The sequence below is a fragment of the Streptomyces sp. C10-9-1 genome, from assembly GCF_024497955.1.
Taxonomy (GTDB): Bacteria; Actinomycetota; Actinomycetes; order Streptomycetales; family Streptomycetaceae; genus Streptomyces; species Streptomyces sanyensis.
Genome location: NZ_JANHKP010000017.1, coordinates 1 through 57,671, shown reverse-complemented (window position 1 = coordinate 57,671; position 57,671 = coordinate 1). Strand labels below are relative to the sequence as shown.

Genomic DNA, 57,671 nt, shown 5'->3' with positions numbered 1-57,671 from the left:
CCCCACGACGATCAGGATGGTGGACAGACCCGTCATCTCGGTTACAGCGCGCCCTTCGTGGAGGGCAGGATGCCGGCGGCGCGGGGGTCGCGCTCGCTGGCGTAGCGCAGGGCCCGGGCGAGGGCCTTGAACTGGCACTCGACGATGTGGTGCGCGTTGCGGCCGTAGGGGACGTGCACGTGCAGCGCGACCTGCGCCTGGGCGACGAAGGACTCCAGGATGTGGCGTGTCATCGTGGTGTCGTAGGCGCCGATCATCGGCGCCATGTTCTCCGGCTCGCTGTGCACCAGGTAGGGGCGGCCCGAGAGGTCCACGGTGACCCGGGCGAGCGACTCGTCCAGGGGGACCGTGCAGTTGCCGAAGCGGTAGATGCCGACCTTGTCCCCGAGGGCCTGGCGGAAGGCCGCTCCGAGGGCCAGGGCCGTGTCCTCGATGGTGTGGTGGGTGTCGATGTGCAGGTCGCCGTCGGTCTTGACGGTGAGGTCGAACAGGCCGTGGCGGCCGAGCTGGTCGAGCATGTGGTCGAAGAAGCCGACGCCCGTCGCGACGTCGACCCTGCCGGTGCCGTCGAGGTCGATCTCGACGACGACCGAGGTCTCCTTGGTGGTCCGCTCCACGCGGCCGGTGCGGCTCATGCGCTGTGCTCCTTAGGGGGCGTGGGGCCGTTGCCCACGTAGGACGTCAACTCTCGTGCGGCGTCGAGGAACGCGTCGTTCTCCTCGGGAGTGCCCGCGGTCACCCGCAGGCGGCCGGGCACGCCGTTGTCCCGGACCAGCACGCCGCGCTCCAGCATCCGGCGCCAGGCCGCGTGGGCGTCGTCGAAGCGGCCGAACTGCACGAAGTTGGCGTCGGACGCGGTGACCTCGAAGCCCATCGCGGTCAGCTCCCCGACCAGCCGGTCGCGCTCCGACTTCAGCCGGTCCACGTAGCCGAGCAGCGTGTCGGTGTGCTCCAGGGCGGCCAGCGCGGTGGCCTGGGTGACGGCCGAGAGGTGGTACGGCAGGCGGACGAGCTGGACCGCGTCGACGACGGCCGGGTGCGCGGCGAGGTAGCCGAGCCGCAGCCCGGCGGCACCGAAGGCCTTGGACATGGTCCGGGAGACCACCAGGTTCGGGCGGCCCTCGATCAGCGGCAGCAGCGAGTCGCCGTGGCTGAACTCGACGTACGCCTCGTCGACGACGACCAGCGAGGGGCGGGCCTCCTGGGCCGCCTCGTACAGGGCGAGCACGGTGTCCGCGCCGACGGCCGTCCCGGTCGGGTTGTTGGGCGAGGTGACGAACACCACGTGGGGGCGGTGCCGCGCGATCGCCTCCGCCGCGGCGGCCGGGTCGAGGGTGAAGTCCTCGTTGCGCGGACCGGAGATCCACTCGGTGCCGGTGCCGCGGGAGATCAGGCTGTGCATCGAGTACGAGGGCTCGAAGCCGATGGCCCTCCGGCCGGGCCCGGCGAAGGTCTGCAGCAGCTGCTGGAGGACCTCGTTGGAGCCGTTGGCCGCCCATACGTTCCCGGCCGCGACCGGGTGGCCCGTGGTGCGGGTCAGGTAGCGGGCGAGCTCGGTGCGCAGGGCGACCGCGTCCCGGTCCGGGTAGCGGTTCAGGTGCCGGGCGGCCTCGCGGACCCGCTCGGCGATCCGGTCGACCAGGGCGTCCGGCAGCGGGTAGGGGTTCTCGTTGGTGTTGAGCCGGACGGGGACGTCCAGCTGCGGCGCGCCGTAGGGGGACTTGCCCCGGAGCTCCTCGCGGACGGGCAGGTCGTCGATGCCGACGGGCCCGGGGTCCGTCGCGCGCGCGGTGGTGGCGCCGGTCATCGTCCGGGCACCTCCCAGCCGAAGCGGGCCTTGAGGGCGGCGCCGTGCGCGGGCAGGTCCTCCGCCTCGGCGAGGGTCACCACGTGGTGGGTGACCTCGGCGAGGGCGTCGCGGCTGTAGTCCACGACGTGGATGCCGCGCAGGAAGGACTGCACGGACAGGCCCGAGGAGTGGCAGGCGCAGCCACCGGTGGGCAGCACGTGGTTGGAGCCGGCCGCGTAGTCCCCGAGGGAGACGGGCGAGAAGGGACCGACGAAGACCGCGCCCGCGTTGCGCACCCGGTCGGCGAGCGCTGCGGCGTCCGCGGTCTGGATCTCCAGGTGCTCGGCCCCGTAGGCGTCGACGACCTTCAGTCCGTCCTCCACCGAGGAGACCAGCACGATCGCCGACTGGCGGCCGGTGAGGGCGGGCTTGATCCGGTCCTCGACGTGCCGGGTGGCCGCGATCTGGGGCTCCAGCTCCCGCTCGACGGCCGCGGCCAGCTCCTCGGAGTCGGTGACCAGCACCGCGGCGGCCAGCGGGTCGTGCTCGGCCTGGCTGATCAGGTCGGCGGCGACGTGCGCGGGGTCGGCGGTGGCGTCCGCGAGGATGGCGATCTCGGTCGGTCCGGCCTCGGCGTCGATGCCGATCCGGCCGGTGAAGTAGCGCTTGGCGGCGGCGACCCAGATGTTGCCGGGGCCGGTGACCATGTTGGCCGGGGCGCAGGACTCGGTGCCGTGGGCGAACATCGCCACGGCGGTGGCCCCGCCGACGGCGTAGACCTCGTCGACGCCCAGCAGCGCGCAGGCGGCGAGGATGGTCGGGTGGGGCAGTCCGCCGAACTCGCGCTGGGCGGGGGAGGCGAGCGCCAGCGAGGGCACCCCCGCCTCCTGCGCCGGGACCACGTTCATGACCACCGAGGACGGGTAGACGGAGCGGCCGCCGGGTGCATACAGGCCGACGCGGTCGACCGGAACCCACTTCTCGGTCACGGTGCCGCCGGGCACGACCTGGGTGGTGTGGTCCTTGCGGCGCTGGGCCCGGTGGACGATGCGGGCACGGCGGACGGACTCCTCCAGCGCGGCCCTGACCTCGGGGTCGAGCTCCCGCAGGGCCCGGTCCAGGGCCTCGGCGGGCACCCGCACCTGCTCCAGGGCGACCCCGTCGAACCGCTGCGCGTAGTCGATCAGCGCCGCGTCGCCCCGATGATGCACGTCCTCGCAGATCGGGCGCACCTTCTCCAGGGCGGCCGCGACGTCGAAGTCGGCACGGGGCAGCAGGTCGCGCAGGGCGGTGCCCTCGGGGAGGGCGTCGCCGCGCAGGTCGATTCGAGAGATCACGCGGTCAATTCTCGCAGACGGCCCGAGGCGTCCGTCTCCCGTATCAGTGGCTGATACGCAACGTCGCCACAGCGCCCGGTGGGCGGGGGCGTCGCGCGCCGCGCCCCGCGTGTCGCCTCCGCCCCTGGAGCACCGGACCCCACGGCGGTACCGGCTCCCCCAGCGGCGTGATCTGGCCATCCTGTTTCCCGGGCGACGACCATCACCACTAGCGTTCAGGCCGTCACGGAGCGGGAAGAACAGCTGTACGAGCCAACGAATCGGAGGGGCGGCATTGACCGAGCCGCTGGACGGCGGGCCTCCGGAGGGAGTGAGCCCGGCCGAAGCAGCCATGTGGAACGCCTATCGGAACGGCAGAACGTTCGACCTGAGCGACACCGATCCCCTTCAGAACAACCCCTTCTCCCCCTTCCCCTGGGGGCCGGAACGCATCGTCCGGGCCTCCGTCGTCGCCCGTCTCCTGCTCAACGGGCCGGAGCCGAGACCAGGCCGGGTCGCGGCCCTGAAACTGCGCGGCCTGCAGATCACCGGCACCCTGAAGCTCGCGGGCGGCACGATCTCGCCCTACGTCGAACTCCACGGGTGCCGCTTCGAGAGCGAGCTGCTGATGCCGGAGGCGCATCTGGCCACCATGCGCCTGATCAGCTGCGCCATCCCCCGGATCGAGGCGGCGCGGCTGCGCACCGAGGGGGACCTGCACCTGCCGCGCTGCCGTGTCGAGCACGGCATCCGCCTCACCGACGCGCAGATCGGCACGGACCTGCTGCTCAACCAGGTCCATGTGCGGCCGGACCGGCGCGGACGGGCGATCACCGCGGACGGCCTCGCGGTGGCCCAGGACCTCCAGGCCGAGCTCGTCGAGAGCTACGGGGAGGTCAGCCTGCGCGGGGCGAAGGTGGGCGTGTCCCTGAGCCTGCGGGGCAGCCGGCTGCGGGCCGCGGGCGACCGCCGCGCGCTCAACGCGCCGCAGCTGAGCGTGGAGCGGACCCTCTACCTGACCGGGGCCTGGGTGAGCGAGGCCACCGGCGACCAGGGCGCCACCCCGCCCTTCGGCATCCGCACCGGAGTCGCGGGAGCGGCCCGCGGTTCGCGGCTCCAGCCCTTCGAGTGCCACGGCGGGGTGCGCCTGGACGACGGGCGCTTCGGCGACGCGGTGGACCTCAACGGGGCGCGCTTCGTCCTCGGGCCGCGCGAGGAGCTCTCGCTCCGGCGGATCACCGTGCCGGAGCTCCGGTTCAACGCGGAGCGCCCGGAGGAGGGCCGGGTCGTGCTCAACGGCGCCAAGGTGGTGACCCTGGTCGACCTGGCGGCGAGCTGGCCGGGGCCGGGCGGCCTGGCGATGGGCGGCTTCGTCTACGAGAACCTGGTCCCGCAGGAGGAGTTCCCGCTGTCCCGGCGCCTGGAGTGGGTGGCCTCGGCCACGCCGGAGTACTCGCCCGAGCCGTACGAGCGGCTGGCCACGGTGCTGCGCAACAGCGGCGAGGACGCCGACGCCCGGGAGGTGCTGCTGGCCAAGCAGCGCCGACGGCGCGAGACGCTGCCGCTGGCCGGCAAGCTGTGGGGCCACCTCCAGGACTGGACGGTGGCCTACGGCTACCGCCCCGGGCGCGCGGCGCTGTGGATGGCGGTGCTGTGGGCGGCGGGCGCGCTGGCCTTCGCCCGGGTCGAACCGGAGCCGATCAAGCAGGACGAGCACCCCGCGTGGAACCCCTCGCTGTACGCGCTGGACCTGCTGATCCCGGTGGTCAATCTCGGCCAGGAGGGCTACTGGAGGCTGGAGGGCACCTGGCAGTGGGGCGCGGCCTCCCTGGTGTTACTGGGGTGGATCCTGGCGACCACCGTGGCCGCCGGTGCGTCCCGGCTCCTGCGGCGCGGGTGAGACCGGAGCGACGCACGGGACCCGTTCTTTACCGTCTCTTGACCTGATGCCGGACAACCTTCCGGCCGCTACGGAATCCTTACATATGCCCTCTGGCGCGGTGTTCACCTGCGTCTTTCAATGGTCCGCACCATGTCATTGCTTCGCTCCGCGGTGCGCACCGCCCGCATGATCCGGCACACGCCCCGGCTGTCCGACGGACTGGTGCCCGACGCGTCGGTCCTGCTCGACGCCCCCGACGACCGGCTCGGTCCGGCGCTGGTGGCGGCGGCCCGGGGGGCGTACGAGGGGGCGGCCTCGCTGCTGGCCGCCACCCGGGTCTCGGCCGAGTGGGAGAACCGGGACCGCTACGTGAGGCGGCTGTCCGCCTTCGCCCGCAGCCGGGACGGCTGGCTGGCGGACTGGCTCGCCTCCGCGCCCCGCGACCCGGACGCGCTGCTGCTCAAGGCGCAGCTCGCCGTGGACCGCGCCTGGGTGTCGCCGGCACACGCGGAGCGGCTGCGCGAGGTGGGCCCGCTGATCGACGCGGCGGCCCGGGCCGAGTCCGCCGACCCGGTGCCCTGGCGCCTCGCGCTGGACCACGCCCGGGGCACCCACGCTCCGCACGGCGCGTTCGAGGCCCTCTGGGAGGAGGCGGTCCGCCGCTCCCCGCACCACTACGGCTGCCATGTCTCGGCGCTCACCTACCTGTCCGCCCAGTGGTACGGCTCGCACCGCGAGTGCTTCGACTTCGCGGAGCGGGCGGCCGCCGACAGTCTGCCCGGCTCCCTCGTCCGCGCCCTGCCCGCCCGGGCCGCCTTCACCCAGCTGCTCGCGGGCGAGCCCGCCACCTCGGTGCAGCGCGAGCGGATCGAGGCGGCCGCCGACCTCGCCATCGAGGTCTCCGCGGGCTACGCGCCCGGTGACCCCTGGCCCGCCGAGGTCCGCAACCTGCTCGCCCACGTCCTGGTCACCCGGGGGCGGTGGCGGGACGCCCTGGAGCAGTTCCGTCGCATCGGGCCGTACGCCACGTCCTTCCCCTGGTCCTCGGTGACCGACGATCCGCTGGGGCAGTTCCTGAGGGCACGCGACGGGGTGCGGATCGAGGTCGCCTGCGGAATCCCGCTGCGCGGGGTCCGCGCCGGATCCGGCGGCCATTACGCTTGACCGCTGTGACCACCGTTCGCCTGCCGCTCTTCCCGTTGAACTCGGTGCTGTTCCCGGGCCTCGTGCTGCCCCTGAACGTCTTCGAGGAGCGATATCGCGCCATGATGCGCGAGCTGCTGAAGACGGACGAGTCGGAACCCCGGCGCTTCGCCGTGGTCGCCATCCGCGACGGGCGGGAGGTCGCGCCGACCTCCCCCGGGCTGCCCGACCCGACCGCGGTGGTCGAGCGCGGTCCCGCCGCCGGGTTCGGCGCCGACCCCCTCCAGGCCTTCCACCGCGTGGGCTGCATCGCCGACGCGGCGACCGTCCGCGAGCGCCCGGACGGCACCTTCGAGGTGCTGGCCACCGGGACCACCCGGGTGAGGCTGCTCTCCGTCGACGCCGACGGCCCCTACCTCACCGCCGAGCTGGAGGAGATCCCGGAGGCCGCGGGCGACGGCGCGGAAGCGCTGGCGGAGGGGGTGCTGCGGGCCTTCCGCACGTACCAGCAGCGGCTGGCCGGAGCACGTGAGCGGTCCCTGTCGACCGGGGCCGAACTCCCCGACGAGCCCTCCGTGGTCTCCTACCTGGTCGCCGCGGCGGCGGTGCTCGACACCCCGGCCAAGCAGCGGCTGCTCCAGGCGCCGGACACGGCGACGCGGCTGCGGGAGGAGCTCGCGCTGCTGCGCTCCGAGACGGCGGTGCTCCGCCACCTGCCGTCGCTGCCCGCGGTCGAGCTGACCCGGCAGCCGACGAGCCCCAACTGACGCGGGACGGACACGCGAGGAGCACGGCACGTGGCGAAGAAGACGAAGAGGCAGTCCGGGGGGACGCCCGCGACGGTGGCCCTCACCGCGGCCGGGGCGGCCTTCACCCTGCACTCCTACGAGCACGACCCGGCCTCGCCCTCCTACGGCGAGGAGGCCGCCGCGGCCCTCGGCGTCTCCCCCGAGAGGGTCTTCAAGACCCTGGTCGCGGACGTGGACGGGGCGCTGACCGTCGCCGTGGTCCCGGTGGCCGGGCAGCTCGACCTGAAGGCCCTGGCCGCCGCGGTCGGCGGCAAGCGGGCGGCCATGGCCGACCCCGCGGCCGCGGAGCGCAGCACGGGGTACGTCCGCGGCGGGATCTCGCCGCTGGGCCAGCGCAGGCGGTTGCCGACGGTGCTGGACGCCTCGGCCGGGGCGCACGAGACGATCTGCGTCTCCGCGGGACGGCGCGGGCTGGAGGTGGAGCTCGCCCCGGACAGCCTGCGGTCGCTCACCTCGGCCGTACTGGCGCCCATCGCCCGGTCGTAGGCCCGCGCGGCGCCCGGGCCCGTCCCGCCCGGGGCAGGGCGCGACCGTCGGGACCCGTCCCGCCCCGTCCCGCCCCGGGCCGTCGCCGGCCTCAGAGCAGGACGGTCCGCAGCACCTCGGTGAACTCCTCGGCGGTGGGCTGCCAGTCGGTGAGCAGGGCCTGCATCAGCAGGCCGTCGACGACACCGGGCAGGATCCGCAGCCGCACCGGGTCGTCGGTGTAGCAGCGGCCGAAGTCCGCCACCGCGGAGATCCAGTCACGGGCCGGCCCGCGCAGCTCCGGACGCCGGGCCGCGAGCAGGTACAGCTCGTACTCGGCCAGCAGGTGCTCGGGGCCGGCGACGACGGAGCACATCAGCTCGGCCAGCGCCCGCAGCCCGGCCTCGGAGCCGCCCGTCTCCTCCGCCAGCGCGCGCATCCGCGCGGCGTCCTCGCGCAGGCAGCGGGTGAGGGCGGCGGTGAGCAGGTCGTCGATGCTCGTGAAGTAGTAGGCCGCCGCGGTGGGGGGCTGACCGGCCTCCCGGGCGACGGCGCGGTGGCTGACCCCGGCCACTCCCTCGCGCGCGACCACGCGGACGGTGGCCTCGATCAGCTCCTGTCTGCGGCGCTCGCCCTTGATGCGGCGCCCGTCGGTGGTCGGCTCGCTCACCTGGGTCCCCCGCGTTCCGGCGTACGTCTCCCCGGACGATACCCCGCGCACCCCGGGGTCACGATCGCGCGTCCCCGGTGCACGCCGCGGCCCCGGGCGCCTCGGCCGGGGCCGGGGCGGCCCCGGCGGACCGGGCGTCGAGACGCCGGGTGAGGGGCCGCACGGAGCAGGAGGCGAGGACCGCCACGGCGGCGCCCGCGGCGATCGCCACGGCGAAGCCGCCCGCGGGACCGTGGCGGTCCACCATCGCCCCCGACACGGCAGCACCCAGGCCCACCCCGACGCCCAGCCCCGTGATCGCCCAGGTCATCCCCTCCGTCAGCTGCGCCGGGGGAACGGTCCGCTCCACCAGGCGCATGACGACGATCATCATGGGCGCGAAGAACAGTCCGGCGAGGAAGACGGAGGCGGAGAGCGTGGCGATCCCGTCGGACAGCACCAGGGGCAGCGTGGTCAGGGCCGTCCCCAGGGCGCCCGCGAGCAGCAGCCGGGGCAGCGGGAGGGTGACTCCCGCCATGCCGAGGGCCAGTCCGGAGAGCGCGGACCCGACGGCGTAGCAGGACAGGACGACCCCCGCGGCGGAGGGCGCCCCCCGCTCCTCGGCGAAGGCCACGCTCACCACGTCCACCGTGCCGACGATGACCCCGCCGGCCGCCAGGATCGCGGCGAGGAGGCGGACCGAGCCGGATCGGATCGCCGATCCGGGGCGCTGCCCGCCGGGGTCGGCGCGGTGGACGGGGGGCTCGGTCCGCTTCTGGGGCACGAGGAGCAGCACCCCGAGGAGGAGCAGGGCAGCGGCCACCAGCGGTCCGCACTCCGGGAAGAGCGCGGTGGACAGGGCGACCGACAGGGCGGGGCCCACGACGAAGGTCAGGTCGTCGACCACCGACTCCAGGGAGAAGGCCGTGTGCAGGGCCGAGGGATCGCGGTGGACGTGCGTCCACCGCGCGCGGACCATCGCCGCCATGTTCGGCAGCGTGCCCGCGAGGACGGCGCAGGCGAAGAGCGTCCAGACGGGGGCCCCGTAGCGGGCGCAGAGCAGCAGGGCCCCCATGCCCAGCACGCTCACCCCCGTCGCGGGCAGCAGCACGCGCCCCTGGCCCAGGCGGTCCACCAGCCGGGACACCAGGGGGCCGAAGAACGCGGTGGAGAGCGTGAAGGCGGCGGAGACGGCCCCCGCGAGCGCGTAGGCGCCCCGCAGCTGGGACAGCATCGTGACGAGGCCGATCCCGGTCATGGAGACGGGCATCCTGCCCAGGAACGCCGCGGCGGAGAAGGCCGCCGAGCCTGGCGCGCGGAAGAGCTCGCGGTAGGGGTTGGCCACGGGCCACCTCGTTCCGTCGGGGACCGTCGGCCGTGTTCGGGGCGGCGGTCGGGCACAGGAAATTGAGCGACCGCACAAGATTGAACGGTCGTTACATTTTTTTACTGTACGGCACCGCCGGGCCCGGGCGGAGAGGACATCGCGAGCACGCCGCCCCCGCCGCCGGGAACGGCCCGCGACCACCACGGCGCGAGGGCCCGGGCGCCGCCGAAGCGGCACCCGGGCCCTCGGACGCGGCAGGGGCGGCCCGGACGGGCCGCCCCTGCCGCACGCTCCCGCGGAGGAAGGCGTCACGCCCCCCGCGGAGGCCACTGGTGCTGCTCGTCCCGGACGGGCTCGGGATCGTCCGGGCCGAAGAGCGCCGTCAGCCCGAGGTGGGCCACCATCGCGGCCAGCGGCCAGGCCAGCAGCGCCCCCTTCGCCCTCAACTGGAGATAGGCGTCGAAGGTGACGCCCTCCCCCACCTGGCGGGCGCGCTCCGCGACATCCGTGCCCGGACCCAGCCAGACGCCGACGCCCCAGCCCAGCAGCGAGGCGAGCAGGCCCCCCAGGGCGAGGGCGAGGACCAGGGCGATGCCGCCCCGGCGGCGGAAGAGGAAGACGGCGGCGGCGCTCAGCACGCCCAGCCCGGCCGCCAGCAGGGCGAACATCCCGTCCGCGCCCACGGCCTCCTCGCTCTCGGTGTTCCTCAGGAACACCGCCTCGCCGTCCGAGACCAGCGGGACCCTCGGCGCCAGCCACAGCCACAGCAGCCCGAGCACCACACCGAGCACCGTCACCCCCGCCAGGACGACGGCCGCGTCGCGGAGGTCCCTGCGCAGCTCCCGGGCCTTGGCCTCGGCCTCGGCGGCGTCCTCCTGCGCGCCCCACGGCTCACCGTGCGGGACCGTGCCGCCCGCCGGGGCGCGCCAGGGATCGCCGTCCCCGGACGAGGACGACGAGGAAGGCCGGTGGGGTGGCGTCAGCGGTGCGGTCACCCCGCCATCGTGCCAGGCCCGCCGGGGCCCCGCCTCACCGGACCGCGGCCCGCCGGTAGGCCAGGGTGGCGACGGCCAGGGACACCACTCCCACCGCCGCGCAGACCGCGAGGTCGACACCCACGGCGCCCCAGTCGGGGCGGGCCTCGAAGGTGCGGGCGAGCGCCTCCACCCCGTAGGTGGAGGGCAGCAGGTCCCGGGCGTAGGCGATGGGCCCGGGCATCCGCTCCGCGGGCAGCACACCGAGCAGCAGCGCCGCGGACATGCCGAGCTGGCCGAGCAGGGTGGCGAGCTCCTGGCGGGGGGCGAGGAGGCCGAGCGCCGCCCCGAGGCCGGCCAGCGCCGCCCCGGACAGCGGGATCACCGCCGCCAGCACCCACAGGTGCACCAGCGGCAGCCCGAAGAGGACCGATCCGGCCACGGCGGTGACCACCGTCCCGGGGACGGTGAAGGAGGCGTAGGCCCCGGCCGCGCCGAGCACCACCGCCGCGGGCGGCACGGGAAGCGTGGCGTAGTGGTCGAGCCCGCCGGCGGCACGCAGCTGGCCGAAGTACTGGGCGAGCAGGTTCAGCGCGACGAAGGCGACGACCAGCACGCTCGCCCCGGCGACGACCGCCCGTGCCTCCGAACCGCCGTCCACCACCCCGCGCATCAGGACCATGATCCCGACGGACTGGAAGGTGGCGACGAACAGCAGCGGGATGCGCGCCACACGGGCGCGGGACAGCTGGGCCCGGTAGACCGCGCCGAGCGCGGGGAGCAGCCGGGCGGCGGGCGCGAGCGGAGCGGGGGCGCGCCCCGCCGGGGCGGCCGCCGCGTCCGGGCTCGGCGCGGTCCCGGGCGGCCCCGGGGGGCCCGCGGACTCAGCGGACACGATGCTCACGCCTTGACCAGCCCTTTCGTGGTGTCTCCGCCGAGTGCGAGATAGACGTCCTCCAGGCTCGGCGTGGCCAGGGTGAAGTCGTCGAGTGCGGCGAAGGCCGCCCCGCCGGTGACGGCGGCCACGGCGGCCCGCGCCTGGTCGGGGGCGAGCCTGAGGACCCAGCGCCGCCCGGATTCCTGGGCGAGCGACCGCAGCGCGGCCACCTCGGGGACCTCCACCGGGGCGCCGGCCCGCCAGACCAGCTCCACCCGGACCTCCCCCGCGACGCGCTCCTTCAGCCCCATCGGCGTGTCGCAGGCGATCACCCGTCCACGGTCGAGGACGGCGACCCGGTCGAGCACGGTCTCCGCCTCGATGACGTTGTGGGTGACCAGCAGCACGGTCGCGCCGTGCTCCGCGCGGCGCCGGTCCACCGCGGCCCACACCGCCCGCCGGGCGACGGGGTCCATGCCGGTGGTGGGCTCGTCCAGGACGAGCACCGGCCGGGGGCCGACCAGGGCGGCGGCGAAGCAGGCGAGTCGGCGCTGCCCCCCGGAGAGGCGGCGCAGGGCCCGGTCGGCGAGCGGGGCCAGACCGAGCTCGTCGAGGACGCCGCCCGCCTCCCGGCGGGCGGCGGGCGCCGGGAGCCCGCGCAGGCGCCCGGTGGTCTCGGCCGCCAGGGAGACGGTCATCTCGTCCAGCGCGGTGGACTCCTGCCCCAGGTAGCCCAGGAGGCGGGAGGCGCGCTCGGGGTGGCGCACGAGGTCGTGGCCGAGCAGCTCGACCGAACCGGAGTCGGGGCGCATCAGCCCGGTGAGCTGGCGCACCAGAGTGGACTTCCCGGCACCGTTGGGCCCGAGCAGGCCGAAGATCTCGCCCTCCCCGACGTCCAGGCTGACCCCGTCGGTGGCCCGCACCTCGGGTGTGCCCGGCGCGCCCCGGCGCCCGCGGGCGGCCGGGTACGTCTTGACCAGGTCCCGCACCACGCACACCGTACTCACGAGGTACGAGACTACGGGGTCCGGCCGCCCCGGACGCCCTCGGGCCCCGGGTGGTCACTCCTCGGGGCGTGCTCCGCCGCCGTGCGCACGTCGATCTCGCGCCAGAACCCGGCCCGGATCGCGTAGCGGTCGTGCTCGTCGATCTGGTCGTCCTTGTGGGCCAGCAGCCCGAAGCGGGCGGCGTAGCGCAGCAGCTCGCCGTCGATACGGTGCGGGATGCGGGGGTAGAGGCCGGCGAGGCGCTGGACGTGCCCGGCCTCCGGCAGCCGTTCCATCCAGCGGCGCGCGAAGACCTGTCCCACCTCGAAGGGGTCGCCGCCGACGGTGGTGATGTCCTCCTCGCGGTCGGCCCAGCGCTGCTCGGCGCTGGTGAGCTGGGCGAGGGTCGGCAGCGAGGCGGTCTCGGGCGGCTCCCCGGGCGCGCCGCCGGGACGCTCCACCCAGCCCCGGTCGGAGGACCAGCGCAGGGTGGCGCCGGCGGGCTGCGGTGCGGTGGGCGGATGGCCGTGGGGGTGCAGCGAGGCGAGGTCCTTCGGCGTGGGCACGCCCTTGGGCGGGGCCGGTGCGCCGGGTGCCTCGGGGGCGGTGCCCTCGGCGGCGGGGGCGGTGTCCCGGTCCGGCGCCTGGGCGGCCCGTTCGGCGGCCGCGCGCTCGGCGGAGGCAGCGAGCGCGGACTCGGGCAGCGGGGCGGAGAGGATGGCCGCGATCTCCGGGCGCGGCACGGGCGGCGGGGCGCAGACCGCGGTGAGTTCCTTGGCCCGGATGGCACGGGTGATCCAGACCCGGTCGAGCACCCGGCGCTCGTCCGCCTCGGCGACGAGGTCCTCGGACTGGTTGTAGTCGCCGTCGGCGGCCTGCACGGCCCAGAGGTGGACGGCGACCCCGTGCTCCTTGGCGGACATCAGGCCGGGGAGGAGGTCTCCGTCGCCGGTCACGAGGACCACGTCGGAGCAGGCGCGGTTCCTGGCCAGCTCGGTGAGTTCGGCGTGCATGGCCGCGTCGACGCCCTTCTGGGCCCAGCGGCCGTCGCTGCGGGTCAGGGCGCCGAGCCTGACGGTGACCCGGGGCATGACGCGCAGCCGCCGGTGCTCGGGCTGGGGCACCCGGTCGGGTGCCCCGTCGAACCAGTAGATGCGCAGCAGGGGCTGCTCGGTGTCGGCCTGGGCGAGGTCGCGCAGCCCCCGGACGAGCGCTGCGTGGTCGACGGTGATCCGCGAGCGCGCGGGTTCCCCCGCGAGCAGGCTCGCGGCGGCCCCCAGGAGATACCCGGCGTCCACCAGGACGACGCATCGGTCCACGCGCTCCACCCTCTTTCGGGGACTCGTTCGGGGCACCGGGTCCGCCCCGGTCGCCGGGGCGGACCGGGCCGGGGCCCGCCGCCTTCCCCTGCCGTCGCCCGGCTCCGGCGGCCGGGGCCGGCCGGGATCCGGAGCGGGAATTGTCCCGGGTTTCCTCCGAGTCTGCCTGACCGCGCAAGGGTTGGCGGCCGGAACTCGATCATCGGCGTGGCGGATCGGGCGCCGGGGCCGTCACCTCGCGCCGCTACTGTCCGCAATGATCCAAAATGCGGGGGTATTTGGCTTGTGTGAGTCTGGTCGCGGCCCCGGGCGCACCGCCTTCTCGGGGCACGCGGACCTTCACAGGAGGCAACGACCATGGCCAAGAACAAGAACCGAGATCGCGCCCACCAGAAGCAGTCGCCGGCGGAGCGCGGCCGGCAGGACGCGCAGAAGTCGTCGATGGAGGCCCAGGCCGAGCAGCGCATGACGCAGGTGACGCCCGCCGACGTGGCGAGCAAGGGCCGTCAGAAGCGCTTCGGCCACAACTGAGCGCGGCGACCGGTTCGGTCACGCAGCAGGGGCGCGCCCGTGAGGACGGGCGCGCCCCTGCTGCGCGCGCGGGGGGGGGGAGGCGGCGGAGCGCCCTGCCGGCTCAGCCCGCCAGACAGGAGGGGCCGAGCAGCACCTTCAGGTCGCCGAAGAGGGCGGGATCGGGCTGGACCCGGTGGCGGTCGAGCCGCAGGACCGTGGTCGTGCGGGGGCCCTGGAGCTTGATCCGCACCTCGGTGTTGCCCTTGTGGTGGCTGAGGATCTCGCCGAGGCGGGCGACCATGGGCGGGGTGACCCGCACGGTCGGGATGGTGACGACCACCGGCGCGTTGGCGCCGGCGGAACTCAGGTCGGGGACCTGGAGCTCCATGGCCACCAGCCGGGGCACGTCCTCCCGCTTGTCGAGCCGCCCCTTCACGAAGACCACGGTGTCCTCGACCAGCTGCGTCGACACCAGCTGGTAGGTCGCGGGGAAGAACATGCACTCGATCGAGCCCGCCAGGTCCTCGACGGTGGCGATGGCCCAGGCGTTGCCCTGCTTGGTCATCTTGCGCTGGAGGCCGGAGATGATCCCGCCGATGGTGACGACCGCGCCGTCGGAGTGCTCGCCGCCCGTCAGCTGGGCGATCGCCGCGTCCGTCTTGTCGGAGAGCACGTGCTCGATGCCGAACAGCGGGTGGTCGGAGACGTAGAGGCCGAGCATCTCCCGCTCCTGGGCGAGCAGATAGGACTTATCCCACTCGACGTCCGAGAACTCGACGTCCAGCCCGAAGCCGGGTTCGCTGCTCTCCTCCTCGCCCATCCCGCCGAAGAGGTCGAACTGCCCCTCGGCCTCCTTGCGCTTCACCGCCACCACGTTGTCGATCATCGGCTCGTGGTGGGCGACCAGGCCCTTGCGGGTGTGGCCCATCTCGTCGAAGGCGCCCGCCTTGATCAGCGACTCGACGGTGCGCTTGTTGCAGACCACGGCCTCGACCTTGTCGAGGAAGTCGGGGAAGGTGCTGTACTTCCCCTTCGCCTTGCGCGTGCGGATGATCGACTCCACCACGTTGGTGCCGACGTTGCGGACCGCAGTGAGGCCGAAGAGGATCACGTCGTCGCCCTGGGCGGCGAAGTTGGGCTGCGACTCGTTGACGTTGGGCGGCAGGACCTTGATGCCCATGCGGCGGCACTCGTTCAGGTAGACGGCGGACTTGTCCTTGTCGTCCTTGACCGAGGTGAGGAGGGCCGCCATGTACTCGGCGGGGTGGTTGGCCTTGAGGTAGGCCGTCCAGTACGACACCAGGCCGTAGGCGGCGGAGTGGGCCTTGTTGAAGGCGTAGCCCGCGAAGGGGACCAGCACGTCCCACAGCGCCTGGATCGCCTCGTCGCTGAACTCGTTCTTACGGGCGCCGGCCTGGAAGATGGTGAAGTTCTTCGCCAGCTCCTCGGGCTTCTTCTTGCCCATCACCCGGCGGAGGATGTCGGCCTCGCCGAGCGAGTACCCGGCGATGATCTGGGCGGCCTTCTGCACCTGCTCCTGGTAGACGATCAGGCCGTGGGTGACGTCCAGGACCTCCCTGAGCGGCTCCTCCAGCTCGGGGTGGATGGGGGTGATCTCCTGCTGGCCGTTCTTGCGCAGGGCGTAGTTGGTGTGGGAGTTCATGCCCATCGGGCCCGGCCGGTACAGGGCCGAGACGGCGGAGATGTCCTCGAAGTTGTCGGGCTTCATCAGCCGCAGCAGGGAGCGCATCGGCCCGCCGTCGAACTGGAAGACGCCCAGGGTGTCGCCGCGCTGGAGGAGCTCGAAGGTCGTGGGGTCGTCGAGCGGGAGGCTCAGGAGGTCGATGTCGACCCCCTTGTTGGCCTTCACCATCTTGACGGCGTCGTCCATGATCGTGAGGTTGCGCAGGCCCAGGAAGTCCATCTTGAGCAGGCCGAGCGACTCGCAGCTCGGGTAGTCCCACTGCGTGATGGTGACGCCGTCGGTGTGGCGCACCCAGACGGGGACGTGGTCGGTGATGGTCTCGCTGGACATGATCACGCCGGCCGCGTGCACGCCCATCTGCCGGACCAGGCCCTCCACACCCCGCGCGGTGTCGATGACCTTCTTCACGTCCGGCTCGTTCTCGTACATCCCGCGGACCTCGCCCGCCTCCGAGTACCGGGGGTGGGAGGGGTCGATGATGCCGGAGAGCGGGATGCCCTTGCCGAGCACGTCGGCGGGCATGGCCTTGGTGATCCGGTCGCCCATCGCGTACGGGTAGCCCAGCACGCGGGCGGAGTCCTTGATCGCGTTCTTGGCCTTGATGGTGCCGTAGGTGCCGATCATGGCGACCTTGTCGGCGCCGTACTTCTCGGTCACGTACCGGATCACCTCGACGCGCCTGCGCTCGTCGAAGTCGATGTCGACGTCGGGCATCGAGATGCGCTCGGGGTTGAGGAACCGCTCGAAGATCAGCCCGTGCGGAATGGGGTCGAGGTCGGTGATGCCCAGCGCGTAGGCGACGATCGAGCCGGCCGCGGATCCCCGGCCGGGGCCGACGGCGATGCCCTGGTTCTTGGCCCACATGATGAAGTCGGCGACCACGAGGAAGTACCCGGGGAAGCCCATCGAGATGATCGTGTCCATCTCGTACTCGACCTGCTTGAGGCGGTCCTCCGGGACGCCGCCGGGGAAGCGCCGCTCCATGCCCCGCATGGTCTCCTCGCGGAACCAGGAGACCTCGGTGTAGCCCTCGGGGATGTCGAACCGGGGCATCAGGTCGCGCTTCTCGAACATGCCCGTGGTGTCGACCTGCTCCGCGACCAGCAGGGTGTTGCGGCAGCCCTCCTGCCAGGCGTCGGAGGAGTCGATGGCGTACATCTCGTCGGTCGACTTGAGGTAGTAGCCGGTGCCGTCGAAGCGGAAGCGGTCCGGGTCGGAGAGGTTCTTGCCCGTCTGGATGCACAGCAGCGCGTCGTGCGCCTGCGCCTCGTGGGAGTAGGTGTAGTGCGAGTCGTTGGTGACCAGCGGCGGGATGCCGAGCTTCCGGCCGATCTCCAGCAGGCCGTCGCGGACCCGGCGCTCGATCTCGATGCCGTGGTCCATCAGCTCCAGGAAGTAGCGGTCCTTGCCGAAGATGTCCTGGTAGTCCGAGGCAGCCTTCAGCGCCTCGTCGAACTGACCGAGGCGCAGCCGGGTCTGGAGCTCGCCGGAGGGGCAGCCGGTGGAGGCGATCAGCCCCTCGGACCACTGGGCGATGGTCTCCTTGTCCATCCGCGGCCACTTCTGGAGCCAGCCCTCGGCGTAGGCGTCGGAGGAGAGCCGGAAGAGGTTGTGCAGGCCGGTGGCGTTCGCCGCCCAGATGGTCTTGTGGGTGTAGCCGCCGGAGCCGGAGACGTCGTCCCGCTTCTGGTGCGGCTGCCCCCACTGGATCTTCCGCTTGTTCCGCCGGGACTCGGGGGCGACATAGGCCTCGATCCCGATGATCGGGGTGACCCCGGCCTTCTTCGCGGAGTGGAAGAAGTCGTAGGCGCCGTGCAGGTTGCCGTGGTCGGACATGGCGATGTGGGTCATGCCCATCTCGTTGCACGCGTCGAACATGTCCTTGAGCCGCGCGGCACCGTCCAGCAGGGAGTACTGGGTGTGGACGTGCAGGTGCGTGAAGGGCGGCTTGGTCACGGCGGATGGCCTCCGGGGAACGTCGGTCGCCAGGCTGGGCGCGGTCTGGGGGGACAGCTCGGAAGTCTACGTGCCGGCGCAGACGGCGGGCGGGCACTCCGGGAGGGTGCCGCGCGTTGGTACCGGGCGACAGGCCACGCCCCGCGATCCCCCTGGAGGCACCGCGCGATGCCGCTCCCGCAGCACGACGCCGAGCAGCGCGGCGAGGAGATCCTCGCCGTCTTCGACTCCGCCTTCGGCGAGCTCCTGGCCGCCGATCCGGCGGCCTTCCGGGTCAAGTTCCGCAGGATGGCCGCCTCGGCCTTCGCCTTCTACCGGGGCAGCGCCTGCCTGTTCTACGGCGACCTGCGCGAGGAGCGGGAGGGCGGGCCGTTCCTGGACGAGCGCACCGGCCGGGTGTGGATCCACGGCGACCTGCACGCGGAGAACTTCGGCACCTACATGGACGCCACGGGCCGCCTGGTCTTCAACGCCAACGACTTCGACGAGGCCTACGTCGGCCCGTTCACCTGGGACCTGCGGCGCCTCGCGGCCTCCCTGGCGCTGATCGGCTACACCAAGGCGCTCAGCGACCCCCAGATCACCGAACTGGTGCGGATCTGCGCCGCCGCCTACCGGGAGCGGATCGGTGCGCTGGCCGCCGGCGCGGGGCGCGAGGAGCTGCCGCCGTTCATGCTGGACACCGCCGAGGGCCCCCTGCTGGAGGCCCTGCGCGCGGCCCGCTCGCTGACCCGCTTCTCACTCCTGGACTCGCTGACGGAGGTCCACGACGTGGAGCGCCGCTTCGGCTCCGGCGGCGGGGCCGTCGAGCTCGACGCGGCCACCCGCTACAAGGTGCTGGACGCCTTCGACGGCTATCTGGAGACGCTGCCCGAGGCCAGCCTGGCCCGGCCCGACTCCTACCGGGTCAAGGACGTGGTGGGCCGGCGCGGCGTGGGGATCGGCTCGGCGGGCCTGCCCTCGTACAACATCCTCCTGGAGGGCAGCAGCGACGCCCTGGAGAACGACGTGGTGATCTACATGAAGCAGGGCCAGACCCCGGCCGTCTCGCGCCATGTCACGGATCCCGCGGTGCGCGCCTACTTCCGCCACGAGGGCCACCGCACCGTGATCTCCCAGCGCGCGCTCCAGGCGCACGCCGACCCCTGGCTCGGCTGGACGGAGCTGGACGGGGCGGGCCAGCTGGTCGCCGAGGTCTCGCCGTACGCGGTGGACCTGGACTGGTCCGGCCTGGACGACCCGGCCGAGATGGCGGCCGTCGTGGCCGACCTGGGTCGCGCCACGGCCACCATGCACGCGGCGGCGGACGACGAGAGCGGCCACTCGCTGGTGCCGTACTCCACCGAGCGCGCCATCGACGCGGCGATCGCCGCGGACGAGGAGGGCTTCGCGGAGCTGCTCGTGGACTTCGCACACGACTACGCCGCCCGCGCCCGGACCGATCACATGATCTTCGTCGACCTCTTCCGCAACGGGCGGATACCCGGACTGGCGGCCGCCCCGCCCACCGTGTTTCCGGCCGCCCGCCTCGGGGCCTGACACCGCCCCGACAGGAAGGCGTGGCACACTCACCCACGATGGACATATCCGGGACGCAGACGCGGGTACTGCGGGCGGCGGTCTTCACGGCACTGGTCGTGACGCTGTCCGCGGCCTCCCATGTGCTGCTCTCGCAGGCCCCGCTGCCCGTGGCCACGGTCGCGCTGCTGTCGGCGGCCGTGTTCGGCGTCGCCTACGCCCTCTCCGGCCGGGAGCGCGGCTACTGGCGGATCGCCGGGCTGCTGATCCCCCTGGAGCTGGCGGCGGACACGGTCTTCACCACCGGGCAGCACGCCTGCTACGGGGCGGCCGGCGGGCCGGTCACCGGCTCGCTGCGCTCGGTGGGCCTGGACGTGCTGTGCAGCGGCGTCGGCAGCGGGCTCGCCCCGCTCGCAGCGGGCGGCGGCCCGGCGCCCGCCGCGCTGCACGGCTCCCCCGACCCGGCCGTGCCGTGGCTGCTGCTCGCGGCGCACATCGCCGTCGGCGCCGTGGCGGCGGCCTGGCTGCGGCGCGGTGAGGCCGCGCTGGCGCGGCTGCTGCGCACCGCCTGCGCCCTGGCCTTCCGGCCGCTGCTGCTGGCGGTGGCGGCGGTCCGCCCGCCCTGCCCCCGGCGGCTTCCCCGGCCACCGGCCCGGGCACCGCGCGCGGCGCGCACCCGGCTGCTGGTGCACGCCGTGGGCCGGCGCGGTCCGCCGGGTGCCGTGCCGCACGTCGCCTGACGCCCGGACCGTCCGCGCCCGGGCCCCCCGTGCGCGGCTCGCCCGCGCCCCGCGTGCGGCACCCGCCCCGTTCGACCCCCGCGCCCCGCCTCCGCCCGCCCCCGTCCCGGGGCGGCACGCGGCCCTGCCGGGCGCGCACCCAGCCGTACCCCATCCCCACACGGAGTGACACCACCATGAGCAAGCGCAACAGCCAGGCCAGCAAGACCGCGGCCCGCGAGCGTCTGCGCGAGGAGCGCGAGCGCCAGGCCAAGAAGGACAGGATGCGGCGGCAGATGGTCGTCGCCGGAGCCGGAGCCCTGGTGCTGGCCCTGGCCGGCGGCATCGGCTACGCCGTCGTGCAGGCCAACAAGCCCTCCGAATGGGAGGCGGCCAAGGACCAGACGCTGGTGAAGCCCGCCAACTCGGGCGGTGACGGCCTGACCGTCAGCCTGGGCAAGGGCGGCGGCAAGACGATCGACATCTACGAGGACCTGCGCTGCCCCGCGTGCGCCGCCTTCGAGCAGACCAACGGCGAGAAGCTGAAGAAGGGCGCCGAGGAGGGGAAGCTCACCCTCCGCGTCCACCTGGGCTCGATCATCGACGACAACATCGGCGGCAGCGGTTCCAAGAACGCCATCAGCGCGCTCGGCGCCGCCCTGAACGTCAGCCCGGAGGCCTTCGCCGAGTACCACGGCCTGCTCTACTCGGCGGAGCACCACCCCGAGGAGATCGACGACAAGTTCGCCGACGACTCCTACCTCCTCGACGTCGCGAAGAACGTCGACGCGCTGAAGGACAGCGAGGAGTTCAGCCAGGCCGTCGAGAAGGGCACCTACGACAAGTGGGCCCTGACGGTGATCGACGACTTCAACGAGGCCGGGATCAAGGGCACCCCCACGGTCCGCATCGACGGCAAGGACGTCGAGCAGACCGCGCTCCCCGCGGAGCTGGAGAAGCTCGGCGTGCAGTAGGGCCGCGGCGGCGCCCGAAGGGCCGGCGGGCACCCCTGGCGGGGTGGCCGCCGGCCCTTGGCGCGTCCGCGCGCGGACCGGGCGGGGCCCGGGGCGCCGGGGGCGGGGGAACGGAACGGCCCGGGGTCGTCGGGGGCACGGCGGCACCACGGCACGAGGAACTTTCGGTTTTCGGCCAGACATTCGGCCTACTGGTCAGTAGTCTGATCGGCCGTGACCAGTCGACTCATCTCAACTCCCAGCCGCCGTACGGTCGTCAAGGCCGCCGCCGCGACCGCCGCCGCCCTTCCCGCCGCCGCTGCCGCCGCGGGCCATGCCACCGCCGCGGACGCCCCTCCCGCCTTCCTCCACGGCGTCGCGTCCGGCGACCCGCTGCCCGACGGCGTCCTGCTGTGGACGCGTGTGACACCAGGCCCTGACGCCGTACCCGGATCGGGCAGAGGCGCCGACACCACGGTCGCCTGGGAGGTGGCCGAGGACCGCGGGTTCACCCGGATCGCCGCCCGCGGCTCCCTCACCGCCCGCGCGGCCTTCGACCACACCGTCAAGGTGGACGTGCGCGGGCTGCGCCCGGCCACCGACTACCACTTCCGCTTCACCACGGGAGGCGTCCTCTCCCCCGCCGGCCGCACCCGCACCGCCCCCGCCGCCGACTCCTCCGGCCCCGGCATCCGCTTCGGCGTGGTCTCCTGCGCCAACTGGGAGGCCGGCTGGTTCTCCGCCTACCGGCACCTGGCCGCACGCTCCGACCTCGACGCGGTGCTGCACCTGGGCGACTACCTGTACGAGTACGGCTCGGGCTCCTACCCCTCCGAGAAGTACACGGTGCGGCCGCACGAGCCCCGGCACGAGATCCTCACGCTCGCCGACTACCGGCTCCGGCACGCGACCTACAAGACCGACAGCGACCTCCAGGCGCTGCACGCCGCCCACCCCGTGGTCGCCATCTGGGACGACCACGAGATCGCCAACGACGCCTGGTCGGGAGGGGCGGAGAACCACACCCCCGGCACCGAGGGCGACTACGCGGCCCGCGTCGCGGCGGCCAAGCAGGCCTACTTCGAGTGGATGCCCGTACGCACCTCCACCGAGGGCACCGTCTACCGCCGCCTGCGCTTCGGCCGCCTGGCCGACCTGCACCTGCTGGACCTGCGCTCCTTCCGCTCCCAGCAGGTCGGCGTCGGCAGCGGCGAGGTCGACGACCCGGACCGCACCATCACCGGGCGCGCCCAGCTGGACTGGCTGAAGGCCGGCCTGACCGCCTCCGAGGCCCGCTGGCAGCTGGTGGGCACCTCGGTGATGATCTCCCCGGTGGCCTTCGGCTCGATGCCCGCCCGCCTGCTGCGGCCGCTCACCGAGCTGCTCGGCCTGCCGGAGGGCGGCCTCGCCGTCAACACCGACCAGTGGGACGGCTACACCGACGACCGCAGGGAGCTGCTGGCCCATCTGACGGACCGGGGCGTGGAGAACACCGTCTTCCTCACCGGCGACATCCACATGGCCTGGGCCAACGACGTCCCCGTGCGGGCCTCGACCTACCCGCTGTCCCGCTCCGCGGCGACGGAGTTCGTGGTCACCTCGGTGACCTCGGACAACCTGGACGACCTGCTCCACGTGGCCCCCAACACCCTGTCCCTGGTGGCGGAGACCGCGGTCAAGGCCGCCAACCGCCATGTGAGATGGGTGGACATGGACGCCCACGGCTACGGGGTGCTGGACGTCACCGCGGAGCGCACGCAGATGGACTACTACACGGTCTCCGACCGGACCCGCAAGGACGCCACCACGGCGTGGGCGCGCTCGTACCGCACCCGCAGCGGCACCCAGAAGGTGGAGCGGGTGAACGCGCCGGTGCGGTAGGCCCTCGCGTACGGCCGGCCCCTCGCGCCCGCCCCCGTCGGGAAGACCGGGGCGGGCGCAGCGCGTCCCGGCCCGGCGGCACCGGGCGTCCCCGCCGCGTGACGTCGGCCACCCCGGCGGCGTGAGCCTTCTCACGGGGAGCGGTGGGCGCGGCCCGTCCGCCCGGCCGGCCTCACAGGGTGCCGAGGAAGCCCAGGGCCACCCGCCAGGTCCGCTCGGCCGCCTCCTCGTCCCAGTCGTCCAGCCCCTGGTCGGTGAAGAGGTGGCCCGCCCCGGGGTAGCGGTGGACCTCCACGTCCGCTCCGGCGCGGAGCATCCGCAGGTACCAGGCGTTGAGCCAGTCCTCCGACTCGAAGGGGTCCGGCCCGGCCATGTGCAGCTGCACCGGCAGGTCCTCGGGCGCGACGGTCCCGGGCACATCCGAGGTACCGTGCAGGAGCAGCAGGCCGCGGGCCTTCTCGTCGGCCAGGGCCACGTCCTGGGCGAGGGCGGCGCCCAGCGAGAAGCCCGCGTAGACGAGGCCGGCCTCCGAGAGCGGGGCCGCGGCGAGGGCGGCGCGGCGCAGCAACTCGTCCCTGCCGATGCCCTCCATGAGCGCCTGTCCGTCCTCGGTGGACTCGGCGGTTTGCCCGTCGAAGAGGTCGGGCACGCGCACCTCGTGCCCGGCGGCCCTCAGGCGGTCCGCGGCCGCGTGCACCGCCGGCCGCAGGCCGTACGTGGAGTGGAGGAGCAGGATGTTCATCCCGACATCCTGCCAGTGACCGCCCCTTGGGCCGACCGGGCCCACGCACGAGGAAAGACACGGAGTCAGGAAGACATGGAGAACGTACTGCGCCCGCTGGTCGTCGTCGGCGGTTCGGTGCTGCTGACGCTGCTCGTCGGCCTGGCCGTCGACCGGCTGATGCGGCGCGCCGACGACCGCCACCCCGAGACGCCCCTGTGGGGGCTGCTGCGCCGCTGCCGCACGCCGCTGCAGGCCGTGGTCCTCGGGCTGGTGCTGCGCGCCTCCTACGGCCAGATCCGGCAGCCGCTGGTGGCGGACCACCGGGCGGGTATCGACCACGTCCTGTCGCTGGTGCTGATCGCCGCGAGCGCCTGGCTGGTCCTCGGGATCGCCTCCGCGGCGGTGGAGTCGACCTACGCCCGCTACGCCGCGGCGACCCGCGACGCGGCCCGCGTCCGGCGGGTGCGCACCCAGGTGACGCTGATCATGCGCATCGTCACGGCCGTGGTGGCCGTGGTCGCGGCCGCGTCGATGCTGCTCACCTTCCCGGGCATGGAGAAGCTGGGCGCCTCGATGCTGGCCTCCGCGGGAATCGTCGGCATCGTCGCCGGTGTGGCGGCGCAGTCCACGCTCGGCAACCTTTTCGCGGGCTTCCAGATCGCCTTCGGCGACATGGTGCGCATCGGCGACACGGTGGTCGTCGACGGCGAGTGGGGCGTGGTGGACGAGGTCACGCTGACCTTCCTGACGGTGCGTACCTGGGACGAGCGGCGGATCACCATGCCCGTGTCGTACTTCACCTCCAAGCCCTTCGAGAACTGGTCCCGGGGCGGGGCCCAGATGACGGGCACGGTCTACTTCCACCTGGACCACACGGCGCCGGTGGGGCTGATGCGGGAGAAGATGCAGCGCATCCTGGAGGAGTGCCCGGCCTGGGACCGCCGCGACTGGAGCATCGCGGTGACGGACACCACGCCGACCACGATGCAGGTGCGGGCCGTGATGACGGCCAAGGACGCCAACGACATCTGGACGGCCCGCTGCACGGTGCGCGAGCAGATGGTGGCCTGGCTCCAGGAGGAGCACCCCTACGCCCTGCCCAAGGTCGCCACCGGTCCGGCCGCGGCCCGGCCCTCGGTGCCCGGCCCGGCCCGGGAGCCCTCCCTCCCCGTGGAGGCGGACACCCCGCGCACCGGCCGCGGCTGAGCGGCGCGGCCCGCCCCGCGGGGTGTCCGCCGGCGGGGCGGGCGCCCACCGCCCGGCGACGGACTCCCGCGAGGGCGGGCGGGGCCCGGTCACGGGTCAGTGCAGGCTGCGGACGTCCAGCCGGTGCAGCACCCGGTCCACGATCTCCGGGTCCGCTCCCGGCTCGTTGCGTGCGGAGAGCACCTCGTGGCGCGCGGCGGAGAGCATCTCCCGGCGGATGCGGGTCAGCGTCCCACGGCGCCGCTCGCGTACGGCGAACCACTCGCGCCGCTCCTCCTCGGCCACGTCGGGGCTGATCCGCGCCCCGAGGTCGTAGGCGCTGCGCAGCAGCCGCTCGCTGACCTCCTCCGGCAGCTCCTCGGCCGCCTCCAGCTCCCGCAGCCTGCGGCGGGCCGCCCTGGCGGCCCTCAGCGCGAGGGCCTGCTCCAGCTCCCGCTCGGCGTCGGCGTCGGCGCGGACCCCGAGGCGGCGCACCAGCCGGGGCAGGGTCAGCCCCTGGACGACCAGCGTGGTCATGATCACCGCGAACGCGAGGAAGATCACGGTGTCCCGCATCGGGAACGGCGCCCCGGCGTCGGTCTCCCTCGGGATGGCCAGGGCGAGCGCCACCGAGGCCACGCCCCGCATCCCCGCCCACCAGACGACGATCGTCTCCCGCCAGCCGGAGGGCACGTCCTCGTCCACGTCCCGCCGCCGGTGCAGGCGGCTCGCGAGCCAGGAGGCCGGGAGCAGCCAGAGCAGCCGCACGCCGACGACGACCGCCACGACCGCGGCGCTCCAGGCGAGGAGTTCGCCCGGGCGGCCCTCGGCGGTGCGGAAGACGTTGTGCAGTTCGAGCCCGATCAGGCCGAAGGCCACCCCCGTGACCAGGGTGTCCACCACCCCCCAGAAGGCGTTGGCGGCGAGGCGCCCCGTCACGTCGTCGGCGTCGGCGGTGCGGTGGGCCAGGTAGAGCGCGGCGGTGAGGACGGCGAGCACCCCGGAGCCGAGCAGTTCCTCGGCGAGGGCGTAGGCGGTGAAGGGCACCAGGAGCGTCAGCCCGGTCTGGAGGGTGGGGTCGTCCAGCAGCCCCGTCAGCTTCTCGCCGGCCCACCCGAGCGCCCCGCCGACCAGCAGGGCGACCACCGCCGACAGGACCAGTTCCCCGGCCGCCCGGCTCCAGGAGAACGTTCCGCTGACCACCGCCGCGACGGCCACGTGGTAGAGCACGATCGCCGTGACGTCGTTGAACAGTCCCTCGCCCTCCATGATCGACACCAGTCTGCGCGGCAGCCCGAGGGAGTTCGCGACCGCGGTGGCGGCCACCGGGTCGGGCGGGGCGATCAGCGCTCCGAGGACGACCGCGGCCGCGAGCGGCAGGCCGGGGACGACGGCGTGGGCGACGGCCGCCACGGCCGCGGTGGTGACGAGGACCAGCGCCACGGCGAGCAGCAGGATCGGGCGGGCGTTGGCGGCGAACTGCCGCCACGAGGTGCGCTGCACCGCCGCGTAGAGCAGCGGGGGCAGCACCAGCGGGAGGATGAGGTCCGGCGGGACGTCGACGTCGGGCACGAAGGGCAGGACCGCGAGGACGGCGCCGAGCAGGGTCATCAGCACGGGCGGGGGCAGCCCGGCCCGGCGGCCGAGCGGGACCGTGACCACGGCGCCGAGCAACAGCGTGAACAGCAGCGCCAGTTGGTCCACGGCGTGGCCTTTCGGAAGTGCGAACCTCGTGGATCGAGGTCAACACCCTGCCACGGGCGCCGGGCGCCGGCCCTCGCGGCAGCGCCGTGCCGACCGGGTGGCCGCCGCGCCGGTGTCCGGGCGCGGCGCACGGGCCGCCGGGCGCCTCAGGTCCGAAGGACGCGCCGCATCGAGCGGTGGGGAATGCCCGCGTCCGGGAACTCCGCGCCGTAGGCCCGGTAGCCCAGGCGCTCGTAGAACCCCAGGGCGTGGGTCTGGGCGTGCAGGTCGACCGCGGCGAGGCCCAGCGCACGGGCCTCGTCCTCGACGGCGCGCACCAGGGCGGCGCCCACACCCAGTCCGCGGGCGGACCGGGTCACGGCGAGCCGGCCGAGCGCACCGACGCCCGGGTCGCCGCCGGTCCGGGAGGCGGCGGCGGGGCCGTGGAGCAGCCGCCCGGTACCCAGCGGGGTGCCGTCCTCACGGACCGCGAGGACGTGGACGGTGGCGGCGTCCTCGGCGTCGTGCGCGTCGTACTCGATCTCCTCCGGGACCCGCTGCTCGGTGACGAAGACCTCCCTGCGGACCGCGAAGCAGGCGGCCCGGTCGGCGGGCCCGGCGGCGGGCCGCACGGTCCAGGCGCTCATGCGCTCTCCGCCGCGATGACGTCCAGGGCCTTGCGGAGGTCGTCGGGGTAGGCGCTCTCGTACTCGACCCAGCGCCCGTCGGAGGGGTGCTCGAAGCCGAGGCGCACGGCGTGGAGCCACTGGCGGGTGAGCCCCAGCCGCGCCGCCAGCCGCGGGTCCGCGCCGTAGGTGAGGTCCCCCACGCAGGGGTGCCGGTGGGCCGCCATGTGCACCCGGATCTGGTGGGTGCGGCCCGTCTCCAGCTTGATGTCCAGCAGGGAGGAGCCGCGGAAGGCCTCGATGAGGTCGTAGTGGGTGACCGAGGGCTTGCCCTCGGCGGTGACCGCCCACTTGTAGTCGAGGGTGGGGTGGCGGCCGATCGGGGCGTCGATGGTGCCGCTCATCGGGTCGGGGTGCCCCTGCACCAGGGCGTGGTAGCGCTTGTCGACGGTGCGGTCCCGGAACTGCTGCTTGAGCAGGGTGTAGGCGCGCTCCGACTTGGCCACCACCATCAGCCCGGAGGTGCCGACGTCGAGGCGGTGCACGATCCCCTGGCGCTCGGCGGCGCCGGAGGTGGAGATGCGGTACCCGGCGGCGGCGAGACCCCCGATCACGGTGGTGCCCGTCCAGCCGGGGCTCGGGTGCGCGGCCACGCCCACCGGCTTGACGATGACGACGATGTCCTCGTCGTCGTGGACGATCTCCATGCCCTCGACCGGCTCGGCGACGATCTGCACCGGGGCCGGGGCCTGGGGCATCTCGACCTCCAGCCAGGCCCCGCCGCGGACCCGCTCCGACTTGCCGACCACCGCGCCGTCGACCAGCACCTTGCCCGCGGCGGCGAGCTCGGCCGCCTTGGTGCGGGAGAAGCCGAACATGCGGGAGATGGCGGCGTCGACGCGCTCGCCCTCCAGGCCGTCGGGTACGGGCAGGGTGCGGATCTCGGGAAGCGTACTCACCCGTCGAGTATGCCTTGTCAGTCCTTGTGGACCGTCCCGTCGGGGTCCAGGCCCCGGAAGGACAGCAGCACGATCAGCACGCCGCCGCACACGATGGCGGAGTCGGCCAGGTTGAACACGGCGAAGTGCGCGGGCGCGATGAAGTCGACGACCGCCCCCTCGAAGACGCCCGGGGACCGGAAGATCCGGTCGGTGAGGTTGCCCAGCGCCCCGCCGAGGAGCAGACCGAGCGCGATGGCCCAGGGCAGGCTGTAGAGCTTGCGCGCCAGGCGGATGATCACCACGATGACGGCCGCGGCGATGAAGGTGAACACGAAGGTGAACGCCTCGCCCATGCCGAAGGCGGCACCGGGGTTGCGCACCGCCTGGAAGGTGAGCAGGTCGCCGACGACCTGGATCGGCTCGCGGTGCTCCAGCTTCTCCACGACGATGATCTTGCTCACGAGATCGAGCACGTAGGCCGCGACGGCCACGGCGAACAGCGCGACGATCCTGCGCCTGCCCCGGGGCTGCTCGGCCGGTGCCGTCGCGTCGTCGTCAACGTCCGGCGTACCGATGGTGCGCTCCGCCTCTGCCACGTGTGTCCCTCAACCTAGGTGCCGACCAGGGCGACACGCCCTGGGTCGAGGGTACGACACGTGTTCCCGGCCTCAGCCGCGCCGTTCCTGCTTCTGCTTGCACTCGACGCACAGGGTCGCGCGGGGGAAGGCCTGCATGCGGGCCTTGCCGATGGGCTTCCCGCAGCTCTCGCAGAGCCCGTAGGTCCCCGCGTCGAGACGCTCCAGGGCGCGCTCGGTCTGTTCCAGCATCTCCCGGGCGTTCGCCGCGAGGGCCAGCTCGTGCTCGCGGGTGATGTTCTTGGTGCCGGTGTCGGCCTCGTCGTCGCCGGCACCGTCGCCGGAGTCCCGCATGAGCCCGACCAGCGCGTTCTCGGACGAGGTGATCTCCGCGGTGAGCCGGGCGGCCTCACCCTCCAGCTCCGTGCGCGCCCCGGTGACCTCCTCGGGGGTCCAGGGGTCCTCGCCGGGCCGCACCGCAAGCTCGTCGGGCGGCGCGGCGGCCGCCGTACGGGCGGGGGGCAGGCCCACCGCGCTTCCCGCTGCGGTCTTCTTCGTTGCCACCGTCCTGGCTCCTGTCTGCTCGGCGGCCTCGGCCGCCCCCTGGGCCGCGGGTGCGGCCTCCGTCGCGGCCGCCTCGGCGGCCGCTTCCGCACCGGCCGGGCCCGCGGCCCGGCCGGATGCGGCGGTCTTCCTCGCCGCGGACTTCTTCGCCGCCGCCTTCCGCGCCGGGGCGGCCTCGCCGGCGGCCGCCCTCTTCGCGGTCTTCTTCGCCGCCTTCTTCGCCGCGGACTTCCTGGCCGCCGTCTTCTTCGCGGCCGGCTTCCCCGCCGCGCCCTTCCCGGCGGCCGCCTCCGGGGCACCGGCAGACCCCGCGGGCGCCGCGGCGGGACGGGTCGGCGCCGAGTCCTCGGCGGTCTTCTTCGCCACCATGGCCGCGACCCCTTCACATTTTGTGATCTTGCTCGCGAATCGTGCTGGGACGATAAATCGACACCGGCCCGGCGGCAACGGGGCACGCCGCCGGATCGGCCGGGTACGGGTGGCGGGGCTCCGCGTCCTCCAGCGTTGTGCCCAGCTCCCCGCCCGGTAATCCGCCCCGCGGGCGGCTGCCCCCCTCGGGAGACCGGCGTGCGGCATTCGGGCCAACGCCGCGCCCGCGGCACCCCGCGGAAAACCGGGCGGCCCGCGCTCCCCGCGGCCCGTACACTGGGCCCAGCGAAAGGCGTGGATGGGGACGAGTAGCGTCGTACGCAGCCATGAGCGACCCGGGGACGGTGCGAGCCCGGGGGCGAGCGCGACGTGAAGCATCACCCCGGAGCCGCCGGAGGAAAGCCCGCAGGCGAGTAGAACCGGCGTCGCTGCCCCAATGAGGGGGCCCGGGACCGCGGTGTCCGGGGCCAAGGAGGGTGGTACCGCGGGAGCGCAGTGGATGCGGCTCTCGTCCCTCCGGACGGAAGAGGCACAGTCCGCCGGAGGAGACCGATGACGCCGCCGCAGTACCGCCAGGTACCCGCCCAGGTAGACCTGCCCGCGCTGGAGCACGCCGTGCTCGGCTTCTGGCGCGAGGCCAAGATCTTCGCGAAGAGCCTGGAGCAGTCCGAGGGACGCCCCGAGTGGGTCTTCTACGAGGGCCCGCCCACCGCGAACGGCATGCCCGGCGCCCACCACATCGAGGCCCGGGTCTTCAAGGACGTCTTCCCCCGCTTCCGCACCATGCGCGGCTACCACGTGGCCCGCAAGGCGGGCTGGGACTGCCACGGCCTGCCCGTGGAACTGGCCGTCGAGAAGGAGCTCGGCTTCTCCGGCAAGAAGGACATCGAGGCCTACGGGATCGCCGAGTTCAACGAGAAGTGCCGGGCCTCCGTCTCCCGGCACACCGACGCCTTCGCCGAGCTCACCACGCGGATGGGCTACTGGGTCGACCTCGACGAGGCGTACTGGACCCTGAACCCCGAGTACATCGACTCGGTGTGGTGGTCGCTGAAGCAGATCTTCGACAAGGGCCTGCTGGTCCAGGACCACCGGGTCGCCCCCTGGTGCCCGCGCTGCGGCACCGGGCTGTCCGACCACGAGCTGGCGCAGGGCTACGAGACCGTGGTCGACCCCTCGGTCTACGTGCGCTTCCCCCTGGTCTCCGGTCCGCTGGCCGGCGAGGTCTCGCTCGTCGTGTGGACGACCACCCCGTGGACGCTGGTGTCCAACACCGCCGTCGCCGCGCACCCCGACGTGACCTACGTGGTGGCGACCGACGGCAGGGAGCGGCTGCTCGTCGCCGAACCGCTGCTGGAGAAGGCGCTCGGCGAGGGCTGGGAGGCCACCGGGCAGAGCTTCACGGGCGCGGAGATGGAGCGCTGGGAGTACCGGCGCCCCTTCGAGCTCGTGGACTTCCCCGAGAAGGCGCACTTCGTGGTCAACGCGGACTACGTGACCACCGAGGACGGCACCGGCCTGGTGCACCAGGCGCCCGCCTTCGGTGAGGACGACCTCAAGGTGTGCCGGTCCTACGGGCTCCCCGTGGTGAACCCCGTCCGCGCGGACGGCACCTTCGAGGAATCGGTCGGCCTGGTGGGCGGCCAGTTCTTCAAGAAGGCCGACGAGGCGCTCACCGAGGACCTGGACGCCCGCGGCCTGCTGTTCCGGCACATCGCCTACGAGCACAGCTACCCGCACTGCTGGCGGTGCCACACGGCGCTGCTGTACTACGCGCAGCCGTCCTGGTACATCCGCACCACCGCGGTCAAGGACCGTCTCCTGGAGGAGAACCGGGCGACCAACTGGTTCCCGGAGTCCGTCAAGGAGGGCCGCTTCGGCGACTGGCTGAACAACAACATCGACTGGGCGCTGTCGCGCAACCGCTACTGGGGCACGCCGCTACCGGTCTGGCGCTGCGAGGACGACCACGTGACCGTGGTCGGCTCCCGCGCGGAGCTGGGCGGGCTGGCCGGCCGCGACCTGTCGGACTTCGACCCGCACCGCCCGTTCATCGACGAGGTCACCTTCGACTGCCCGCAGTGTGCGAGGACGGCCACCCGCGTCCCCGAGGTCATCGACTGCTGGTACGACGCCGGGTCCATGCCCTTCGCGCAGTGGGGCTACCCCTACAGGAACAAGGAGCTGTTCGAGAAGCGCTTCCCGGCGCAGTTCATCTCGGAGGCCATCGACCAGACCCGCGGCTGGTTCTACACCCTCATGGCCATCGGCACCCTGGTCTTCGACAAGTCGCCGTACGAGAACGTCGTCTGCCTGGGCCACATCCTGGCCGAGGACGGCCGGAAGATGTCCAAGCACCTGGGCAACATCCTCCAGCCCATCCCGCTCATGGACCAGCACGGCGCCGACGCGGTCCGCTGGTTCATGGCGGCCGGCGGCTCGCCCTGGGCGGCGCGCCGGGTCGGCCACAGCACCATCCAGGAGGTGGTGCGCAAGACGCTGCTCACCTACTGGAACACGGTCGCCTTCCAGGCCCTGTACGCCCGCACCGCGGGCTGGGCGCCGTCGGAGGCCGACCCCGCCCCGGCTGAGCGCACCGTCCTGGACCGCTGGCTGCTGAGCGAACTGCACACGCTGGTGGACCAGGTCACCCGGGCCATGGAGTCCTACGACACGCAGCGGGCGGGCAAGCTGCTCTCCGCCTTCGTCGACGACCTGTCGAACTGGTACGTGCGCCGCTCCCGCCGCCGCTTCTGGCAGGGCGACCGGGCCGCCCTGCGCACCCTGCACGACGTGGTGGAGACCGTGACCCGGCTCATGGCCCCGGTGACCCCGTTCATCACCGAACGCGTCTGGCAGGACCTGGTCGTCCCGGTCGCACCCGACGCCCCGGAGTCGGTGCACCTGTCGGCCTGGCCGACCGCGGACCCCGGTGCCGTCGACCCGGACCTCTCCCGGCAGATGGCCCTGGTGCGGCGGCTCGTGGAACTGGGGCGCGCCACCCGGGCGGAGTCGGGCGTCAAGACCCGCCAGCCCCTGTCCCGGGCGCTGGTGGCGGCGGCCGGCTTCGAGACGCTCCCGCCGGAGCTGCGCGCGCAGATCACCGAGGAGCTGAACGTCACCTCGCTGGCCGCGCTCTCCGAGGTCGGGGGCTCGCTGGCGGACACCACCGCGAAGGCCAACTTCCGGGCGCTGGGCAAGCGCTTCGGCAAGGGTGTGCAGGAGGTCGCCAAGGCCGTGGCGGCGGCGGACGCCGCGGCGCTCGCGCTCGCACTGCGCTCCGGGGAGGCGAGCCTGGAGGTGGGCGGCGAGACGATCGCGCTCTCCCCCGAGGAGGTCATCATCACGGAGACGCCCCGCGAGGGCTGGTCCGTGGCCTCCGACGCGGGCGCGACGGTCGCTCTCGACCTGGAGATCACGCCCGGGCTGCGCCGTGCCGGCCTGGCGCGCGACGCCATCCGCCTGATCCAGGAGGCCCGCAAGAACAGCGGTCTGGACGTGGCGGACCGGATCGCGCTGCGGTGGACCTCGACGGATGCCGAGGTCGCCTCCGCACTGGCGGAGCACGCGGAACTGATCGCGGACGAGGTGCTGGCCACCGACTTCGCGACCGGCGACGGAGACGAGGGCTTCGGCTCGCCGTTCCGGGACGAGGGCCTCGGCCTGGTCTTCCGCCTCCGCAGGGCCTGACCCGCTCCCCGAGGGCCCGGACGCCTCCGCGTCCGGGCCCTCGGCACGTTTCGGCACCCGGCCCGGCGCCCGGCGCGGGACGGTCCGCCCCTCGCCGGGTGCTCCGCGGCCGTGTCCGCCGCGCCGGGGTGCGGCGGACCGGGTGTGCGGCGGACACGGCCGCGGTGACGTGACAAGGACCGGGCCCGGGGTGCTGGTGCACCCCGGGCCCGGTCCCGCTGTCTGCCGACGGCTCTACGCGCGCTGCGCGCCAGGGCCGGTCAGTTGTCGTCCTCGTCGATCAGGAAACCGCGCATCGGCGAGGGAGCCTGCTGCATCGGCTGCGGCGCCTGCGGCCGCACCGGTGCCATCGGCTGGGTCATCGCCGGGGACATCTGCTGCTGACCGCCGTAGGACGGACCGGAGGACGACGGGCCGCCGTGGCCGCCCATCTGCTGGTTGCCGCCGTACGACGGGGCGCTCGCACCGGCCGGTGCCATCGACGGCGCCGGGGACGGCGGCAGCGAGGCGGCGGCGGGGGACCGCGGCGGGGCGAGGGAGTCGTCGGACTGGGTCTCCAGCTGGCGCAGCTGCGACTCCAGGTACGACTTGAGGCGGGTGCGGTACTCGCGCTCGAAGCCCCGAAGGTCCTCGACCTTGCGCTCCAGGGTGGCGCGGGCGGACTCCAGGGAGCCCATGGCCACCCGGTGCTTCTCCTGGGCGTCCCGCTCCAGGGCGTCGGCCTTGGCACGGGCGTCGCGCTCCAGGCCCTCGGCACGCGAACGGGCCTCGCCGACGATCTTGTTGGCCTCGGAGCGGGCCTCGGCGATCGCCTGGTCGGCGGTCTGCTGGGCCAGCGAGAGCACCCGCGCGGCACTGTCGCCGCCGGGACCCTGGCCGCCGCCCATCGGGCCGGGACCCTGCGGGCCGCCGTGACCGCCCATGGGGCCGCCCATCGGACCGCCCATGGGGCCGCCCTGCATCGGACCGGGGCCCATGGGGCCGCCGCCGGGGCCCTGGGGGCCGCCGTGGCTGGGGCCGCCGTGGCTGGGGCCGGCAGGCAGCTGGGGCGCGCCGCCCGGCAGCTGGGGCGGGCCCATCTGCGGAGGCTGCTGCTGCTGCGGCGGTCCGGATATGGCGGCGGGGACGGGAGCCCCGGGACCGCCGCGCCCGTCCTGGGGCTCCGGAGGTTTGCGCATGCCCTGCTGTTGCTGGTTCTGGGCAGCCGCACGGGTCGCCGCCGCCAGCTTGGCGCGCAGGTCCTCGTTCTCGCGGAGCAGGCGGGTCAGTTCGCCTTCGACCTCGTCGAGGAAGGCATCGACCTCGTCCTCGTCATAGCCTTCTCGAAGGCGGACGGTCGTGAACTGCTTGTTCCGCACGTCCTCGGGGGTCAGCGGCATCTCTTCTTCACCTCTACGTAGTCGTCGGCAGTCGGCAGGACCGTATCGCTCACATCTAGCTCCCCACGCCGCGTACGACGGAGATCAGGATGTAGACGATGATCATCAGAACGAAGAAGGACAGGTCGAGTGCCACGCCCCCGAGACGCAACGGCGGGATGAACCGCCGAAGGAGCTTGAGCGGTGGATCGGTGACAGTGTAGGTGGCCTCCAGAACGACCACCATCGCCTTGCCGGGCTGCCATGAACGCGCGAACTGGAAGACGTAGTCCATGACCAGCCGGAAGATCAGCACGACCAGGAAGCACATCAGCGCGATGTAGATCACTTGTAGTGCGACGCCCATCCCGCGCTTCCCTCTCCCCTGGTCTCTCGTTGCCGGCCGCCTCCGGCCGGGTCGTTCCCGGTGTCTTTCCTCAGCTCTGGTTGAAGAATCCGCCCTCAGCGATGCGGGCCTTGTCCTCAGCCGTGACATCGACGTTAGCAGGCGACAACAGGAACACCTTCTGCGTCACGCGTTCAATGCTGCCATGCAGACCGAAGACGAGCCCCGCGGCAAAGTCGACAAGTCGCTTCGCATCGGTGTCGTCCATCTCCGTGAGGTTCATGATCACAGGCGTGCCCTCGCGGAAGTGTTCCCCGATGGTACGGGCCTCGTTGTAGGTCCGCGGGTGCAACGTGGTGATGCGGTAGGGCTCCCGCTCGGACACGACCTTGGGCATGATCACCGGTGCGTTCTTCTCCAGGCTCGGGCGGTCGGGTGTGATGGATGCCACGGGGGCGATGCGCGCGGGGCGGGGGTTCTCGACAGGGAGGGAGACCGGCTCACGGGGCGGCGGCGGGGCGGCGGCCCGGACGGGCTCCTCCCGCTCGACCTGCTGCGGGGGCGCGTGCCGCCGGTGCTCGCGCTCCGGCTCGGGCTCGGGTTCGAAGTCGTCATCGGGGTCGAAGCCCCGGCCGTCGTACCCATCGTCCTCCACGAGGCCGAGGTAGACCGCCATCTTGCGCATAGCGCCGGCCATTCTCTGAGTCCTCCGCTCTGTGGTGGATCGGCATTCGTCACCAAGTGCCCGAATCCACGGGGTCTGCCCGCCTCTCAGCGGTAATGACCATATTTTCTACTGTGGTCCGACTTGCTTCGCGACGTTACCCGAGCCTCGGGCGGACTCCGAGTACCGCGGTGCCGACGCGTACATGTGTCGCACCCGCCGCCACGGCCTGTTCGAGGTCCGCACTCATCCCCGCCGACACCATGTTCGCAGCCGGATGGTCGGCGCGCAGGCGGGACGACGATTCCATCAGACGCTCGAACGCGGCCTGTTGCCGTCCCGCGTAGGGACCCCGCAGCGGCGCGACGGTCATCAGCCCGCCGAGTCGGAGCCCCGGGGAGCCGGCCACCGCGTCGGCCAACTCCGCCACGCCGTCGGGCGCGACACCGCCCCGCTCCCCCTGGCCCGACTCGGCGTCCAGCGCGACCTGCACCAGGCAGGTGATCTCCCGCCCGGCGCGCACGGCGGCCTTGGACAGGGCGGTCACCAGCCGGAGCCGGTCGACGGACTGCACCGTATCGGCATAACCCGCAACGGAACGGACCTTGTTGGTCTGCAACTGGCCGACGAAATGCCAGTGGATGTCCAGGTCCGCGCAGGCGGCGGCCTTGGGCGCCGCGTCCTGGTCGCGGTTCTCCGCCACGTGGCGGACGCCGAGCCCGTGGAGGATGCGCACGTCGGAGGCCGGGTAGGTCTTGGTGACCACGATCAGGGTCACCTCCTCCCGCGGACGGCCGGCCGCGGCGCAGGCGGCGGCGATCCGCTCCTGGACGCCCGCCAGGTTGGCCGCGAGCTCGGCCCTGCGGTCGTCCGTCATCGCTCCCCCCGGTCCTCGTCGAGCCAGACGTATCCGGCGAGCCGCCCGGTCGTGCGGTCGCGCCGGTACGAGTAGTGGTCCCCCGACTCCAGGGTGCAGACCGGCGAGGCGGCCCGGTCCGTGACACCGAGCGCGGCCAGTTGTGCGTGGACCGCGGCGGTGACGTCCACGGCCGGTGTCCCCCAGCTGGTCTCGGACCAGGCAGCCGGTTCCGCTTCGGCCACATCGGACCGCATCTGCTCGGGAACCTCGTAGCAGCGACCGCATACGGCCGGTCCGGTTCGGGCGATGATGCGTTCCGGTTCGGCTCCGAGCGAGCGCATCGCCGCCACGGTCGCCGGCACGATCCCGGCGACCGTGCCGGGCCGCCCGGCATGGGCCGCGCCGACCACCCCGGCCCCGGGGTCGACCAGCAGCACGGGGGTGCAGTCGGCGGTGAGCACCGCGAGCGCCAGTCCGCGCCGGGCGGTGACCAGCGCGTCGACGGCGGGGACCGGCCCCTGCGCCCAGGGCCCGTCGACGACGGCGACGTCCCTGCCGTGGACCTGGTTCATCCAGACGACCCGGTCCGCGTCCAGGCCCAGGGCCCCGGCGGCGATGGACCGGTTCTCCCGTACGGCCGCGGGGTCGTCGCCGACGGCGCCGCCGAGGTTGAGCCGCTCGTACGGAGCGGCGCTCACCCCGCCCCACCGGTCGGTGAAGGCGAAGTGCGCGCCGCTCTCGTCTATGACGTCGTGTTGCACGGTCACTTCAGGAAGTCCGGGACGTCCAGTTCCTCGGCCTGGGTGTCGTACGGACGGGCGGAGGGGACCTGCGGCGGGGCCGGGGCCGGGGCGGTGTCGCCGGCGACGGGAGCGGGCTCGGCCGGGGCCGGCGGCTCCTCGCGGACGGGCACGGTGCCGAGGCCGCCCGCCGGGCGGGCCGTCTCGCTGCGCGCCGGGGCCGGGGCCGCCTCCTCGCGCTTGGCGGAGGCGGAGCCGATCACGTTCTCGCGCCGCGCCGGGGGCTGGCCCCCGTCGAAGCCGGCCGCGATCACGGTGACCCGCACCTCGTCGCCGAGCGCGTCGTCGATCACGGCGCCGAAGATGATGTTCGCCTCGGGGTGGGCCGCCTCGCTGACGAGCTGGGCGGCCTCGTTGATCTCGAACAGGCCCAGGTCGCTGCCGCCGGAGATCGACAGGAGCACCCCGCGGGCGCCGTCGATGGACGCCTCCAGCAGCGGCGAGGAGATCGCCATCTCCGCCGCGGCCACCGCGCGGTCGTCGCCGCGGGCGGAGCCGATGCCCATCAGGGCGGACCCCGCCTCGGACATCACGGACTTGACGTCCGCGAAGTCGAGGTTGATCAGGCCGGGGGTGGTGATGAGGTCGGTGATGCCCTGGACGCCCGAGAGCAGGACCTGGTCCGCCGACTTGAAGGCGTCCAGCACGCTCACCTGCCGGTCCGAGATGGACAGCAGCCGGTCGTTGGGGATGACGATGAGGGTGTCGACCTCCTCGCGGAGCTCGGCGATGCCGTCCTCCGCCTGGTTCGCCCGCCGGCGGCCCTCGAAGGTGAAGGGGCGCGTCACGACGCCGATGGTCAGGGCGCCGAGCGAGCGGGCGATGTTGGCGACGACGGGAGCGCCGCCGGTGCCCGTTCCACCGCCCTCACCGGCGGTGACGAAGACCATGTCGGCTCCCTTGAGAACCTCCTCGATCTCCTCGCGGTGGTCCTCTGCCGCCTTCCGGCCGACCGCCGGGTTGGCTCCGGCGCCGAGGCCGCGGGTGAGTTCGCGGCCGACGTCGAGCTTGACGTCGGCGTCGCTCATCAACAGCGCTTGCGCGTCGGTGTTGATCGCGATGAACTCGACGCCCTTGAGACCGACCTCGATCATCCGGTTGATGGCATTGACACCACCGCCGCCGACACCGATGACCTTGATGACTGCGAGGTAGTTCTGCGGTGCTGCCACGTCGAAGGCCTCTCGCCTCGAGTTACGTGTCGCCGCTTCGCGGGCTGCGGTGCGACGACTGATGTCGAATGGGGACGGACGGCCCGACCAGCTCGGCTGCCGACCCGAACCCTAAGGGTGAAGTTTAGGGTTATCAGTGTGCCTGTTCCCTGGACTCTTCCGAACAGGACACTAAGTCGGCGAGCGGCGCCCGTACAACGAACACGCCGAACCTCCCGTTTTTCTTTTCACCCTATGTGATCACGCCCCACGATGCCCAACCAGGGTGCTGGCCTGGGCAGATACCCGTCAACTCCCCGAGGAGGCGGGCGCGGTGGGCACCGTCACGTCATAGCGCCCGGCATCCGGTGCGGCCTTCAGCAGGGCCGTGAGCGCGCGGGCCTTCGCCTCGCCCGCCTCCGAACTGCCCCAGAGAACCGTGCGATCTCCGGTCAAACGCAGAGAAATATCGTCATACGAACGGACTTTGATGGTGGCCAGGTCGCCCACCACGTCCTCGGGGAGCCGGCTCCGGACCGCCACAGCCTCCGCCAGCAGGCGCTCCTCCGCGAACCGCGCACGGCTCGGGGAGCGCGCGGCGTCCACCTCCAGCAGCGGGACCCCCCGGGGCGCCACCGGGACGGTGGCGAACCGCACTCCCCCGGCGTCGACTTCGACGTACTGCGACCCCTCGCGCAGCAGCAGGACGGCCGTGCGCTCCGTGACCTCCAGGCGGATCGCGTGCGGCCAGGAGCGCACCGCCCGCACCGAGCGGATCCGGGGCAGCTCCCGCAGCAGACGGGCCTGCGTCCCCCCGGTGTCCACGGAGGCCAGGGGGGCGCCGATCGGCACGTCCGCCACGCGCTCGACCTCCTCCGGCGTCAGCAGCAGGGTACCGGTGACCGCGACCTCCCGGGTCCTCAGCCAGGGGGAGCCGTAGAGCACCCAGGCGAGCCCCGCCAGGACCGCGACGGCGGCGACGGAGGCGACCAGTGCGCGTCGCAGGCGCCGACCGGGGCGGGCGCCGCCCTCCCGAGCGGGTGCCGGGGCCGGACCCCCGGAGCCCCCGGATCCGTCCCGGGGCTGTCGTGCACCGCGCTCGGCGGTGGTGGGTCCGGCCACGCTCCCTGCCTCCTCACGCCCGGCGGCGTGCAGCAATCGCCTCGTACACCATCCCGACGAGCAGGTCGTCGGCGTCCCGCCGCCCGAACTCGGCAGCCGCACGGGACATCTCGTACAGCCGATGCGGATCGGCGAGCACGGGCAGGACGTTGCCCTGGACCCACTCGGGGGTCAGCTCGGCGTCGTCCACCAGCAGTCCGCCGCCGGCCTTGACCACCGGCTGGGCGTTGAGCCGCTGTTCGCCGTTGCCGATCGGCAGCGGGACGTAGGCGGCGGGCAGCCCGACGGCGGAGAGCTCCGCGACGGTCATCGCGCCCGCGCGGCAGAGCATCATGTCGGCCGCGGCGTACGCGAGATCCATCCTGTCCACGTACGGTACCGGCACATAGGGCGGCATCCCGGGCATGTTGTCCACGTGCGGCAGTTCGTTCTTCGGGCCGACCGCGTGGAGCACCTGGATCCCGGAGCGCTGGAGCACCGGAGCGATCTGCTGGACCACCTCGTTGAGCCGGCGGGCCCCCTGCGAACCACCGGAGACCAGCAGGGTGGGCAGGTTGGGGTCGAGCCCGAACGCCGCCCGCGCCTCGGGGCGCACCCGCGCCCGGTCGAGCGTCGCGATGGAGTGGCGCAGCGGGATGCCGATGTAGCGCGCGTCGCGGAGCTTGCTGTCGGGGGTGGCGACGGCGACGGAGGCCGCGTACCGGGAGCCGATCTTGTTGGCCAGGCCGGGGCGGGCGTTCGCCTCGTGCACGACGATCGGCACGCCGAGGCGCTTGGCCGCCAGATAGCCGGGCAGGGCGACATAGCCTCCGAAGCCGACGACGCAGTCGGCCTTGGTGCGCTCCAGGACCTGCTCGGCCGCCTTGATGGTGCCGCGCAGCCGCCCGGGCACCGTGATCAGCTCGGGTGTGGGCTTGCGCGGCAGCGGCACGGCGGGGATGAGCGCCAGCTCGTAGCCCCGCTCGGGGACGAGCCGCGTCTCCAGTCCGCGTTCCGTGCCCAGGGCCGTGATGCCCACGGTCGGGTCCTGCCTGCGCAGGGCGTCCGCGAGGGCGAGCGCGGGCTCGATGTGGCCGGCGGTCCCCCCACCGGCGAGTACGACATGCACCGAAATTCACCGCTCTCCGGACGGACGCTTCGTCATGCGCCGTCTCATCGACTTCCATCTCACCCCGGGCCTCCGGGCGGCCAGCGCCGCCTTCGCCGCGGGGTCCTGCCGGGCGAAGGCGATCAGCAGCCCGACCGCGAACATCGTCGGCAGCAGGGCCGACCCCCCGTAGGAGAACAGCGGAAGCGGGACACCGGCGATCGGCAGCAGGCCGAGCACCGCACCGATGTTGACCACGGCCTGGGCCGTGATCCAGGTGGTCACACCTCCGGCTGCGTACCTGACGAAAGGGTCCTCCGTGCGTCCGGCGACGCGGATACCCGCATAGCCTAGAGCCGCGAACAGCGCGAGCACCGACAGCGTCCCCGCCAGCCCCAGTTCCTCACCGGTGACGGCGAAGATGAAGTCGGTGTGCGGTTCGGGCAGTTGGCCCCATTTTTCCACACTCGCCCCCAGGCCGGAACCGAACCATCCGCCGGAGGCAAGAGCATAGATGCCGTGCACGGCCTGCCAGCACTCGCCTCGGGGTCCCAGGTCGCTGGCACCGATGCACTGCAGCCGGGACATCCGGTTCTCGTTCGTCCTGATCAGGACGAACCCGGCGAGCACGGCGACGCCGAGCACCCCGGCGAACAGGCGGGTGGGCGCCCCGGCGAGCCACAGCAGACCGAACAGGACCGCGGCGAGGATGATGGCCGTGCCCATGTCCCCGCCCAGCATGATCAGGCCGAGCAGCAGGAAGGCCACCGGGACCAGCGGGACCAGCAGGTGCTTCCACTGCGTCAGCAGCCGCTTGTCCTGCTTGCGGGCGAGCAGGTCCGCCCCCCACAGGATGAGTGCCAGCTTGCCGAACTCGCTGGGCTGGAGCTGGAAGGGCCCGCCGAGGTGGATCCAGTTCTGGTTGCCGTTGACCGAGTGCCCTATCCCCGGCACCTGCACCAGCACCATGAGGAAGACCGCACCCATCAGCAGCGGGTAGGACAGCGCCCGGTGCAGGGGGACCGGCATCCGGGAGGCGGCCAGCAGCAGCGCCCCGCCGATCAACGCGGCGAGGAACTGCTTCCGGAAGAAGTACGAGGCGGGGAGCGAGTACTCCAGGGCCTGGATGATCGAGGCCGAGTAGACCATCACCAGGCCCAGCACGGTGATCAGCAGGCTGCTGCCGAAGATCAGGTAGTAGGACGTCAGCGGCCGGTCCCAGCCCCTGCGCGCCCGCTCGTACAGCCCGCGCGGGCCGGGCGGCGCCGCGGGGCGGGCGGCACCCCGGGAGGCCGGCGGCCGGGCCGCCGTCCCCGGGCGCGAGCGCAGCAGCGGGCCGGCGGCGGGGCCCCCGGCGGTGGCCGGGCGGGGCGCCGGGGCGCCGGCGCGGAGCACGCGGCGCCGGGAGGGGCCGGCCGTCGGCTCCCGGTCGCCCCCGGAAGGACCGGGGGGTGCGGTGTCCCCGTGCGGTGTGGGCGGCATGGTCGCTGTCCCTCCAGTCGGGCCCGGCGGAGCGCCGGGCCCGGTGGCCGTCAGCCGCGCTCGTCGGCGAGGGCGCGGACCGCTTCCGCGAACGCCTCGCCCCGCTCGGTGTAGTTGGTGAACATGTCCATCGACGCGCAGGCCGGGGCGAGCAGGACGGTGTCCCCGGGCCGGGCGAGCCGCGCGGCCTCGGCGACCGCGGCGGCCATCGCCCCAGTGTCGGTCCGGTCGAGGTCCACCACCGGGACGTCGGGGGCGTGTCGCGCCAGGGCCTCGCGGACCAGGGCGCGGTCGGCCCCGATGAGCACGGCGCCCCGCAGGCGCCCGGCGGACTGCGCGGCCAGTTCGTCGAAGGTGGCGCCCTTGGCGAGGCCCCCGGCGATCCAGACGATCGGGTCGTACGCGGCGAGCGAGGCCTGGGCCGCGTGGGTGTTGGTCGCCTTGGAGTCGTCCACGTAGGCCACGCCGTCCACGTCGGCGACGTGGTCGATGCGGTGCGGGTCCGGGCTGAAGGCGCGCAGTCCGTCGCGGACGGCCTGCGCGGGGACGCCGAAGGCGCGCGCGAGGGCCGCCGCCGCCAGGGCGTTGGCGATGTTGTGCGGGGCCGGCGGCCGCACGTCGGAGACCTCCGCCAGCTCCTGCGCCTGCCGGTGGCGCTGCCCGACGAAGGCGCGGTCCACCAGGAGGCCCTCGACGACGCCGAGTTGGGAGGGGCCCGGGGTGCCGAGCGTGAAGCCCACGGCCCGGCAGCCCTCCTCCACGTCCGCCTCGCGCACCAGGTCCTCGGTGGCCTTGTCGGCGGCGTTGTAGACGCAGGCGACGGTGTTGCCCTCGTAGATGCGGCCCTTGTCGGCGGCGTACGCCTCCATGGAGCCGTGCCAGTCCAGGTGGTCCGGGGCGAGGTTGAGCACGGCCGCGGAGTGGGCGCGCAGCGAGGGCGCCCAGTGCAGCTGGTAGCTGGAGAGCTCCACGGCGAGCACGTCGTAGGGCTCGCCACCGGTCACCACGTCGACGATCGGGGTGCCGATGTTGCCGATGGCGGCGGTGCGCAGCCCGGCGGCGGTCAGGATCGACGCCAGCATCCGGGTCGTGGTGGTCTTGCCGTTGGTGCCGGTGACGGCGAGCCAGGGCGGAGCGTCCGGGCCGCGCAGGCGCCAGGCGATCTCGACGTCGCCGACGACGTCGACCCCGGCGGCGGCCGCGGCCGCGAACAGCGGGCTGGAGGGCTTCCAGCCGGGCGAGGTGACCACCAGTCCGGTGCCCTCGGGCAGCGTCTCGGCGTCGCCGAGGCGCACGGCGACGCCCTCGTCGGCGAGTTCGGCCGCGCGGGCCCGGTGCGCGTCGCCGGAACCGCCGTCGACGACGGTCACCTCGGCGCCCAGCCGGGCCAGGGCGCGTGCGGCGCTGACGCCGCTCACGCCCAGGCCCGCGACGGTGATCTTCCTGCCCTGCCAGTGGCTCACTTGTCGGCTGCCCATCCCGCGTAGAAGAGGCCCAGTCCCACGATCACGCACATGCCCTGGATGATCCAGAAGCGGACCACCACAAGGACCTCGGACCACCCCTTGAGCTCGAAGTGGTGCTGGAGGGGCGCCATTCTGAAGACCCGCTTGCCGGTCATCCGGAAGGAGCCGACCTGGATCACCACGGACATGGTGATGAGGACGAACAGGCCGCCGAGGAGCGCGAGCAGCAGCTCGGTGCGGGAGCAGATCGCCAGACCCGCCAGGGCGCCGCCGAGCGCCAGCGAGCCGGTGTCGCCCATGAAGATCTTGGCCGGCGAGGTGTTCCACCACAGGAAGCCGAAGCAGGCGCCCATCAGTGCCGAGGCCACGACCGCGAGGTCGAGCGGATCCCTCACCTCGAAGCAGGCGTTGGGGTTGGTCAGGGTCTGGGCGTTGGCGCAGGACTCCTGGAACTGCCAGAGGCCGATGAAGGTGTAGGCGCCGAAGACCATCACCGAGGCACCGGTGGCGAGGCCGTCCAGACCGTCCGTCAGGTTCACGCCGTTCGACATGGCGAGGATCATGAACAGCGCCCAGATGACGAACAGCACCGGGCCGATCGACCAGCCGAAGTCCGTGATGAACGACAGCTTGGTGGAGGCCGGGGTGTTGCCGCGGCTGTCGGCGAACTGCAGCGACAGCACCGCGAAGGCGATGCCGACGATCAGCTGGCCGGCCATCTTCGCCTTGGCCCGGAGGCCCAGCGAGCGCTGCTTGACGATCTTGATGTAGTCGTCCAGGAAGCCGACCAGGCCCATGCCCGCCATCAGGAAGAGGACCAGCAGGCCCGAGAAGGTCGGGTCCTCACCGGTGATCACCTTGGCCAGGGCGTAGGCGATGAGCGTGGCCAGGATGAAGGAGATGCCGCCCATGGTGGGCGTGCCCTTCTTGCTGCCGTGCGTCCGCGGGCCGTCGTCCCGGATGAACTGCCCGTACCCCTTGCGTGCGAGGAGCTTGATGAGCAGCGGGGTGCCGATCAGGGTCAGGAAGAGGCCGATGGCCCCGGCGAAGAGGATCTGCCTCATCGGACGGCACCCTCACCCTCGAGCAGTGCCGAGGCGACCCGTTCCAGGCCCACCGACCGGGACGCCTTCACCAGCACGACATCACCCGGGCGCAACTCTGCGCGCAACAGGTCGACCGCCGCCTGCGCGTCGGACACGTGCACCGACTCCTCACCCCACGAACCCTCGTTGTATGCGCCCAGTTGCAACCAGGACGCTTCCCTGCCCCCGACCGCGACGAGCCTGCCGACATTGAGCCGGACGGCCAGCCGCCCGACCGCGTCGTGCTCGGCCAGCGCCGCGTCGCCGAGCTCGGCCATCATGCCGAGCACCGCCCACGTACGGCCCCCTTCGGCCCGTGCGGCCTCGCCCATGGCGGCCAGCGCCCGCAGCGCGGCACGCATGGACTCGGGGTTCGCGTTGTAGGCGTCGTTGACGATCGTGACGCCGTCCGGACGCTCGGTGACCTCCATGCGCCAGCGGGAGAGGGTGCCCGCCTCGGAGAGCGCGAGGGCGATCTCGTCCACAGGCATGCCCAGCTCATGGGCGACGGCGGCCGCGGCGAGCGCGTTCGACACGTGGTGCTCACCGTACAGCCGCATGGTCACGGTGCTGCACCCGGTGGGTGTGTGAAGGGTGAAGGAGGGCTGTCCGAGCTTCGTGAGCCGGACATTCTCGGCACGGACCGCCGCGTCGGCGGCCTCGCCGAACAGCAGGACCCGCGCCCGGGTCCGGTCCGCCATGGCGCGGACCAGGGGGTCGTCGGCGTTGAGGACGGCGACGCCCTCCTCCGGCAGGGACTCGACCAGTTCGCCCTTCGCCCGGGCGATCTGCTCGCGGCCGCCGAACTCGCCGATGTGGGCGGTGCCGACGTTGAGCACCAGGCCGATCCGCGGAGGGGTGAGCTCCGTGAGATAGCGGATATGGCCGATTCCGCGCGCCCCCATCTCCAGCACCAGGTGCTCGGTCTCGGCGGTCGCGGTCAGCGCGGTGAGCGGCAGGCCGATCTCGTTGTTGAGGGAGCCGGGGGTGAAGACCGTGGGTGCCTTGCGGCCGAGGACCTGGGCCACGAGGTCCTTGGTGCTGGTCTTCCCGGCCGAGCCGGTGAGGGCGACGACCTGCGTGCCCAGCCGCTCCACCACGGCCCGGGCGAGCCGCCCCAGGGCGCCCTGGACGTCGTCCACGACGATGGCGGGCAGGCCCAGCGGGCGGGCGGCGAGGACCGCCACGGCACCCCGGTCCACGGCGCCGGCGGCGAAGTCGTGCCCGTCGGCGTGCTCGCCCCGGAACGCGGCGAACAGCCCCCCGGGCTCCACGGCCCGGGAGTCGATGACGACGCTGCCGGTGACCTGGATGGCCGGATCCGGTATGTCGTGGGTCTGCCCGCCGACGATTTCGGCGATCTCGGCGAGGGAGAGGGCGATCACTGGGTCATCCCTGGGTCTTCTCGTGTGCGGTGGCGCGATCCGTTCGCTCCCCGGTACCGGCCTCCCGCGCCTCGATGGCGGCGCGGAGCACCGTGCGGTCGTCGAAGGCGCGGACGACGCCGGCGATGTCCTGGCCCTGCTCGTGGCCCTTGCCGGCGACGAGCACGGTGTCGCCCTTCTCCGCCCGGGCGACGGCCGCCGCGATGGCGGCGCCGCGCTCCTCGAAGACCAGGACGTCCCCGCGCTCGTGGATCGGGACCTCGGCGGCACCGGCGAGCATGGCCGCCAGGATGGCGAGGGGGTCCTCGGAGCGCGGGTTGTCCGAGGTGAGCACGGCGGTGTCGGCGAGACGGGCGGCGGCGGCCCCCATCGGGCCGCGCTTGGAGGTGTCCCGGTCGCCGCCGCAGCCGAGGACGATGTGCACCCGGCCCTCGGTGACCTTGCGCAGCGCGCGCAGCACGGACTCGACGGCGTCGGTCTTGTGCGCGTAGTCGACGACGGCGAGGTAGGGCTGGCCCGCGTCGACCCGCTCCAGGCGGCCCGGTACGCCGGGGACGGCCCCGATGCCGTCGGCGGCGGTCTGCGGGTCGATCCCGGCGACCGCGAGGACGGTGAGCGCCGCGAGCGTGTTGGCGACGTTGAACGGGCCGGGGAGCGGCGACCGGGCGTGCACCCGCCGGCCGCCCGGCCCCACCGCGGTGAAGGTGGAGCCGATGGAGCCCACCTGCACGTCCTCCGCACGCCAGTCGGCGTCCGGGTGGCCCTCGGCGGAGAAGGTGGTCACCGGCACGGTGGCCTCCTTCACGAGCCTGCGCCCGTACTCGTCGTCGAGGTTGACGACGGCCTTGCCGCTGCGCTCGGGGGTGAACAGCCGGGCCTTGGCCTGGAAGTAGTCCTCCATGCCCGAGTGGAACTCCATGTGCTCCGGGCTCAGGTTGTTGAAGACCGCGATGTCGAAGACGCAGCCGTCGACCCGGCCGAGCACCAGGGCGTGGCTGGAGACCTCCATGGCGACGGAGTCGACGCCGCGTTCGCGCATGACCGCGAAGAGCGCCTGGAGGTCGGTGGCCTCCGGGGTGGTCCGCTCGGACTTGATGCGCTCGTCCCCGATGCGCATCTCCACCGTGCCGATCAGGCCGGTCGCCCGGCCGGCCGCGCGCAGCCCGCCCTCGACCAGGTAGGCGGTGGTGGTCTTGCCGGAGGTGCCGGTGATGCCGATCTGGAGCAGGTCCCTGCCCGGGCGGCCGTAGATCTCGGCGGCGAGGTCGCCCATGTGGGAGCGCGGGTCGTCGGCGACGAGCACCGGCACTCCGGTGGCGGCGGCGCGTTCCGCGCCGGAGGGGTCGGTCAGGATCGCGGCGGCCCCGAGGTCGGCGGCCTGGGCCGCGAAGTCGGCACCGTGGAACCGCGCGCCCGGAAGGGCGGCGTAGACGTCGCCGGGGCGCACGGCCCGGGAGTCGTGGGTGATGCCGGTGATCTCCGCCTCCGCCGGGGCCGGGACGCCCAGCCGGGCCGCCAGGCCCCCGAGGCTCGTCGGGCTGGGCCGTTCCGGGCGCGGGGCTCCGGCGTGGTCGGCTGCGGGCTGGGGGTTTCGGGACTGATCAGCGTGTGGCACGGCGGTGAGCGTACCGGGCGCGGGCGGCCCGGGGGAAAAACGGGGGCCGCCTGCCGGGCGGTTCCCGGGGCCGGGCGTGATGGTCGTCACTGGTTCCTCCTGGTGCGTCACTCACCGGGTTCGAAGGTCACGGGCAGCCGGGCCGGTGCCTTGCCCGTCGGCGGGACCTGCAGGGTCTTCAGGGCGAACTCCATGACCTCCCGGTAGACCGGCCCGCAGATCTGGCCGCCGAAGTAGCTGCCCTTGGTGGGGTTCTGGATGGCGCAGTAGACGGTGACCTCGGGCGCGTCCGAGGGGGCGAAGCCGGCGAAGGAGGCGGTGTAGCCCTTGTAGCGGCCGAGTTCGGGGTCGACCCGGTTGGCCGTACCGGTCTTGCCGGCGACCCGGTAGCCGGGGATGCGGGCCTTGGTCCCGGTGCCCTCCTCGTCGTCGACGACCGATTCGAGCATGGTCGCCAGGGTGCGCGCGGTCTCCTCGCTGACCACCCGCTCCTTGCGGGGGGCGGGCGCGGCGGAGAACCGGCCGTCGGGCCCCCGGGTGCCGCGCACCAGGGTGGGCGCGACGCGGACCCCGCCGTTGGCGATGGTCGAGTAGACGGACGCGGCCTGGAGGGCGTTGACGGACAGGCCCTGGCCGAAGGGGATCGTGTACTGCTGCGAGGTGGACCAGTCGGCGGGGTCGGCGAGGATGCCGGCCGTCTCGCCCGGATAGCCGATGCCGCTGGTGCTGCCGAGGCCGAAGGCCCGCAGGTAGGAGTGGAGCACCCGGTTGGCCTCGCGCTGCGTGGAACCGAGCTGGCCCGTGGCCAGGATGGTGCCGATGTTGCTGGACTTGGCGAGGACGCCGTTGAGCGTCAGGTACCAGGTCGGGTGGTCGATGTCGTCCTTGAACAGCCGGTCGCCGCGGTGCAGCCGGTTGGGGACGACGACGTGCGTGGCCGGGGTCGCCTTCTTCTCCTCCAGCACGGCGGCCATGGACATCACCTTGGCCGTGGAGCCCGGCTCGTAGGCGTCCTGGAGCGCGGCGTTGCCCAGTGCCGCGGGGTCGGCGCTGCGCAGGTCGTTGGGATCGAAGCCCGGGGCGTTGGCCATGGCGAGGACCTCGCCGGTGCGGGCGTTCTGCACGATGACGTAGCCGCGGTCCGCCGCGGACTCGGCGACCTGGTCCTCGATGGCGCGCTGGGCCGCCCACTGGATGTCGCGGTCGATGGTCAGCTCCACGTCGGAGCCGGGCACGGCGGGGACCTCGCGGGAGCCGGCGGTGGGGATCCGCCGGCCGCCCGACTGGACGTAGGTGACCGTGCCGTCCTGCCCGGCGAGCGTCTTGTCGAGCATCGACTCGATACCCCCGGCGCCGCGGCCCTCGGCGTTGACGTAGCCCAGTATCGCGGCCGCCAGGTCCCCGTTGGGGTACACCCGCTTGCTGCTGGGCTCCTGGAAGACCCCGGCGAGCACGTTGGCGCCGGGGCCGCCCGCCCGCTTGTCGGCGGCGGCCTTCTCGGCGTAGACGCCCTTGAGGTCCTTGATCTGCCGCCACACCTGGGGGGTCTGGCGGCGGGCGAGGACGGCGTAGCGGGAGCCGGGCTTGCCCAGGCGCTCGGCGAGGACCTCGGGGTCGGCTCCGAGGATCGGCGCGAGCAGGGCCGCCGCCTGCTCGGGCGCGTCGGGCGCCTTGCTCTCCTCGGGGGTGAACATCTTGGGGTCGGCGGTGATGTCGTGGGCGTCGACGGAGGTGGCGAGCGCGGTGCCGGTCCGGTCGGTGATCCGGCCGCGCTCGGCGGCCAGGGTGACGCTGCCGTAGCGGTTCTTGTCGGCCTTGGCGGCGTAGGTGTCCGCGTCGACGGCCTGCACCTGCAGCAGCCGCACGACGAAGGCCAGCATCACCAGCGTCAGCGCCAGACTGACCAGGCGCAGCCGGGGCCTGGGGTTGCCGAGGGTGATGGTGCGCGGCCGCCGCGGCCCCGGGCCGGGCCGGCGCCGGGCGGGGCGCCCTCCGCCGCGGCGCGGGGGCGCGGAGGGGTGCCGTGCCGGGCCCGGCACACGGCGCCGCGGGGGTTCCTGGGAGGGCACGGGGTCACCTGCCGGAGGAGGTCGGGGACGGGGTCGGGGAGGGCTCGGCGGAGGGTGCGGGCGGTTCGGGGGAGGCGCCGGGGCCCGCGTCGGAGGCGGGCGTGGCGGAGGCGGGCGCGGACGGCTCCGCCGCGGCGTCGTCCGCCGCGGCGGAGGAGGAGGGCGTGGCGGTGGGCGGGGGCGGAGGGGGTGCGGTCGCCTCGCCGGGGACGCCGCGGACGGTGCCGTCGGTGTCCAGGAAGGCGGGGCTTCCCCCGGGGACCATGCCGAGTTCGCGGGCGCGGCGCGCGAGGGCGTCGGGCGCGGACCGGCCGTCCACGTCGCGCTGGAGCGCCTGCTGCTGGTCGGTGAGCTCGGTGGTGCGCTTCTTCAGCTCGCTCAGCCGGAACGAGCCCTGGCTGAGGGAGGAGTTGAGCAGCAGCAGTGTGATCAGCCCACCGGACAGCAGCAGGACGACCAGCAGGACGAAGGGCGTCCTCGCCGCGCTGCTGGGCCCGGACGGCAGCAGCCGGGCGAGCCGGGCGGCCTTTCCTCGCAGCTGCCTCGCCGTTGTGCTCACGGTGTCCTCCGCATCGCCTCGTACCCGCGGGTCGCGCACCGCCCGCCCGCCGGCGCCCTCCTCCGTGCCCCTCCCCGCGCGGGCGCCTCCGGCGGGCGGGAGCCGGCCCGCTGCACCGGGCGGCGCGCGGTCGGTGCCGCGGCGTCCGTGGCCCCTGGGGCACCGGTGCCGCTAGGAGACGTCCTCACGGATGCGCTGCGCCCCTCTCAGACGCGCGGGGGCGGCGCGGCGGTTCTCGGTCACCTCTTCCTCGGTGGGCAGTTCGGCGCCGCGGGTCAGCAGCTTCAGCCGCGGCTGGTACTCCTCGGGGACCACCGGCAGCCCGGGCGGCGCGGTCGTGGCGGCCCCGGCGGCGAGGACGTGCTTGACCAGCCGGTCCTCCAGCGAGTGGTAGGAGAGCACGGCGATCCGGCCGCCGACCGCGAGGGCCGCGACGGCGGCGGGGACCGCCCTCTCGAGGACGGCCAGTTCGCCGTTGACCTCGATGCGCAGCGCCTGGAAGGTCCGCTTGGCGGGGTTGCCCCCGGTGCGCTTCGCGGCCTGCGGCAGGGAGTCGCGGATCAGCTCCACGAGCCGGGCGCTGGTGGTGAAGGGCTCCTTCTCGCGCTCCCGGACCACCGCGGAGACGATCCTCTTCGCCTGCTTCTCCTCGCCGTAGGCGCGCAGGATCCGCACCAGTTCGCCGGCGGGGTAGGTGTTGAGGACCTCGGCCGCGCTGATGCCGGTCGTCTGGTCCATGCGCATGTCCAGCGGGGCGTCCTGCGCGTAGGCGAAGCCGCGGTCGGCCTCGTCCAGTTGCATGGAGGAGACGCCCAGGTCGAACAGGATCCCCTGGACGCTCGGGATGCCGAGGCGCCGGAGCACACCGGGCAGTTCGTCGTAGACGGCGTGCACCAGGGTGGCGCGGTCGCCGAAGGGCGCGAGCCGCTCCCCCGCGAGCCGGAGGGCCTCCGTGTCGCGGTCCAGGGCGACGAGCCGGGCCTCGGGGAAGCGGGTGAGCAGGGCCTCGCTGTGGCCGCCGAGCCCGAGGGTGCAGTCCACCACGACGGGCGCCCCACCGCCGGGGGCGGGCTGCTCCAGTGCGGGGGCCAACAGGTCCAGGCACCGCTGGAGCATCACCGGGACGTGTCGGGTCTGGCTCATGCGCCCTCTCAGATCCGGCGCGGTGCGGAGCAGGGCCGGGCCGCGCGTACGTCGCGCACGCGGGATGCGGGAGACGGTCGGGGGAGGCCGACGCACGTCTGCCGGTGGCGTCTGCGGGCGGCTTCCGGGAACTGCGCGTCACTCTAGTCGACCGCCCGGGCCGGTCAATCAACCGCACAGCGCGTCGCCCGGAGGAGGCCGGATGGCCTGTGCATTAGGTCACAGGCGGGTGTGTTGGCGCTCTTTGTCCGCCCTCACCGCGGCCTCCCGACCCCTGTGACGGATACCTTCGAGCCATGTCGACCTCTGCGCACGCGCCCGCCGGCGCCGGAACCGTGACCGATCGCCTCGTCGAGGCGAACCGCACCTACGCCTCCGCGTTCCAGGACCCGGGCATGGACGCGCGTCCCGTGCTGAAGGTGGCCGTCGTCGCCTGCATGGACGCCCGCCTCGACCTGCACGCCGCGCTGGGCCTGGAACTCGGCGACTGCCACACCGTCCGCAACGCCGGCGGGGTCGTCACCGACGACGTGATCCGCTCGCTCACCATCAGCCAGCGGGCCCTCGGCACCCGCAGCGTGATCCTCGTCCACCACACCGGCTGCGGTCTGGAGACGATCACCGAGGAGTTCCGGATGGAGCTGGAGGAGGAGGTCGGCCAGCGCCCCGCCTGGGCGGTGGAGGCCTTCCGCGACGTGGACCAGGACGTGCGGCAGTCGATGCAGCGGGTGCGCACCTCCCCCTTCCTGCTGCACACCGACGACATCCGCGGCTTCGTCTTCGACGTGCGGACCGGCCTGATGCGCGAGATCAGCCCCGCGTCCGGCGGCTCCGCCCCGGCCGCGTGACGCCCTCCGCCCTCCGTGTGGCATGATCCGACCCCGCCGCGCGGCGGGTTTCGAACCCGCTGCGTGACGAGCGGACACCCGAGCGTCGGACAGATCGGGTCGAAACCGTCGATTCGCCTTCGGTTATCCACAGGCGAGTGACACGACGCGGTGCCGCCAACAAGAATGCGAGTGTGGCGCCCTCCGGACGGATGCCGGGGACGGTGCCCGCGATTCGTGGTGGGCCGCGTCGTCGTCCGACGTGCGGCGGTCCCGGAACGGGCCGAGGAGGGCCGGGTGACGACCTTTGACGATCGAGCGAGCCTCAGCGATCTGACCGCGACCGCGGAGCGTGTCCGCAGGTCCGTGGAGAGTGTGATCGAGGGCAAGCCCGAGGTCGTGCGGCTGTCGCTGACCGTGCTGCTCGCCGAGGGGCATCTTCTGATCGAGGATGTCCCCGGCGTCGGCAAGACGATGCTGGCCAAGGCGCTGGCGCGGTCCATCGACTCCTCCGTGCGGCGTATCCAGTTCACGCCGGACCTGCTGCCCTCGGACATCACCGGTGTGTCGGTCTTCGACCAGCAGCGCCGCGAGTTCGAGTTCAAGCCGGGGGCGATCTTCGCGCAGATCGTGATCGGCGACGAGATCAACCGCGCCTCGCCCAAGACCCAGTCCGCGCTGCTGGAGTCGATGGAGGAGCGCCAGGTCACCATCGACGGCAGGAGCTACGAGCTGCCCGACCCGTTCATGGTGGTGGCCACCCAGAACCCGGTCGAGATGGAGGGCACCTACCCGCTGCCCGAGGCGCAGCGCGACCGGTTCATGGCGCGGATCTCCATCGGGTACCCGAGCGCGGGCGCCGAGGTGCAGATGCTGGACGTGCACGGCGGCGTCAACCCGCTGGACGACCTCCAGCCGGTGGCCCACGCGCACGAGATCGCCAAGCTGATCGAGACCGTCCGCGAGGTGCACGTCGCGGAGTCGGTCCGCAAGTACGCCGTGGACCTGGTCCAGGCGACGCGCACGCACCCCGACCTCCGGCTCGGCGCCTCGCCCCGCGCCACCCTGCACCTGGTGCGGGCCGCCAAGGCCTCCGCCGCGCTCGCGGGTCGCGACTACGCCCTGCCGGACGACGTCCAGCAGCTCGCCGTGCAGGTGCTCGCCCACCGGCTGCTGCCGACCGCCCAGGCCCAGCTGAACCGGCGCACCGCCGAGCAGGTGGTGGGCGACATCGTGCAGGGCACCCCCGTGCCCACGACCGGCAGCCCCGACGGCGCCTATGTCGCGGGCCGCCCGCCGCAGCCGCTCTTCGGCCAGCAGCCCGGCGCCCGGCGGCTGTGATGACCGCCGGGCGGCCCGCCGCACCCGCGGCCCCGGAGGCCGCGGGCAGGACCGGGGTGCGCGCCGCACTGGGCGGGCTCACCACCCGCGGCCGCTCGTTCCTCGCCGCGGGGGTGGCCGCGGCCGGCTGCGCCTACGCCCTGGGCCAGGGGGACCTGCTGCGGGTGGGCCTGCTGCTGTCCGTGCTGCCGCTGATCTGCGTCGCCGCGCTGTACCGCACCCGCTACCGGGTCGCGGGAAGTCGCCGTCTGCACCCCGGCCGGGTGCCTGCGGGCTCGGAGGCCCGCGTCCACCTGCGCATGGACAACGTCTCGCGGATGCCCACCGGGCTGCTGATGCTCCAGGACCACGTGCCCTACGTCCTCGGCCCCCGGCCCCGCTTCGTGCTGGACCGGGTGGAGGCGGGCGGACGGCGGGAGGTGTCCTACCGGGTCCGCTCCGACCTGCGCGGGCGCTACCCGCTCGGGCCGCTCCAGCTGCGGCTGAGCGACCCCTTCGGGATGTGCGAGCTGACCCGCTCCTTCCAGGCCTCCGACACCCTCACCGTCGTCCCCCGCACCGAGCCGCTGCCGCCCGTGAGCCTGGCCGGCGAGGCGACGGGCTACGGCGAGGGGCGCCGCCGCACCCTCGCCCTCGCGGGAGACGACGACATCATCCCGCGCGCCTACCGCCACGGCGACGACCTGCGCCGGGTGCACTGGCGCTCCACCGCCAGGTACGGCGAGCTGATGGTGCGCCGGGAGGAGCAGCAGCAGCGCGCCCGCTGCACGGTGCTGCTGGACACCCGTTCCGCCGCCTACCGCGGGAGCGGCCCGGACTCGGCGTTCGAGTGGGCCGTCTCCGGGGCCGCGTCGGCCCTGATGCACCTGCTCGAACGGGGCTTCACGGTCCGGCTGCTGACGGACACGGGCACCTCGGTCCCGGAGGAGGGCGCCGAGGGCGCCGCGCAGGGCTCCGCCGACGCGGCCGGGCTGATGATGGACACCCTCGCCGTCGTGGAGCACTCCGACGGCGCGGGCCTGTCGCGGGCCTTCGACGGGCTGCGCGGCGGAGCCGAGGGGCTGCTGATCGCCTTCCTCGGCGATCTCGACGAGGACCAGACCGCGCTGGCGGCGCGGATGCGGCGCCGCACCGGGGCGGCGGTCGCGTTCGTCCTGGACAGCGGTGTCTGGACGGGCGAGGACCACGTCCCCGGTGCCGCGCGGGAACGGGTGCGGGTGCTGCGCGAGGCCGGGTGGACGGCCGTGCCCGTCCGGCCGGGCGACGCACTGGCCGACCTGTGGCGGCAGGCGGGGCAGGAGGGCGCCGCGGCCTCGGGCGCCGCGGACGGCTATCCGGGGGGTTGGTCATGAGTGGACAGGCACGGCTGGCGCTGTGCGCGTACGCCGCCACGCTGCTGACCGCCGGGGCGCTGCTGCCCCTGGTCGACGGCGCGGGCTGGATCCTCACGGCGGCGTTCCTGCTGGCGCTCCTGAGCGGCACGGGGGTGCTGGCCCGCCGGATACCGCTGGCCCGCCCGCTCACCCTGGCCCTCCAGGTGCTGGTCTCGGTGCTCGGGCTCACGCTCGTCTTCGTCCGGGACACGGCGCTGCTGTGGCTGCTGCCGGGCCCGGACGCCTCGCTGCGCTTCGCGGAGCTGTTCTCCTCCGGCATGGACGACGTCAACCGCTACGCCATCCCGGCCCCGGCGACCGAGGGCATCCGGCTGATGCTGGTCGCCGGGGTGCTGCTGATCGGGCTGGTCGTCGACGCCCTCGCGGTCACCTACCGGTCCGCCGCGCCCGCGGGGCTCCCGCTGCTGGCGCTGTACACCGTCGCCACGGGACTCTCCCAGGGCGGCACGGGCTGGGTGTGGTTCCTGCTGGCGGCCGTGGGCTATCTGCTGCTGCTCCTCGCCGAGGGCCGGGACCGGCTCTCGGCCTGGGGACGGGTGTTCGGCGGCGCCCCCCGGCGTGCCGGCCGGGGCGGCCTCGACCGCGAGTCCGGGGCGCGGGCCCCGGTGCGCACCGGCCGCCGGATCGGGGTGGTGGCCCTCGGCGTGGCGCTGGCCGTCCCGGCGGTCCTGCCGGCCCTGGGGGGCGGCTTCCTCGGCGGCACGGGCAGCGGCCCGGGCGGGGGCGGCGCGGGAGGGGGCGGCACGATCTCCGCGGTGAACCCGCTGGTATCGCTCCAGAGCAGCCTGAACCAGCCGCAGAACACCGAGGTGCTGCGCTACCGCACCAACGCACCGGACAACCAGGACATGTACCTGCGGATCGTGGCCCTGGACCGCTTCGACGGCACCTCCTGGCGCTCCTCCGAGCGCAAGGTCGAGGACGTCCCCACGCCCCTGCCGGAGCCGCCGGGGCTGAGCCCCGCGGTCGCGGCGACCGAGGTGCGCACGAACCTGTCGGCGGCGGGCTCCTACAAGCAGAGCTGGCTGCCCATGCCCTATCCGGCCACCCGGGTGTCCATCGACGGGCGGTGGCGGTTCGAGCCGGCCGGGCGCACCCTGGTCGGCGACCGGCGCCAGACCACGGCGGGCCTGCAGTACTCGGTCGGCAGCCTGGTCGTTCGGCCGACGCGCGAGCAGCTGGCCGAGGCGCCCGCTCCCCCGGTGGACCTCAGGCGCGAGTACACCCGCGTCCCCGACGTGCTCCCCGGCAAGGTCGCGCAGACGGCGCTGCGGATCACCCGGGGGTCGGCGAACGACTTCGAGCGGGCCACCCGGCTCCAGGACTGGTTCGCCCGGGACGGCGGCTTCCGCTACGACACCGAGGTGGAATCGGGCACGGGTGTCGCGGCCATCAGCCGCTTCCTCGACCAGAAGGAGGGCTTCTGCGTCCACTTCTCCTTCTCCATGGCGGCGATGGCGCGGACGCTGGGCATCCCCGCGCGGGTGGCGGTCGGTTTCACCCCCGGGACCGAGCAGCCCGACGGCACGTTCTCGGTGGGGCTGCGGGACGCGCACGCCTGGCCGGAGCTGTACTTCGAGGGCGCCGGCTGGACCCGCTTCGAGCCGACGCCGAGCCGCGGCACGGTCCCGGAGTACGCGCAGGAGGAGGCCCCCGCGGGTGACACGCCCGCACCGGCGGAGCCGGTGCCCGGGGAGGCGGCCCAGCCCTCGGCGGCGCCGGTCCGGCCCGACGAGTGCCCGGAGCAGGCGCGCAGGCTCGGCGAGTGCGGGGCGCTCGCGCCGCAGGATCTGGCCGTCCAGGCGGACGGGGGCTTCTCCTGGCGCGGCGTGGCGGCCACCGTCGCGGTCGTGGCGGTGGTGGTCCTGCTGCTGCTCGTCCCGCTGCTGTGGCGGCTCCTGGCCCGCTCCCGCCGTCTGGGCGCCGTGGCGCGGCCGCGCGGCGGCACGGACGGGGCACCGCCGGACGCGGCGACCGGCGGCGAGACCCGGGGCGCGGTCGCCGTGGTGGACGACCCTGCGGGGACCCTGGCCGTCTGGCAGGAGATCACCGACACCGCCTGGGATCTGGGCATCCCTCCCGACGAGGCGCAGACCCCGCGGCAGGCGGCGGCCCGGATCGTGCGGCTCGGCGGGCTCGCGGACGAGCCCGCGGCGGCGATGCACCGCACGGCCCGGGCGGTGGAGCAGGTGCTCTACGCACCCGAGCCCCGTCAGGCGGAAGGGCTTGCCGAGGACGCGCAGGCGGTGCGGGCGGGGCTGCGGGCGTCGGCCGACCGCAGGACCCGGCTGCGGGCGCTGGTGCTGCCGCGCTCGTCGGTGCGGGCGGTGTGGGCGCTCTCCGAGCGCTGGGCCCTCGCGGTGGACCGCGTCTCGGCGCGGCTGCGCGGGCCGCTGGAGCGGGTCACCGGTGCGCTGCGCCGCCGCGGGCCCGCGCGTCAGCGGAGCTGAAGGCGGCGGCCCGGGCGGGAGTGCACGGCGGGCGGCCCGGGGTCACCGGCGGCCACGGCGCAGGAGTCGCCGGGACGGTCCGGGGCCGGTTACCTCGCGCGGCGGGGCGCCTTCCGCGGGCGGTCTACGGGGCCGTTCGGGGCACCCCCACGCTGCGCGGCGGCGCTGCGGGGTGGTCCCGGGCGTGCCGGTGGCGCCCCGAACCGAGAAGGCGACGGCTGGCCGCGCCCGAACGGGGCAGCAGGGCGCGTCGCGAGCCACGGAGCCCGCGAACGGGCGAGGCACGGAACGGGCGAGGCACGGAACGGGCGAGGCACGGAACGGGCGAGG

The 57,671-nt window shown here is 73.8% G+C and carries 48 protein-coding genes (1 of these 48 running past the window's edge); 15 read left to right on the top strand and 33 right to left on the bottom strand.

What is annotated here, in order from left to right:
* The 4 genes in view from NPS70_RS23315 to hisD are tightly spaced (at most 5 nt apart) and all read right to left on the bottom strand, a layout consistent with a single transcriptional unit that may run on beyond the window.
* A protein-coding gene (locus NPS70_RS23315; protein WP_256526339.1) for a hypothetical protein crosses the window boundary here: on the bottom strand, window positions 1-36 show its beginning. 132 nt of this gene lie to the left of the window's left edge; the window shows 36 of its 168 coding nt (coding positions 1-36); its start codon is at window positions 34-36; its stop codon lies off the left edge, out of view.
* A 5-nt stretch (window positions 37-41) separates the two neighbouring features.
* Window positions 42-635, bottom strand: a complete 594-nt coding sequence (hisB, locus tag NPS70_RS23310; RefSeq protein WP_256526338.1) for an imidazoleglycerol-phosphate dehydratase HisB — start codon at window positions 633-635, stop codon at window positions 42-44.
* Window positions 632-1,807, bottom strand: coding sequence for a histidinol-phosphate transaminase (locus NPS70_RS23305; protein ID WP_256526337.1), 1,176 nt, complete (start codon window positions 1,805-1,807; stop codon window positions 632-634). The genes hisB and NPS70_RS23305 overlap by 4 nt, the downstream gene beginning before the upstream one ends.
* Entirely contained in the window at window positions 1,804-3,126 is a 1,323-nt protein-coding gene (gene hisD / locus NPS70_RS23300; protein ID WP_256526336.1) for a histidinol dehydrogenase, read from the bottom strand. The genes NPS70_RS23305 and hisD overlap by 4 nt, the downstream gene beginning before the upstream one ends.
* A gap of 274 nt (window positions 3,127-3,400) precedes the next feature.
* Between hisD and NPS70_RS23295 the strand changes: the two genes are divergently transcribed.
* From NPS70_RS23295 to ybaK, 4 genes are all read left to right on the top strand, one after another.
* Window positions 3,401-5,005, top strand: a complete 1,605-nt coding sequence (locus NPS70_RS23295; protein WP_256526335.1) for an oxidoreductase — start codon at window positions 3,401-3,403, stop codon at window positions 5,003-5,005.
* Window positions 5,006-5,125: 120 nt separating this feature from the next.
* Window positions 5,126-6,151, top strand: a complete 1,026-nt coding sequence (locus tag NPS70_RS23290; RefSeq protein ID WP_256526334.1) for a hypothetical protein — start codon at window positions 5,126-5,128, stop codon at window positions 6,149-6,151.
* Window positions 6,152-6,156: 5 nt separating this feature from the next.
* On the top strand, window positions 6,157-6,897 hold the full coding sequence (locus NPS70_RS23285; protein ID WP_256526333.1) for an LON peptidase substrate-binding domain-containing protein: 741 nt from the start codon (window positions 6,157-6,159) through the stop codon (window positions 6,895-6,897).
* Window positions 6,898-6,927: 30 nt separating this feature from the next.
* Complete coding sequence (gene ybaK, locus NPS70_RS23280; protein WP_256526332.1) at window positions 6,928-7,425, top strand: Cys-tRNA(Pro) deacylase; 498 nt, start codon at window positions 6,928-6,930, stop codon at window positions 7,423-7,425.
* Window positions 7,426-7,516: 91 nt separating this feature from the next.
* Here ybaK and NPS70_RS23275 read toward each other — a convergent pair whose 3' ends face one another.
* The 6 genes from NPS70_RS23275 to NPS70_RS23250 form a co-directional block, all read right to left on the bottom strand.
* The gene (locus NPS70_RS23275) at window positions 7,517-8,074 is read right to left on the bottom strand and encodes a TetR family transcriptional regulator (RefSeq protein ID WP_256526331.1); all 558 of its coding nucleotides are present in this window, start codon (window positions 8,072-8,074) and stop codon (window positions 7,517-7,519) included.
* A gap of 58 nt (window positions 8,075-8,132) precedes the next feature.
* Window positions 8,133-9,398, bottom strand: coding sequence for an MFS transporter (locus NPS70_RS23270; protein ID WP_256526330.1), 1,266 nt, complete (start codon window positions 9,396-9,398; stop codon window positions 8,133-8,135).
* Window positions 9,399-9,688: 290 nt separating this feature from the next.
* A complete protein-coding gene (locus NPS70_RS23265; RefSeq protein ID WP_256526329.1) occupies window positions 9,689-10,375 on the bottom strand; it encodes an ABC transporter permease in 687 nt (228 codons plus the stop codon).
* A gap of 34 nt (window positions 10,376-10,409) precedes the next feature.
* Window positions 10,410-11,258 carry an ABC transporter permease gene (locus NPS70_RS23260; RefSeq protein ID WP_256526328.1) on the bottom strand — a complete coding sequence of 283 codons (849 nt, stop codon included), beginning with the start codon at window positions 11,256-11,258 and terminating at the stop codon, window positions 10,410-10,412.
* The gene (locus tag NPS70_RS28775; protein ID WP_256526409.1) at window positions 11,255-12,229 is read right to left on the bottom strand and encodes an ABC transporter ATP-binding protein; all 975 of its coding nucleotides are present in this window, start codon (window positions 12,227-12,229) and stop codon (window positions 11,255-11,257) included. The genes NPS70_RS23260 and NPS70_RS28775 overlap by 4 nt, the downstream gene beginning before the upstream one ends.
* Window positions 12,230-12,249: 20 nt before the next feature.
* Window positions 12,250-13,545: an NYN domain-containing protein gene (locus NPS70_RS23250; RefSeq protein ID WP_256526327.1), complete on the bottom strand. Its 1,296-nt coding sequence runs from the start codon at window positions 13,543-13,545 to the stop codon at window positions 12,250-12,252.
* A gap of 348 nt (window positions 13,546-13,893) precedes the next feature.
* On the opposite strand from NPS70_RS23250, the gene NPS70_RS23245 reads away from it, so the two are divergent.
* The gene (locus tag NPS70_RS23245) at window positions 13,894-14,067 is read left to right on the top strand and encodes a hypothetical protein (RefSeq protein ID WP_256526326.1); all 174 of its coding nucleotides are present in this window, start codon (window positions 13,894-13,896) and stop codon (window positions 14,065-14,067) included.
* Between the two features lie 103 nt (window positions 14,068-14,170).
* On the opposite strand, the gene dnaE is transcribed toward NPS70_RS23245, so the two are convergent.
* The gene (dnaE, locus tag NPS70_RS23240; protein WP_256526325.1) at window positions 14,171-17,710 is read right to left on the bottom strand and encodes a DNA polymerase III subunit alpha; all 3,540 of its coding nucleotides are present in this window, start codon (window positions 17,708-17,710) and stop codon (window positions 14,171-14,173) included.
* 168 nt (window positions 17,711-17,878) lie between these two features.
* Here dnaE and NPS70_RS23235 point away from each other — a divergent pair, with 168 nt between their 5' ends.
* The 4 genes from NPS70_RS23235 (at window position 17,879) to NPS70_RS23220 (ending at window position 22,781) form a co-directional block, all read left to right on the top strand.
* Window positions 17,879-19,249, top strand: a complete 1,371-nt coding sequence (locus NPS70_RS23235) for a DUF2252 domain-containing protein (RefSeq protein ID WP_256526324.1) — start codon at window positions 17,879-17,881, stop codon at window positions 19,247-19,249.
* A 38-nt stretch (window positions 19,250-19,287) separates the two neighbouring features.
* Window positions 19,288-19,968, top strand: coding sequence for a hypothetical protein (locus NPS70_RS23230; protein ID WP_256526323.1), 681 nt, complete (start codon window positions 19,288-19,290; stop codon window positions 19,966-19,968).
* A gap of 176 nt (window positions 19,969-20,144) precedes the next feature.
* A complete protein-coding gene (locus NPS70_RS23225; RefSeq protein ID WP_256526322.1) occupies window positions 20,145-20,921 on the top strand; it encodes a thioredoxin domain-containing protein in 777 nt (258 codons plus the stop codon).
* A 213-nt stretch (window positions 20,922-21,134) separates the two neighbouring features.
* Window positions 21,135-22,781, top strand: coding sequence for an alkaline phosphatase D family protein (locus tag NPS70_RS23220; RefSeq protein ID WP_256526321.1), 1,647 nt, complete (start codon window positions 21,135-21,137; stop codon window positions 22,779-22,781).
* 172 nt (window positions 22,782-22,953) lie between these two features.
* Here the strand turns inward: NPS70_RS23220 and NPS70_RS23215 are convergent, their stop codons facing one another.
* On the bottom strand, window positions 22,954-23,523 hold the full coding sequence (locus NPS70_RS23215; RefSeq protein WP_256526320.1) for a dienelactone hydrolase family protein: 570 nt from the start codon (window positions 23,521-23,523) through the stop codon (window positions 22,954-22,956).
* Between the two features lie 75 nt (window positions 23,524-23,598).
* Between NPS70_RS23215 and NPS70_RS23210 the strand changes: the two genes are divergently transcribed.
* Window positions 23,599-24,711 (top strand): mechanosensitive ion channel family protein, encoded by a 1,113-nt coding sequence (locus NPS70_RS23210; RefSeq protein WP_256526319.1) that lies wholly within the window; start codon window positions 23,599-23,601, stop codon window positions 24,709-24,711.
* A gap of 96 nt (window positions 24,712-24,807) precedes the next feature.
* On the opposite strand, the gene NPS70_RS23205 is transcribed toward NPS70_RS23210, so the two are convergent.
* From NPS70_RS23205 to NPS70_RS23185, 5 genes are all read right to left on the bottom strand, one after another.
* Complete coding sequence (locus tag NPS70_RS23205) at window positions 24,808-26,394, bottom strand: Na+/H+ antiporter (RefSeq protein WP_256526318.1); 1,587 nt, start codon at window positions 26,392-26,394, stop codon at window positions 24,808-24,810.
* A 146-nt stretch (window positions 26,395-26,540) separates the two neighbouring features.
* On the bottom strand, window positions 26,541-27,020 hold the full coding sequence (locus NPS70_RS23200; protein ID WP_256526317.1) for a GNAT family N-acetyltransferase: 480 nt from the start codon (window positions 27,018-27,020) through the stop codon (window positions 26,541-26,543).
* Entirely contained in the window at window positions 27,017-27,958 is a 942-nt protein-coding gene (locus tag NPS70_RS23195; RefSeq protein ID WP_256526316.1) for an RluA family pseudouridine synthase, read from the bottom strand. The genes NPS70_RS23200 and NPS70_RS23195 overlap by 4 nt, the downstream gene beginning before the upstream one ends.
* Window positions 27,959-27,975: 17 nt before the next feature.
* Window positions 27,976-28,536 (bottom strand): signal peptidase II, encoded by a 561-nt coding sequence (lspA, locus tag NPS70_RS23190; RefSeq protein WP_256526315.1) that lies wholly within the window; start codon window positions 28,534-28,536, stop codon window positions 27,976-27,978.
* A 72-nt stretch (window positions 28,537-28,608) separates the two neighbouring features.
* Window positions 28,609-29,448, bottom strand: a complete 840-nt coding sequence (locus tag NPS70_RS23185; RefSeq protein ID WP_256526314.1) for a TraR/DksA family transcriptional regulator — start codon at window positions 29,446-29,448, stop codon at window positions 28,609-28,611.
* A 552-nt stretch (window positions 29,449-30,000) separates the two neighbouring features.
* On the opposite strand from NPS70_RS23185, the gene ileS reads away from it, so the two are divergent.
* The gene (gene ileS, locus NPS70_RS23180; protein WP_256526313.1) at window positions 30,001-33,138 is read left to right on the top strand and encodes an isoleucine--tRNA ligase; all 3,138 of its coding nucleotides are present in this window, start codon (window positions 30,001-30,003) and stop codon (window positions 33,136-33,138) included.
* A 260-nt stretch (window positions 33,139-33,398) separates the two neighbouring features.
* Here ileS and NPS70_RS23175 read toward each other — a convergent pair whose 3' ends face one another.
* From NPS70_RS23175 to rsmH, 16 genes are all read right to left on the bottom strand, one after another.
* The gene (locus tag NPS70_RS23175; protein WP_256526312.1) at window positions 33,399-34,517 is read right to left on the bottom strand and encodes a DivIVA domain-containing protein; all 1,119 of its coding nucleotides are present in this window, start codon (window positions 34,515-34,517) and stop codon (window positions 33,399-33,401) included.
* A 55-nt stretch (window positions 34,518-34,572) separates the two neighbouring features.
* Entirely contained in the window at window positions 34,573-34,863 is a 291-nt protein-coding gene (locus tag NPS70_RS23170) for a YggT family protein (protein WP_256526311.1), read from the bottom strand.
* A gap of 70 nt (window positions 34,864-34,933) precedes the next feature.
* Window positions 34,934-35,539 (bottom strand): cell division protein SepF, encoded by a 606-nt coding sequence (locus NPS70_RS23165; protein WP_256526310.1) that lies wholly within the window; start codon window positions 35,537-35,539, stop codon window positions 34,934-34,936.
* Window positions 35,540-35,663: 124 nt separating this feature from the next.
* Window positions 35,664-36,383, bottom strand: a complete 720-nt coding sequence (locus NPS70_RS23160) for a YggS family pyridoxal phosphate-dependent enzyme (RefSeq protein ID WP_256526309.1) — start codon at window positions 36,381-36,383, stop codon at window positions 35,664-35,666.
* Complete coding sequence (pgeF, locus tag NPS70_RS23155) at window positions 36,380-37,132, bottom strand: peptidoglycan editing factor PgeF (RefSeq protein ID WP_256526308.1); 753 nt, start codon at window positions 37,130-37,132, stop codon at window positions 36,380-36,382. The genes NPS70_RS23160 and pgeF overlap by 4 nt, the downstream gene beginning before the upstream one ends.
* Entirely contained in the window at window positions 37,129-38,337 is a 1,209-nt protein-coding gene (gene ftsZ / locus NPS70_RS23150; protein WP_256526307.1) for a cell division protein FtsZ, read from the bottom strand. The genes pgeF and ftsZ overlap by 4 nt, the downstream gene beginning before the upstream one ends.
* 288 nt (window positions 38,338-38,625) lie before the next feature.
* Window positions 38,626-39,438, bottom strand: coding sequence for an FtsQ-type POTRA domain-containing protein (locus tag NPS70_RS23145; RefSeq protein WP_256526306.1), 813 nt, complete (start codon window positions 39,436-39,438; stop codon window positions 38,626-38,628).
* Between the two features lie 13 nt (window positions 39,439-39,451).
* Window positions 39,452-40,546 carry an undecaprenyldiphospho-muramoylpentapeptide beta-N-acetylglucosaminyltransferase gene (gene murG / locus NPS70_RS23140; RefSeq protein WP_256526305.1) on the bottom strand — a complete coding sequence of 365 codons (1,095 nt, stop codon included), beginning with the start codon at window positions 40,544-40,546 and terminating at the stop codon, window positions 39,452-39,454.
* A 6-nt stretch (window positions 40,547-40,552) separates the two neighbouring features.
* The gene (ftsW, locus tag NPS70_RS23135) at window positions 40,553-42,007 is read right to left on the bottom strand and encodes a putative lipid II flippase FtsW (protein WP_256526304.1); all 1,455 of its coding nucleotides are present in this window, start codon (window positions 42,005-42,007) and stop codon (window positions 40,553-40,555) included.
* A gap of 50 nt (window positions 42,008-42,057) precedes the next feature.
* On the bottom strand, window positions 42,058-43,485 hold the full coding sequence (gene murD, locus NPS70_RS23130; protein ID WP_256526303.1) for a UDP-N-acetylmuramoyl-L-alanine--D-glutamate ligase: 1,428 nt from the start codon (window positions 43,483-43,485) through the stop codon (window positions 42,058-42,060).
* Entirely contained in the window at window positions 43,467-44,537 is a 1,071-nt protein-coding gene (mraY, locus tag NPS70_RS23125; protein ID WP_256526302.1) for a phospho-N-acetylmuramoyl-pentapeptide-transferase, read from the bottom strand. The genes murD and mraY overlap by 19 nt, the downstream gene beginning before the upstream one ends.
* Window positions 44,534-45,943: a UDP-N-acetylmuramoyl-tripeptide--D-alanyl-D-alanine ligase gene (murF, locus tag NPS70_RS23120; RefSeq protein WP_256526301.1), complete on the bottom strand. Its 1,410-nt coding sequence runs from the start codon at window positions 45,941-45,943 to the stop codon at window positions 44,534-44,536. The genes mraY and murF overlap by 4 nt, the downstream gene beginning before the upstream one ends.
* A 4-nt stretch (window positions 45,944-45,947) precedes the next feature.
* Window positions 45,948-47,648, bottom strand: coding sequence for a UDP-N-acetylmuramoyl-L-alanyl-D-glutamate--2,6-diaminopimelate ligase (locus NPS70_RS23115; protein ID WP_256526300.1), 1,701 nt, complete (start codon window positions 47,646-47,648; stop codon window positions 45,948-45,950).
* A 17-nt stretch (window positions 47,649-47,665) separates the two neighbouring features.
* A complete protein-coding gene (locus NPS70_RS23110) occupies window positions 47,666-49,627 on the bottom strand; it encodes a penicillin-binding protein 2 (protein ID WP_256526299.1) in 1,962 nt (653 codons plus the stop codon).
* 4 nt (window positions 49,628-49,631) lie between these two features.
* Window positions 49,632-50,186, bottom strand: a complete 555-nt coding sequence (locus NPS70_RS23105; RefSeq protein ID WP_256526298.1) for a cell division protein FtsL — start codon at window positions 50,184-50,186, stop codon at window positions 49,632-49,634.
* Window positions 50,187-50,357: 171 nt separating this feature from the next.
* Entirely contained in the window at window positions 50,358-51,329 is a 972-nt protein-coding gene (gene rsmH, locus NPS70_RS23100; protein WP_256526297.1) for a 16S rRNA (cytosine(1402)-N(4))-methyltransferase RsmH, read from the bottom strand.
* Window positions 51,330-51,625: 296 nt separating this feature from the next.
* On the opposite strand from rsmH, the gene NPS70_RS23095 reads away from it, so the two are divergent.
* The 4 genes from NPS70_RS23095 to NPS70_RS23080 all read left to right on the top strand — a co-directional run bounded on the left by NPS70_RS23095 (window position 51,626) and on the right by NPS70_RS23080 (window position 57,341).
* Window positions 51,626-52,177 (top strand): carbonic anhydrase, encoded by a 552-nt coding sequence (locus NPS70_RS23095; protein WP_256526296.1) that lies wholly within the window; start codon window positions 51,626-51,628, stop codon window positions 52,175-52,177.
* Between the two features lie 276 nt (window positions 52,178-52,453).
* Window positions 52,454-53,497, top strand: a complete 1,044-nt coding sequence (locus NPS70_RS23090; protein ID WP_256526294.1) for a MoxR family ATPase — start codon at window positions 52,454-52,456, stop codon at window positions 53,495-53,497.
* Window positions 53,497-54,849 (top strand): DUF58 domain-containing protein, encoded by a 1,353-nt coding sequence (locus tag NPS70_RS23085; protein ID WP_256526293.1) that lies wholly within the window; start codon window positions 53,497-53,499, stop codon window positions 54,847-54,849. The genes NPS70_RS23090 and NPS70_RS23085 overlap by 1 nt, the downstream gene beginning before the upstream one ends.
* Window positions 54,846-57,341 carry a transglutaminaseTgpA domain-containing protein gene (locus tag NPS70_RS23080; RefSeq protein WP_256526292.1) on the top strand — a complete coding sequence of 832 codons (2,496 nt, stop codon included), beginning with the start codon at window positions 54,846-54,848 and terminating at the stop codon, window positions 57,339-57,341. The genes NPS70_RS23085 and NPS70_RS23080 overlap by 4 nt, the downstream gene beginning before the upstream one ends.
* Window positions 57,342-57,671 lie beyond the last annotated feature (330 nt).

Bases quoted from the DNA above. Each gene is read 5' to 3' on its own strand.
- hisB (WP_256526338.1), bottom strand. From the start codon at position 635: ATGAGCCGCACCGGCCGCGTGGAGCGGACCACCAAGGAGACCTCGGTC.
- NPS70_RS23305 (WP_256526337.1), bottom strand. From the start codon at position 1,807: ATGACCGGCGCCACCACCGCGCGCGCGACGGACCCCGGGCCCGTCGGC.
- NPS70_RS23290 (WP_256526334.1), top strand. From the start codon at position 5,126: ATGGTCCGCACCATGTCATTGCTTCGCTCCGCGGTGCGCACCGCCCGC.
- NPS70_RS23245 (WP_256526326.1), top strand. From the start codon at position 13,894: ATGGCCAAGAACAAGAACCGAGATCGCGCCCACCAGAAGCAGTCGCCG.
- NPS70_RS23235 (WP_256526324.1), top strand. From the start codon at position 17,879: ATGCCGCTCCCGCAGCACGACGCCGAGCAGCGCGGCGAGGAGATCCTC.
- NPS70_RS23230 (WP_256526323.1), top strand. From the start codon at position 19,288: ATGGACATATCCGGGACGCAGACGCGGGTACTGCGGGCGGCGGTCTTC.
- NPS70_RS23225 (WP_256526322.1), top strand. From the start codon at position 20,145: ATGAGCAAGCGCAACAGCCAGGCCAGCAAGACCGCGGCCCGCGAGCGT.
- NPS70_RS23215 (WP_256526320.1), bottom strand. From the start codon at position 23,523: ATGAACATCCTGCTCCTCCACTCCACGTACGGCCTGCGGCCGGCGGTG.
- NPS70_RS23210 (WP_256526319.1), top strand. From the start codon at position 23,599: ATGGAGAACGTACTGCGCCCGCTGGTCGTCGTCGGCGGTTCGGTGCTG.
- NPS70_RS23200 (WP_256526317.1), bottom strand. From the start codon at position 27,020: ATGAGCGCCTGGACCGTGCGGCCCGCCGCCGGGCCCGCCGACCGGGCC.
- NPS70_RS23185 (WP_256526314.1), bottom strand. From the start codon at position 29,448: ATGGTGGCGAAGAAGACCGCCGAGGACTCGGCGCCGACCCGTCCCGCC.
- ileS (WP_256526313.1), top strand. From the start codon at position 30,001: ATGACGCCGCCGCAGTACCGCCAGGTACCCGCCCAGGTAGACCTGCCC.
- NPS70_RS23175 (WP_256526312.1), bottom strand. From the start codon at position 34,517: ATGCCGCTGACCCCCGAGGACGTGCGGAACAAGCAGTTCACGACCGTC.
- NPS70_RS23170 (WP_256526311.1), bottom strand. From the start codon at position 34,863: ATGGGCGTCGCACTACAAGTGATCTACATCGCGCTGATGTGCTTCCTG.
- NPS70_RS23165 (WP_256526310.1), bottom strand. From the start codon at position 35,539: ATGGCCGGCGCTATGCGCAAGATGGCGGTCTACCTCGGCCTCGTGGAG.
- NPS70_RS23160 (WP_256526309.1), bottom strand. From the start codon at position 36,383: ATGACGGACGACCGCAGGGCCGAGCTCGCGGCCAACCTGGCGGGCGTC.
- ftsW (WP_256526304.1), bottom strand. From the start codon at position 42,007: ATGCCGCCCACACCGCACGGGGACACCGCACCCCCCGGTCCTTCCGGG.
- murD (WP_256526303.1), bottom strand. From the start codon at position 43,485: ATGGGCAGCCGACAAGTGAGCCACTGGCAGGGCAGGAAGATCACCGTC.
- mraY (WP_256526302.1), bottom strand. From the start codon at position 44,537: ATGAGGCAGATCCTCTTCGCCGGGGCCATCGGCCTCTTCCTGACCCTG.
- rsmH (WP_256526297.1), bottom strand. From the start codon at position 51,329: ATGAGCCAGACCCGACACGTCCCGGTGATGCTCCAGCGGTGCCTGGAC.
- NPS70_RS23095 (WP_256526296.1), top strand. From the start codon at position 51,626: ATGTCGACCTCTGCGCACGCGCCCGCCGGCGCCGGAACCGTGACCGAT.
- NPS70_RS23085 (WP_256526293.1), top strand. From the start codon at position 53,497: ATGACCGCCGGGCGGCCCGCCGCACCCGCGGCCCCGGAGGCCGCGGGC.
- NPS70_RS23080 (WP_256526292.1), top strand. From the start codon at position 54,846: ATGAGTGGACAGGCACGGCTGGCGCTGTGCGCGTACGCCGCCACGCTG.